The organism is Bacillus cereus group sp. BfR-BA-01355 (assembly GCF_022663675.1).
Taxonomy (GTDB): Bacteria; Bacillota; Bacilli; order Bacillales; family Bacillaceae_G; genus Bacillus_A; species Bacillus_A thuringiensis_S.
This window is the reverse complement of record NZ_JAKUFY010000040.1, coordinates 1-48,186: the sequence shown is the minus strand read 5'-3', so window position 1 is coordinate 48,186 and position 48,186 is coordinate 1. Positions and strand designations below refer to the sequence as shown.

Below are 48,186 nucleotides of genomic sequence, written 5' to 3'. Positions count from 1 at the left end.
TCTTCATATTCTCCTTTTGCTGCAGTTCCTGTATATGTTCCTTGTAGTGTGAATGTATTAAAGAACTTTGATTTATTTTTCTTCACTGATACATTTTTCAATTTTGCTTCCGCCGTTATTTCTGCCGCAATATCTGAAACTGGTTTCGGTGCATGATTTGCTAAATAATCGTCTGATACTAATGGTACGTTATATTTCTCACGATTATCAAATAGCATTTGCATATAATCTTGATATTCTTTATTTAAATTCGCATCTTTACTTAATGTAGAGCGATATGCATCATATGCTGTTACATCATTTTTCCTAATAAGATCATGTATTTTATCAAACATATCATATCTCTTATTGTACATATACGATTGTAAAGCAAAGGAATAATTATAGAAATCCCATGTTCCATACTTTGCATTTAACGTTCGCTCTGCCGTATAACGCTCTGCTGGGTTTGAAGATAATCCTCCTATAATACTCTTTCTCGGTACAACATTATCCGTTCTCGTTGCCCCTGCAAAAAATTCAGCATTCCCTTCTTCAAACCAAGATAATCTTTCATTTTCATATATTTTCCCTTGACCCCATAACCCTGGTACTTCATATCTACCTTGTAAATAATGCGTGAACTCGTGTCGGAATAATTCTTCTAAACTATAAATACTTTCTTCTGGCGTACGCTCATAAGTAAAGAACGTACCTGTTCCTTCTATATAAAGACCACCGTTATTCGTTTCATATCCGTACAATTGACGATTAAACTGATATTCTGCTGGGCTATTATAAATAACCATCGTTAATACATCATCAGGATTTCCTTTTTCTAAAGGTTGATCACTTTCAACCGTACGATGGAATTGTGCCTTCACTTCTTTTGCCGCCCAATATAAACGTTTTACTTTTTCTTCTGTCACTTTATCTCCAGCTTTTAAAACAATTGCCCCATCATCAAACATATACGTTTTTGGCAAATATTTTTTCTTTCCATCTTCTCTTATTTGATCTAAATTCACCACTTTACCATTTGCATCTTTTCCGCCATAATTCGTCGCGATTTGCTCAGCAGCTACGAAATATTGCTCCCCTAAATACGGATAAATTTTCATCGCATCTGTTACAACTTGTAATCCTTTCGTTCCTGTACTATGGAACGAACCGAGCCTACCTGTATAATAAATGCCATTATTAATAAGCCAACCGTTTTTTGCGGTAATCGTTCCCATTAATGCAAAACGACTTAGTTCATTAATATAACTATCTATTTTCTGATACCATACTGTATCTTTCGGTGCTTTCCTCGTATCGTACAAATACGATTGAATGTCGTAATCAACACCTTGCATAATATCGTAAATAGCATTTCCAGCTGAAAGATTATCTACTAATGTAGAGAAATTATCATTATATTGTTTAAAAATCTTTGCAGCCGATGTTATCGTTTCCACATCACTCGAAGCGTTTCCTATTAACTTTCCGTATGATGATACCACTCTATTTTGCTCTAATGTACCCAGCTTGAAATTTGAATTGTTAGCTATCGCTTTTAATGCAGGTAAGCATTTATCATGATAACTCCGTTCATTTAATTTACTAAGTTCCGAATTATAAAATCCTAAATAAAATCCTGAACGTAATACCTCTACTAATGTCTCAATCCCTTTTGAATCATCCTTCGTATAGGCTTGTCCTTGCTGCTTCAATTTATCAATAATTGCCTGCATTCTACTATCATTTTGATAGAATGCTAGACTGTCTGTATTAAACTGAAATAGCCCCGTAATTTGCTCCCAATCAATGGTTATAAGTAAATCTACTAACTGCTGATTGCTTAATTGATTTAATTCAGCAATTGTATAAGTTTTCGCTACAGCTAATTGCTTACTTTCCTTTTTTACCTCAGGCGGTCTTTGTGATAAATCAGCAAATTGTATCCTTTGCTCAAAAGACTTGCTTTCGAGCAATTTCGATGAATGAGCTAATTCTTGTACTGGTAGTTGTACACCGACTGGCTCCATTTTGAGTACATTTCGATAAGAAACTTGCTCTCCCTTAGTATCTTCTGCCAAACTTACCCCTTGAAAACTCCCTAACATTAAACTAGCAAAACTTACCCCTACTAACATTTTTTTTGAATAGCCTTTCATACTCTCCCCTACCTTACATTTTTAGTGTCCCGCTCCATTATTTTACTATTTTTACTTTTTGTCCTGTATTGAGAAAAAATAAGGGAACGTTCACATATGTATCCTTGCTGCGCAAAATTAGCACTTGACTTTATGTGCGTTTTATATCAAAAAAAGATAGATAATAGCAAAATTCCTGCTACATCTATCCTCGTTTTCAACACTATGATTTTAACTTTATAAACGTAACTTCCGGTAATGTTTGCATATACTGAATAAACTCATTCTTTTCTTCTGACGATATATTTTTCAGTTGCATCCCTACCTTATAAACAGTTTCTGTACCTTGCTGTGAAGCCTCCACCTCATATGAAACTATTGGAATGCCTTTCACTTGTAGCGTTTCTACTATTTGTTGTACCACTTCATGTTTATTTATACACATTTGCACCGTTATATTTTGTGGAAATAAAAATTGCACCTTAAAAATACGACTCACAATTTCTAAACCAATTAAAACGAGAATCGTCGCTCCAATCCCTACTACATACATTCCCGCTCCAATTGCTAATCCTATGCCGGCAGTAGCCCATAAACCAGCCGCGGTCGTTAATCCTTTCACCGCCTGCTTTTGAATAATAATTGTGCCTGCACCTAAAAAACCAACTCCACTAACGACTTGTGCTGCAATCCGACTTGGGTCTAGAGACGTATGCTCTTCATACACAATATCTGAAAAGGCATATTTCGAAACAACCATTATTAACGCACTTCCTACCGCTACGAGGAAATGAGTCTTTAATCCAGCTTCTTTCGATCGAATTTCTCTTTCAATACCAATCATTGCTCCTAACAAGCCAGCAACACCGATTCGTATAATAAAATCAAAATCTACACTCACGGGCACTTCCCCCTTTCATTCATTATAGATAGATAAAACAAAAATTATCACAAACATCCATTTATCAACATGAAGGAATACCACTAAAATACACTTAATACTCCGACCATTTTATGTTAATATTTAAAATATTAACATAAAATAAATAACTTCTAATTTTAAATCTTCACTAATTTTCTAAAAAATCAAAGGTGAATTACATGAAATTAGGTTGAGAAACTTAAGAAAACGCTTTCATTTTGTGACATAATTTTTTTATAAATACTACATAAACAAAGGAGCTTACTAACAATGAACGTCTCGTTACTTACACCTACTACTGATTTACAAGAAGAATACTTAGATTTCTATAACGAATGGAAAGATAGCGGTGAAACAATGATCCCGTGGGTTATCTCAAAAAATCCTGCTAACTTCCCAGCTATGGTTCAAGAACTTCTCGATGCGCATAACGGAATAAATATCCCTGAAACTTGGGTACCAGATTCTACATATTGGCTCGTTACAAATAATAATAGAATTGTCGGAGCTGTTAATATACGTCATAGTTTAACTGAACATCTATTTAACGCTGGCGGTCATATCGGTTATGGCATTCGCCCTTCTGAAAGAAGAAAAGGTTATGCTACGAAATTACTAGCATTATCATTAGAAAAAACGAAGGAATTAGACATCACGAAAGTACTTGTCGTTTGCGACGCAGTGAATACCGCTTCTGAAAAAACGATTTTACATAACGGCGGGCTTCGTGATGATGATTTCACTGAGGAAGATGGGAATGTAGTAAGAAGATATTGGATTGAGCTATGAATGATCACAAATAAGCGAGAAAGTGATTATACACTTTCTCGCTTATTTTACACTGCTTCTATTTCAAACTGCACTGTAATACCACTTGGATCTACTACCGTAAACCCATTTGTAGTTTCATTTATTTCATGTTGTTTTTCTATTAATCTTTCTTTCACTGCATCTAACGCTTCTTTATGCGGTAGTACAATTGTATATACCTTTAGTCCAGTTGCATGTACTGGTGGGTGTGGATTATTTACTCCGTTCCACGTATTTGCACCGATATGGTGATGATATCCTCCTGCAGAAATGAATAAGCAGTCATCTTCACGTTGTTGCACTTCAAACCCTACTGTCTCTACATAAAACTCGTGTGATTTTTCTACATCAGCTATTCGTAAATGTACGTGCCCAACGACAGTATTAGCAGGTAATCCATCAGCCTCATAATCAACGAGTGTTGCCAGCTCTTTTAAATCTAGTGGCGTACTTCCTCCTGGTCCTTCTCCCCATTGATCACGCGGACGGTCTGCATAAATTTCAATACCATTCCCCTCTAGATCTTGCAAATAAAACGCTTCGCTATATGTATGATCACTTGCACTATTAAACCTTGAAATTGGTAAAATTTCATTTGAATATGTATAACGCCCTTCTTGCTCATCCGGGCTGTCAATTACATTCTTATTACGAAGAACCCCAAATAGTGCAGAAGCAAAAGCTTCACGAGTCGGAACTAAAAAGGCTACATGATATATACCAGTCGTACGCGGTTCTTGCAGTACCCCTTCCTCTATCTTTTCAAGAACAAGTAATGTATTCTTACTACCTTTTCCTGCTAAATATGCTTTATTCCCCTCTTGCTTAATTACCTCTAATCCTACAACATTCTTATAAAAAGCAATTTGACGCTCTAAATCTTTCACTTTAAATTCAACATGACCAATACGTGTTTTCGGATGAATTCGTACCATGAATAACTTCATCTCCTTATCCCTATATTTTACCATTACATATAACCGTTACTATGAAGGATACAACTAAAATCATCCTATGTAAATAAGAAAAGTCAGAATTTACATACATTTTTATTTTCATAATAAAAAAAGCCTCCTTTTCTAACTTTCAGAAAAGGGGGCTTTTTAACGCTTATCTCATTTTATGTACTTCAGCAACTAGCTTTCCACCCTGAATGCCCATATAAAGCTTCACAGGTGCATCATTCGTATTTTCAAATACTAAATCTAAATATGGATATGCAATTGTAGCATCTCTTCCTTGAGGAACATAACCTACCGTTTTAGAATGTGTAGTTCTCTCCACCATTTTCAGGCCAGCTTGATCTGCTGCATTGTATAAAGTTGAAGATGTTTGGCAAACACCACCACCGTATCCATCTACTAATTTACCATCAACTATTTCTTTCCCTAATTGATATCCTTTGTCTGGTGTTGTATCACCGATTAATGAATTAAAAGAGAAACGGTCTCCTTTTGCTAACACAACTCCATTTATGCTCGCTGCTGACAAACGAATATTCTCAATACGGCCACCTGTTGAACCGCCTAAGTTCGTTTCATATCTACCAATTACCGTACCATTTCCTTGCGCATCACTTAATGTTGCGACTGGTTTTTTCTCCACGATCGGCAACTGATACGTAGCATCCCACATACCCACATTTAACAATTTATCTACTAATTCTTTTTCCATTAATTCATAAGAAGGTTTTCCTTCTTGCCAACTTCCATCAGGTGCTATACGTGAAGGAACCATTTTTTTGTCGACGCTTTTTCCAACCTCACCAACAACCTTTGTTACAGACTTTTTAAATTTCGCTTCATCTTCAAAATAGCCTAAACCAGATAAATCTAATTTTTTCACTTCAGTACCAGTTCGACCATCAACTAAACTAATAGTATCCTGCACTTCTGCTTTAGCCTCTACAGTGTGCCCACCAATATCACTTACCAATGCAACATCACTTACTTTTGTACCACAGCCACTCACTACAGCTACACATAACACCCCAACTAATATACCCTTTACTTTACGGAACAATATACTCTCTCCCTTTCCCCAACATCACTATTATGTATTTATTTCATTTTTATGTATGTTTTGTTACAATCATTTTACAATATGTTTATAAAATGTTACAAGTTATTTTTCACTCTATATAAATTACTCTTTTCTTTTACAAATGTCTATACATATTTACATAAAAATTTGAGTTTGATAGAATTGTAACTTTTATGTAAACTCTCCCTTTTATCCAGTATATACCATTAAGCAAAAGAAATACAAATCAAAAACCCTCAAGCTATTTTTTATAAAGAAAAATCCCTCAACATAAATAGGTATTTGCCGTGCCACCGCTCCGCTTTTGCACATACATTATGGTGAATTCAACCTATTTTAAAGAAATGGAGGATGTTATTATGTATCCCTACAATCCATATGATCCATATAATCAATATGCGTACCAACAACCACAGTATGACTTACAAGCACAATACCAATCTTATATAGATCAAGCAGAGCAAACGAATCCATATGACCAAAATAGACAATTCCAACTTCCAATCTCTTTTCCTGGCACTGGAAATCGTCAATTAGAAAGACGCGTAAATGAGCTTGAACAAAGAGTACGTCAACTAGAAAATACAGTTGAGCGCCATACACGTAGACTAAACCGCTTAAACCAACGTTTACGCACAGTAGAAAACAGACTAAACATTCCATTCGCAGCATTAGAAGACGGATTTTAATCGAGAAAATAAAGTGAAACTTTAATCAGCCTTCACCAATCGGGCTTTTACGGGCAGCCCGCCCGACAAATAGCGGGATAAAAATTATATAAAGGAAGGGGCTCCCCCTTCCTTTATATAAATTGACGAAAGTTTTTTCCATCTCTATACTGATAAGAGTTAATGAAATGAAACAAGGTGATAAATATGGATTTTGAAATAAATTATCTTTCCTTTTATGTTGTACAAGTAGAAGGAAAAGGTGAAGCAGTTGATAAACGCTACAAACATTTTCAAACTTTAGACGCTGAAGAGTATGAAGATAGCTCCTTAAAAGAATTTTTGAATGGTGAGTTATTAAAAATATCGAAGCGAAAAGTAGAACGTCATGCAAAAACCGAACAAGCCCCAACAAAAATTGGTCGCTTTATTGTAGAAGAAGGGCACGAACTTGATTCAAACCCTCATTACAACCTTTTTAATCGTATTCGCTTTGCAGAAACAAAGGAAAACTTTAAAGATATGAGCGAACCTCTCGTTTATACATATCTTGACACAAGCGCTGTACGCGGTGGTGTATTTTTAATTGCTCAGGCAAAACTACGCAAATACTTTGATGATCCATTCGTATTTGTAATGAAATGCGACTTCGAACCAAAGGTGGCTTCTATTTCTGATGAATCAACACTGATTCGTAACGTTGAAATGGCCATCACAACAAAGAATATGAAATCTATCCAATATCCGTACATGCCTGAAGAAGGTATGGTCGAAGTGGGCGAATTAAAAATTCACCAAGCATCACACGCCCGCTACTTTGAAGACTTCTTAAAATTCGTCGAATATGAACGCTCTATGCCTGAAATTATGAAAACACAAGTAATGGACATGGTATACGACCAAATTGAAGATGTATTTGAAGAAGGTACAGAAGAACGCGAACAATTCGACCAAGCGATGGAAGTATGGGCTGCCAGTCCGAAACGCGAAATTATGGAACAATTTTCAACCGAAGAAGTAATGGAAGCTACCGCTCAAATCGTTGAGCATGCTCCTGAAGTGGAATTAAAGCTAAAAGCAGACCATATCTCTGTGAAGGCGTTACTTGCTGATTTCGGGGATCAAATACATATTGCGAAGGTAAATGACCGATATGTACTTATGATTGAAGCAGACACACTTACATTTGAAAAGGGCTTCTCTCCTATTGAGTTTCTGAAGCCAGATGAGCTGCAAGATGTGATTGAGCGGATTGAGAATAAGCAACAGTATTCGTATGATCCGAACGGGATTGAATAAATCCTTCCATATATCTGTTTTTATTGGGCGCTTTTAATAAGCGCTCTTTTATTTTGAGCTTAGTTGATGTTTATATTAAAAAACGATTCTTAATAGAGTCGTTTTTCCTGATTTATAACAAAAATATGCTTATTTTTAAAAATTATTATTGATTCAAGATATCAATTGTCGCAGAATCAAGTAAATTCCTTCCTTGTTGTGCAAGCGTATTTCCATTAGAGTAGTCACTATGTATGTTGGTAAAATGAAAACTTCACTTCACTACCTCAAATTTATTATACTCGTAAAAAGATAATTGAAAACGATATTCCGGATGCTCTCTCACCCAATCGTAGGCTTCTTCTAAAATTTCCATTTTGTTTTGCAAGTCATTAAGTTCACTACATTTGTCCTTTTTCTGTTTGCACAGAGGGCAGAATCCATTTACTATGTCGGCACTTGTCGCCCTAATAGTTTTACTTTTTAAGTCAACTACTAAACGAAGAAGAAGAGAATGCTCAGCTTTTGTAGTCACCGTCATTTCAGCAACCCCATCCTCATTCCAAAAGACACCGTTTAATTCCATCTGTACGGTGACGTCTTTAATATCCAAGTCTATCACTATCACACCTCCCTTGTATAAAACTCATATTTTACTCTTCGATTTTAATCTTTAATACACCACGCTTTAAAGATATATTAAGCTTTTTCCAATTCTTCTTCTTTGCTATGAAAGGAAGTATAATTACTGCTGATAGCGTGGTAAATATTATCCCCAAAACTACAACTGTTACAATATTAAAGATTGCTTCCATTTAACTGTATCCTCTTTCATTTCTATGGGCTCTAATTTTATGAATGTATTTAAAAATTCTTACCGCCCCTTAATTTTCAAAGCAATTATAATGGCCCAATCACAACAAATCAATTCCTATTTAATATGAATACTTTATTCATCCATCAATATAATGATGTTAAATTTATGTAGCTAGAAATAAAGGAGAATGTCATTTAACCTCTACATTCTCCTCCATCTCAGCCAAATACCTAATCTGCCGTTCTGCTTTTCGCACTGCCGTACGAAAATGTTTTTTCAGCAGTTCTACTGTATTTTCACTTATATAATATCTTTCCGTAATACTTTCCCACGTGTCACTACTTTCAAATGTACTCCATTCAAAAGAGCGTTCTGTATTTTTCTTTAGTTCTTTAAACACCCATTTTCGCATCTTTTTTTTCGCTTTTTCCGTTAGTTTCCCGTCCTTTACAAGTTCCAGTTCGCCATGTCTTTTGTACCGTTTATGAATATCTCTCTCGCTATATACTTTAAGAAGTATATTTGCTGTATTCTCAGCATCTGCTAGAGCTCGGTGCTGTTTCCCTTCCCATGTTAAACCGAGCTGTTCTACTGCAAATTGTAAACTTGGCGTATGTTCAAATAATTCTTCATACGCTTGGAAAACAAATTTTTGCAAATCAATTCTATTTTCTTTTTCTATACTTGGGCATTCAACACCATGTAATGCACAATCATGAGATAGAAAGCGATAATCTTCTTTTCCCCATGAAACAAATATACAATCTTCGCCGATGAACTGAATAAATTTCTCTACAATTTGAGGGAATTTTTCTACACCAATTAAATCTTCCTTTGTAATTCCAGTCAATTTTGTCGTATGACGAGTTAATCGTGCACTTGGTTTTACTAACTCCGAAAACTCTTCAATTATCTTCATTGTACCTATTTTTATTTTTACAGCTCCGATATCAACTATTTCTGACGGATCTTCTGATTTATACGGTCTGAAATTCCTCTCAATATCAAACACAATGAAATGTGTAGCGTTTTTCAATTTATTTACCTCTTTCTAAATTCCTTTTCACACAAACACTCTATTTTCAGTATTTATTTATTCATGTACTTTATACAAAAATACTCCGAATAAATAAATGAAAATTCAGTCTCGTTATGATATGTAAGTAGGAGGACATCTATAAAAATGCAAAAAAAAGAAGGGCGAGCCCTTCTTTTTTCAAAAATTACTTCTTGTTTACGTTAGTAGCTTGAGGTCCACGGTTACCTTGTTCTACTTCGAAAGTAACTTCTTGACCTTCTTCTAAAGTTTTGAAGCCTTCGCCTTGGATAGCTGAGAAATGAACGAATACGTCTTCTCCGCCTTCAACTTCGATGAAACCGAAACCTTTTTCTGAGTTAAACCATTTTACTTTACCGTTTTGCATGAAAAAAATCCTCCTACAATGTACCTATATGTACATATTCATTTTCAACCACCTTACAATAATAAGCCAGATATTAAAAAACTGCAACCCCTGAGGAGATTTAACATTGCTATCCTCCTCGGAAGTTACAGCTCATTTAAATCTCTATATTATTAAAAGTAAAATGGTTTAAATACACTATATCATATCAATATAATAAAAGTAAAGTTTTTTTCTTAAATTATTTTTTGTTCCCACTGCATTGCTTTTAATTCGCCTGATCCGGCTACTACATAACCATCTTTTTGATTAACAATGCGCCATCCGTGCCCTTTAACTGAATCACATACTGTAACAATACCTTCGTCAAGAAGCACACGGCACACACTACTAATACCCGCCTTATTTTGTGTTGAAGTTGTATATAAAACATGTTGATCTACACTTAAGTCTAAATAACTACTTGCTTTCTGCTCACTTTGACATGTATGCCAATATATTTTTTCACTCGCAATACTTTCATCTATTTTACAATAAGAAATATTCCCGCTAACTCCCTTGCACGATCCACTTGCCGCTACTAAATAAGAATTGTGTAAAGTCAACGCGGAGATCATTTGATTCATCGCAATTTTAATCCTCTTTAATTTACGTGTCTTCAAATCAAAGAGCCAAACACCACCATATTTAGCATGTATTTTCGTACCAATAAATAAGTAATGCTTATATAAAAATAACGATCGAATAGACGGTGCCGCACTGTCATACTCAAGAAACGGATGAATAGTCTCCCATGTCGAACCGAAATTATTAGAAAGATACAGCGTTTTTTCTCCATGAGCAATGACAGTTCCTTGTACATTGCTACATACATTCCAACTCGTTGCTTTTGTTGGAAAACGCTGAATTGTCCAGTTCTCTCCACCATTCATACTACGAATAAAAATCCCTTCATCACCTACACCATAAACTACATTATCTTCGCTATGTAAATCCCTAATTCGTTTTTGAAAACCATTTAAAATTCGTTTCCATTCTCCGTCTTGTTCAATAAATAAGCCATTATATGTAGTAGCTAACAACAGTTTTCCATCTCTTAACTTTGCAATAGCAGTTGCACTTAACATTGTCTCCACGTTGACACTCCCATTCTTAGAACTTCTCAGCAAATGCAATTGCAAAATTACTGCATTTTTCAACATCCTCTTCATCTTCTGGAGCTAATTCAATTTTCAGCCCTTCTTGTACAAGCTCTGCACCGCGTTCTACAAGACGTTCTTCAAATATCGTTACCGCTTCACAAAATAGTTCATACGCCGTATCACCTGATCCGAATACCGCTACCTTTTTCCCAGCTAAATCTATATTTTCTAAGTCCTCATGAAAATCTTCCGCTTCAAATGGTAATTCACCATCGCCCCACGTATAAGATCCTAAAATGATTCCATCATAAGCTAATAATTCTTCAGCATCCATGCCTTCCATTTCTTGCAATACTACTTCATGATCAAAAGCATCTAAACTAACTTTAATTAAATCAGCAATACTCTCTGTATTTCCTGACATACTTGCATAAGCTATTAAAATTTTTGCCACTTTGGCATCCCCCTCTAACAATAAATGATTCTCATTCTCATTATATTAATAATGAGAATCAATTTCAATTGATTTTTTCTACTTTTATTTACATTACTTATTTCAAATAAAGTGAAACTTTAATGAGTGGGAGTTTTGTTCATCCCCCACTCATTATTAGTTAAACCAATCGGACTTTTACGGGCAGCAGGGCCCTCACCTAACTTCTTTGCTTCCACTGAATTTTGAGGTGGGGGGTCTTACTGCCCGGCAAATAGCGGGATAAATAAAAAAGCACAGATGACTATACAATCATCTGTGCTTTTTTATTACTTTTTAAAAATACCAAAAGGCTTTCCTACTGGTAAAACAACTTTTCCAAAGTGTGTATTTAACACTGCTGCTGCTGAACCGTAGAAAGATAATAATGAAATAAGAAGTTCAGAATATGCTGCTAAATTATGCATTGCGTGCGGCATAACACCTAAAGTACTTAATGAAAGACCAATAAATAAGAAATCAATAAGGACAAAGATCATAAATAATACTTTATGTGTTTCCATTGCACCAATCGTCATAAAGATTGTGAAAATCAAATATCCGATAAAGGCTACACCAAGCTGTTTTGAATCTGCAGCTTGTGCTAATTTTTCGCCAAATACTCCAAGTTGAATTAACCAAGTCATTCCAACACCTAACCAAAATAGGCCGTACGCACCAAATGCTGTCGTACCGAATGTATTGTTATGCTTTGCATCGTGAATGCAAGCAAAGATTTGTGCAAATCCTCCTAAAAAGATTGCCCATGGTAATACAAGTGAAACTCCATCTGTTAAGCCTAACTTTTGAGATGATGCTACAAGTGTTACCATTGCTAATCCAAATAGACCAATTCCAGATGGATCCGCTGTTGTCATTTTCACATGATGTGTAGTAGTTTGATTGCTCATATAAACCTCCTGATTATAAACATACTCGAATACAATACTTAAATCAGAAGCCTATGTCAATGGTTTTTTTTGTATGTTGTCAGACGTTATATTTTATAATGATTAAATATATTTCCGACCACTTCATAAGGTTTTATATTCACTTTTTCCAACTCGTTTATCGGTAGCCATAACGGAATATAACTTCCTCTACCTTCCCGCTGAAATTCCTCAGCTGTTCCACTTCCGAACACTCCGCCTGTAATATAGGCACCATAATAATATTCATTTCCTTTATATTTTACCTTTGCAATAAGGTGCTCCACTTTTATATGTAGCCCTAATTCTTCATATACCTCTCTTTTCGTTGCCTCTTCAGGCGTTTCACCTTCCTCAACCCCTCCGCCAGGAAAAACATAATATGTTTCCTCTTCTCGAATACGTTTTATAAGAGCAATTTTCCCTTCCTGTACAATGATAGCCGCCCCGCGATTTCTTATCATTTTATTTCCTCAATACGAATCGCGACTGTTCCCCACTCTTTTTCTTGTTCTTTCGTATATATTTTGTATGTACTTTCTAACATTTCCTCTAAACTATCATTCTCACAATCCAATAATTTTTTATCAATTTGTTCATACATAGATTTAAAGCTCTCGTATCGCTTTATTTCCGTTACTTTTACCGTCATCATTTCTGTCGTCGTAAGATTCGTAAATACGATTTCATCGCCTTTGTTTATTAGTTGACGTTTTTTATCGTATAGGCGTACTTCATATACTTTTTTTCCTGATTGAATTGACTGAAACGGTTTATTATATAAACCCATTTCGTATCGCATACATCCCACTCCCTTTTTTTCATTTCACCTATTAATACAGTTCACATTACTACATCTTGCATATAATATTCCATACGTATCGCTTAATTGAGAAAGGAGGCTGAAGAAGCATGTTATATTTAAATCAAAAACCTGAATATAATAAATATGATATTGGTGATTATACTTATAGTAAAGTAGGGCCAACCATTTTTTCTTGGAACGATGAAACAAAATTAAAAATAGGTAAGTTTTGTTCATTAGCAGAAGAAGTCGTTTTCATACTCGGCGGTGAACATCGCGCAGACTGGATAACAACTTATCCATTTAATGCACTTTTTGATGAAGGAGCACATATTACTGGTCACCCTTCTTCAAAAGGTGATATCGTAGTCGGCAATGATGTATGGATTGGTTATCAATCCTGCATTTTATCTGGTGTTACAATTGGTAACGGGGCCATTATCGGCGCCAGAAGCGTTGTTACAAAAGACGTACCCCCGTATGCAATTGTAGCTGGTAATCCTGCAAAATTTGTTCGATATCGTTTCCCACAAGAAACGATTGACAAACTAGAGAATCTCGCATGGTGGGACTGGGACATTTCTGTTATAAAAGGAGCCATTCCATTACTACTCTCCGACAAAACCGACGAATTTTTCACCTCACCCGAAAATGAATCTATATGATTAAAACAGAAAGAGCATCCAATTATTTTTCAGGATGCTCTTTCTGTTTTTATTTTTTATGTCCATGCAAATGATTACACGGAGAACATTGAAATGGAATTTTATCTAAGCAATTAAAGTTTGTTTCACAAATTTGTTCAATCGTTGGAACAAATGGAATGACAACTATGTTACTTTCTACTATTTGTGTAACAGGTGGCAATACTGTGCCTACTTGATGTTCAAAACGAATACTCGCTTGATTTATATAATTTCCTGAGCCATTTGGCGCGCTCTGTACTGCTACTTGGAACGAAACTGTCCTTGCTTCACCAGGATTTAAAATTCCGATAAGAAACCCTACTGCCGGGCTTACATTCGGCACTGGCCTATTATCAACCGTTACACTTCCAGGAACAAATCGAACACTACTATCTAACATATCTTGAAAACGAATATTTTGCATTACAGTATCACCCGTATTTGTGATGACTGTCGTAAACGTAATGACATCTCCGATTGTTGCTGCCTGTAAATCTGCCGTTTTTACGACTGTCGTTGAGACATTTTGAGGAATAAACGGGATAACAACTGTATTACTATCACCTTCAACTACTACTGGCGGCTCATTCGGATTTACAGTTGCGAGCCCATTCGCTGTAGCGGTATTTGTAACTAAATTATTTACTTGCCCTCCTGTTATTACAACTTGGAAATTAATAATTGCTGCATCATTTGGCTGAAAATCACCTAACGGAATACCAGTATTCGGATTAGCAAATGGAAGAGGTACATCATTTACCGTTACCGTACCATTTATAAATAGCGTATTCGGATCAATGATATCTGTTAACACAATATTGGTCACAGGAACTGTACTATCATTTATAACAGCGATTCCGTAAGTGACAACATCCCCTATCATTGCTACTTCAAAGTTTGCTCCTTTTGCAACAAATAAGATTGCAGTATTTACCGTTACAATAACTGTATTGCTCGTGTCCATCACTGTAACTGGCGGCTCTCCTGGTACTAAAATATATTCTGCTAACGCTCCAGCAACGTTTACTACTGTTCCACCATCCGGAAAACTTGTAATCGTAGCTTCATATGTTACAAGTGCCGTCTCACCAACTGGTATATCAGGTATCGTAAATCCAATCTGCGGATTTAACCCCGGTTGCGGAACCCCATTTATCGTTACACTATTTGGAATGAAATCAGCTTCCTGAGATAGCACATCGATAAATTGAACATTCATTGCATCAGCAGTACCAGTATTTAATATACGAACAGTATACGTTACCGTTTCTCCTACACCAACAACTGAATGGTCTACTTCTTTTAACATATCTAAGCTGCCTCTATTTACCGGCGTAACCGTCGTATTACTTGAATTTGTAATTGTAGACGGAGGTTCTCCTGGAATCAATTCGAAATCTCCCGTTACTCTTGCTGTATTCATAATGCTACTAGAAGGCGGAACTGCGATTACATTTACTTCAAATGTAATTAATACACTATCCCCTACTGCAAGATCAGGCAATGCAAAGCCTACAAATGGATCTAAACCTACTTGCGGAACCCCATTTATTTGTACACTTCCAGGAACGAATTCTAAACTAGGTGATGGAACATCGATAAACTGAACATTCGTTGCTGTTACCGTTCCCGTATTTGTAACTTGCACACTATACGTTAACGTATCTCCTAATCGTGTCGCTTCTTTATTTATAGATTTTATAACGCTGAATCGTCCTCTATTCACTCTAGTTATCGTCGTATTACTCGGCTCTGTTACTACAACTGGTAGTTCTCCTGGCACTAAAGTAAAGCTTCCTGTTATATTTGCAACGTTCGTAATTGTTCCTGATGACGGGATGTTTGTAACTGTCGCTTGAAACGTCACTATAACTGTTTCACCTACCGGTATATCTCCAACTCCAAATCCAGTAATTGGATTTAAGTTTGGTTGCGAGGCTCCATTTATCGTTACACTATTTGGTACAAATGACGCCCCTGCTGAAATGGTATCAACAAACTGAACAGCATTAGCTGTTACTGTTCCTGTATTCGTTATTTGAACCGTATACGTTAATATATCTCCAACGAGAGTAGCAACCCTATTTACTTGTTTAATAACATTAAATTGCCCTCTATTTACAGTTGTAAGTGTTGTATTGCTCGGCTCTGTTACTATAACTGGTGGTTCTCCTGGTACTAATACAAAACTTCCAGTTACATTTGCCGTATTGGCAATTGTTCCGTTTGATGGCGCACTAACAACGGTTACTTGGAAGGTGACTTCTACACTTTCACCTGGATTTATATCTGGAAGCGGGAATCCGTTATTCGGATTGAATCCAGGTTGTAACACACCATCTATCGTTACACTGTTCGGCACGAATGCTATAGAGGAAGGTAATACATCACTATATTGAACATTCGTTGCTGGCACTGTTCCTGTATTTTGAACTACTGTTGTATATGTGATTGTATCGCCTACTGCAACAACCGGCTGACTCACTGATTTTAAAACATTCAAACCAGGCTCATTGATTTCTGTTAATGTCGTATTACTTGTCGTTGTTTCCGTAATAGGCGGTTCTGTTTCACTTACAGCAAATGTAGCTGTAACGTCTACAAAATTAACAATCGTTCCACCTTCTGGTATGCTTGTAACCACTTCCTGATATGTGACAAGTACAAAATCATCGACAGGTATATCTGGAACTGTAAAACCAATGAAAGGATCTAATCCTGGTGCTGGTACCCCGTTTATGCTCACACTTCCTGGTACAAATGCTACACCCGCGGAAGTAGTATCGATAAATTGAACATTCGTCGCTGGCACTGTTCCGAAATTAAAAATCAATACATCATACGTTAATATTTCTCCTACCGTCGCTACTTCTTTATCTACTAGTTTCAATGGAAAAATAAACGCTATATTAATTGTCGTAACGACTAAATTTGTTAATATCGTTTCCGTAATCGGTGGTTCCTGCGGATTTGGTTGTGAAGTAAATGTAACATCTGCATCATTTAATATGACTTCATTATCTGGAATTTCTGTAATCGTCACTTGGAATGTGATCTCAATACTTCCACCAGCGATTAATAATGGAGTAACTGTAAATCCTATTTCTGGATTTAAACCAAGTTGCTGCACTCCACCTATCGTTACACTATTGTCAACAAACGTCGTTCCTTCTGGTATGACATCTTGGAAGAACACATCTGTAACAGGGATAATTCCTACGTTTGAAATGAGCACAGTATACGTTAATACATCCCCAACGGCCCCAGTTGCAACATCAACTGTTTTTGTTGCAGTTACTTCACCAGGAGGAGGTAACGGTATTGTAACTACCGTTGTATTACTTGAATTCGTTGTTGTTACAGGTGGCTGTAAAGGATTTAATAAGAAAGTGGCTGTAGCAGATGCTGTATTTAATACTGCTCCACGTGTAGACGGTGCAACTACCGTAACTTGGAACGTTACTGTCAATGATGTTCCAGCTGCAATATTAGGAAGCGGGAAACCAACATTTGGGTCAAATCCAGGTTGTGGCGTTCCATTTATCGTTACACTATTTGCTACAAAAGTTGTTTCTAAAGCAATTGGATCAAGGAAAGAGACATTCGTTGCTGTTACTGTACCGTTATTTCGAATGACAACAGAATACGTGTAAGTTTCTCCAAGTGCTGCTTGTTGTACAGATGAAGATTTTTGTATATTTAACTGTGCTGTGTTTACTTGCGTCACTACAAAATTACTATTTGTAACAGTCGTTATTGGAGGGTTTGCTGGATTTATAAGAAAACTTGCAGTAACGTTCGATTGGTTTCTTATATTTCCACCGCTCGGAACACTCGTCACTGTAACTTGAAACGTAATCGTAGCCGTTTGCCCGACCGGAATATTTGGTACCGGGAAACCTAGCATAGGATCCGCGCCTTGCTGTACGACTCCATTTATCGTCACACTATTTGCTACAAAGGCAGTACCAGACGGAATTGGATCTTGAAAAACAATATTCGTTGCAGGAACAGTTCCTGTATTTTGAATAAGAATCGTATACGTTAACGTATCTCCTACACCGGCTTGTAGTGTATTTACACTCTTCATTACATTAAGTGATCCTACATTCACTCGCGTCACAACAATATTACTAATCGTTACAATTGTAATTGGTGGCTGGAGAGGACTTACTTGGAAATCAGCAGTGACATTCGCATTATTCGGAAGAACTCTATTTGGTGGTACACTCGTGATTGTCACTTGAAAAGTGACCGTCACCATTCCTCCTACTGGAATATTAGCAAGTGGAAATCCAGTAGGAGGGTTTAAACCTGGTTGAGGTGTCCCGTTTATTGTTACACTATTCGCTACAAAAGTGGTTCCAACTGGAATCGGATCAAGGAATGATACATTTGTCGCTGTCACCGTTCCACTATTTTGTATACGAACTGTATACGTTAACGTATCTCCTACACCGGCTTCAGTAGCACTTACACTTTTCATTACATTTAACCCTGAAGAATTCACGATCGTCATAACAGTATTACTTGGTACTGTTACAGTAATCGGCGGCTCTGTTGGATTTACAAGGAAATCTCCAGTTACATTCGCATTATTTACAACATTATTTCCTTGGGGAATTTCATCAATTAATACTTCAAATGTAACAATAACACTGGCGCCAGTAGGCAAATTATTTAATGGGAATCCAAGTTCTGGATCTGCCCCTTCTTGTAAAACACCATTCACAACTACACTATTTTCAATAAATAATGTCCCTTGGGGAATTGAATCTTGGAAAAATACATTCGTAGCTGGTACACTACCTGCATTTATGACTTCTATTGTATATACTAAAATATCCCCTACTGTTGCAACATCCGTATTGACTGCTTTCACAACTTCAAAGTTTCCTGATTGTACTGTCGTATTCACAACATTACTCGGTACATTGATTGTTACTGGTGGTTCATTCGGATTCACTTGAAAGCTTGCTGTTACATTTGCTTGATTTAAAATATCTTCATTTTCTGGATTCTGTACAATTACTACGTCAAATGTGACTACAACCGTTTGAGCCGCAGGAATATTCGGAAGAGAGAATCCTGTATTCGGATTTAGTCCACTTTGCTGTACTCCATTAATTGTTACAGAATTTGCAACAAATGAAACAGCAGAAGAAATAGGGTCTTGGAAAAATACATTTGTTAACGGAACATTCCCTGTATTTTGGACGGCAATTGTGTACGTTAAAGTATCCCCTACCGCCGCTTGCGTTGTATTTACTTCTTTTATTACATTTAAACCGCCTGTATTAACTTGTGTCACAACTGTATTCGTTTGTCTATTAATTGTTATCGGTGGCTGATTCGGAATAACGACGAAATTAGCAGATACATTTCCGCGATTCGCAATCGTACCTCCCGATGGTGTAGATGTTACTCGTACTTGAAATGTAACAGTCCTACTTCCGCCAGGAGATATATTAGCTACTGTAAACCCAGTCGCTGGATTTACCCCAGGTTGTGAAACCCCATCCACAGTCACACTATTTGCGATAAATGTCGTTCCAATTGGGATCGGATCTTGAAAAATAACGTTCGTTGCAAGTACATTTCCTGTATTTTGAATTGTTACTGTGTACGTAAGAACGTCGTTAACCGTTGCAAAAGCTTTATCCACTGTTTTTCTCGTTGTTATATCAGCTATATTAATTGTCGTAACTACAGTATTACTTGTCGCTTGCCCTGAAACTGGTTGTTGACCAGGCACTGGAGTAAAGTTAAATGTTACACTCGCACGGTTTGGAATTGGATTGACAAGAGGGTTCGATGTTACTCGAACTTGAAAGCGCACTACAGTCGTTTGCGATGCATTAATACTTCCAAGATTAATACTACTTGCTGGATTCGCTCCTGGACGCGCTACTCCATTTACCGTAACGCTATTTGCGACAAATGTTGTTCCAGCAGGGATACTATCAACAAAAATAACATTGTTCGCAGTGACGTTTCCATTATTTGTGACATTAACTGTGTACGTTAATACATCATTAAGTGTTGCCGTCTGTAAATCTACAGATTTTTGCATACTAATAGTTGCTTGGTTCACTGTCGTTTGTACTGTGTTTGAAGAAGACGTACTTGTAATAGGAGGACTACCAACGAAGGGACGGAATTGATATGACACCATTGCACGATTTAAAATAGGATTGGGATTCGGGAATGATGTTATTCGAACTTGAAATGTAACAATTCTTTGCGTGTTATTTGGGATTGTACCTAAATTAATTCCATTAGCAGGGTTTGCATTCGGCTGTGTTACTCCCCCTACCGTAACACTACCTGCAACAAACGTCGTTCCGTTCGGAATACTATCACGTAATACAACGTTTTCTGCACTTCCTGTTCCTGTATTTGGGACCGTAATTGTATAAGTGAGAGTATCCCCTACCCCCGCGACTGTTCTATTAACTGATTTAACAGGATTAATAATTGGACCTGTTGCATCAATTTGAACACCAAAACCAGCTGCTGCGTATCCATCTCCATTTGTAACAAATCGAACCGTTGCTGATGTTTGACTGTTTACTAAAGATGAGGAGGCATCTACATTCGTAATATCCCACCCTTGTCTTCGGACGGCCAAAGCTACCCCTAACGGCTGATTCAAATCTCCAAACGTGCCGCTCGTATCTAAATTTCCACTATCATTACAAATTTGTGACTGAAAGAAATTATTCGCAGGATTTCTCGGTCCGAATAATGCAACTGTAGCATTTGCATTCGGCCCAAAGCGAAGTTGATCTCCAACAATGTTAGAATCACCTTCTTGAGCAGTTACGAGCACTCTTCCTGTAACAGCTCCTGTTGCCGGCGTAGCAAAACCTGAAATTGTAGCATCAACTGGCGGGGATGAAGCATCGATAATTTCTTGACCTGCATATACTGACAAATTTCGAAGTGGTAAACTTGCATTTTGATACACAACCTCAAGCGTCCATCCAGCTGAACGACTGATTGTTGGGTCGGCTGAAGTTCTTGCAGCTGGCACAGCACCCGTTGTATATGTGCCTGCTCCACCTGCACTAACAAGATTTGTTACATTGGCAGAGCGAGCATAATAAAACTGATTTCCTACTGAACCTTGCTGCGCGGTAGCAGGATCTGGCGTAACAGAAAACGTCCCTGCTGGCGTTGTAAATGTAATGTTATCATTTAAAAATGGTAACACATCTTCCGTATCAGTCCGGAAAGTACCAGCCCAAACTAATTCTGCATATAACACACTGCTCCCCGCTGGAAGATTTAAAATTGCACTTGAAGAATTCAATTGCCACTCATCTGTTGTCCCTGCTGGGAATCCTGGTACTTGCAACGCTGTATTTACTGTCGTAAACACAGCAAGTGTACCAAAAATATTACCTGGTGCAGGTGATGTAGGGCTAAGTCCCAGCGTATTCCCAGTAAACGTGACGGCACCAGGTACTGTTGTCGTAAACCTATTTATAAAAGGCACACAATCATCTCATTTCAATTGTAGTAAAAAGTGCTCTATACTATAAAATGTAGACAAACTATACAATGTACGTTGTCCAACAAAATTCCGCACATATGAGAGGGGTTTATAAAACTATGCGCTACGTTATCATAACAGGAACTTCACAAGGTTTAGGTGAGGCAATCGCTACGCAATTATTAGAAAAAAATACAACTGTCATCTCTATTTCTAGAAGAGAAAATAAAGAGCTTACAAAACTTGCAGAGCAATATAACAGCAATTGCATTTTTCATTCCCTAGATCTTCAAGATGTACATAACTTAGAAATTAACTTTAAAGAGATCATTTCATCTATTAAAAAAGACAATGTATCCTCTATTCATTTAATTAATAATGCGGGTACAGTTGCACCTATGAAGCCAATTGAAAAAGCTGAAAGCGAACAATTCATTACGAACGTTCACATTAATTTACTTGCACCTATGATTCTTACATCTATATTTATGAAACATACGAAAGACTGGAAAGTAGATAAACGCGTTATTAACATTTCATCTGGTGCAGGAAAAAACCCTTACTTTGGCTGGGGCGCTTATTGTACAACGAAAGCTGGTGTAAATATGTTTACACAGTGCGTAGCAACTGAAGAAGTAGAAAAAGAATATCCAGTAAAAATCGTCGCTTTTGCACCTGGTGTTGTTGATACAAATATGCAATCACAAATTCGTGAAACAAATAAAGAAGATTTCATAAATTTGGATCGCTTCATTGCATTAAAAGAAGAAGGAAAACTATTATCACCTGAATATGTTGCGAAAGCTATTCGTAACTTACTAGAAACTGAGGACTTCCCTCAAGGCGAGATTATTAGAATTGATGAATAACAAAAAGGTGTGCTAAAATTGCACACCTTTTTGTTTTACTTCTCTAAAAATATAAGCACAGACTCCGCAATTTGCTCATAACCGATTTCTTGATAAATTTTATTAGATGTTGGATTCGCTAGATCAGTATATAACGTAGTCGTCTTGTACCCTTCATCTAACATACGTTGACTAAGTGCCGCTACACAATTAGATGCGTATCCCTTTTTCCTTGCTTCTTTCGGCGTGTATACGAAATTAACTGTTATATTATTTTTCGTTGGTCTCGTTTTTGCAGCTACAGAAACAAGTTTCCTATCTACTTCCAAACCAAACAGTCGATTTGTAGTTATTAATGTATGCGCAGTTTGTTTTGCTTCTTCTTTCGTAGTAGGAAGCTTTACGTCTTCACAAAATTGATATATCCACTGTTCTATTAATGGTAATTCATCATTATTTACCGCCCGGAAAAGTCCGTTCGCATTACACTTCTTCTTTACTCTGTTCAGCTCATACACACCTTGCTCCATTGCAACATTCATTTTCTTATTTTCTAATACCGCAATCTCTTCCGCTAATTTCTGTACAATTTTCTTATTACCGATCAATCCAGGAATATCCGGATATACTTTCGTTAACTCTTTTGCAAGTTCCTCAATAGCTACTCCCGAAATTTCAGAAGTTGCAACAATGATTTGTTTCTTCTCTTCTGTTTGCAGAAATACAACCGCAATGTCTTCTCCTTGTTTCGCTATCCCCATAAATATCGGTTCTTGAACCATTTGTAATACACCTAATATGAGATTGTTTTCCTGCTCATTCTTTTCTAGAAATGGTGTAACATCTTCTTTAAAATGAAAAATCTCTTCATATACATGTAATTGAATCATCGACAATCTCTTCTCTCTATTTATATTTTAATTAAGTATTGGCGATTAATTCATTAAATCCCTCTTTTACGATTCAATAATATTCAAAGCTAATGTATTCAAGGCATTTTCAGCTTGTAAAATTCTCTGTTTTTCCTTTTCAAATACATCTTCTTCTTTTCGAAAGGACTCTTTTCGATTTTTAATCATACGCTTCATTTCTTTTTTACTCGGTCCACCGTATACATTTCTTTTTTGAATAAAAGCTTCTGGCGATATAATTTCTTTCCACTCTTTTTCTAATAAATTTATTTTAAAATGTTCTTGCAAATACATATTTACATCTTTGAAGTGTAATTCATGTAGTTCTTTTTTCTGCTCCAATGACATATTTGCAATAGCACTTGCTGCATGATGCGCCTGCCGAAATGGAATTTCATAATTTTTCGTTAAAACATCAGCGAAATCCGTTATCGTTATTGCATGTTTATAGGAACGACTTTTTAACGTTTCTTCTTCTACTTTCATCGTTAGGATCACTGCATTCATCATACAAAAAACACGAATCGCCTTTTCAATCCCTTTATATAAATACGGCTGCAAGTCATCTTCCGTATCGACAATATCACCAAATGGTGTATTATGAATCATTTGAAATACTGTAAATGCTTCTCCTAAAGCACTACTCGTAATTGCACGAGCGTGTTCAATTGAAACCGGATTTCGTTTTTGCGGCATAATACTACTAATTTGTACATATGGCTTTGCAACAGTAATACCGTCATATTCTTTCGTTGCTAACAACAAAAAGTCATGAATCCATCTACTCGTATTCGTCATCATTACCATAAGTAGCGAGCTAACTTCTAATAAATAATCCGCTCCGGCAACAGCATCATATGAGTTCTCAATTACAGTTGTAAACCCAAGTAGATGAGCAACTCGTTCTCGTTTAATCGGGAAACTTGTTGTAGAGAGTGCCGCCGCCCCCATTGGAGACTGATTTAAAAGCTGGTACGTTTTTTTCATTCGTTCTAAATCTCTTTGCATCGTATCATAAATTGCTAAAGTATAATGACCAAATGTTGTTGGCTGTGCCGGTTGTGTATGTGTATAAGCTGGCATGATCGTTTCCTTATGATCATCAGCAAGTTGCAGTACACTTTCTTGCAATAGCAAATGATGTTCCATTAACCGTAGTACATATCGCCTTAAACTCATGCGATACATCGTTACACCCATATCATTTCTACTCCTACCAATATGCATATTACTTACAAAATCGCATTTCGCTTCTTGAGAAATTAAATGTTCGACTAAAAAAAAGAGGTCTTCATGCTGCTCTGTATATACCAATTTATCTTTTGGTATTCGCTCTACTTTTCTAAGTGCGTTTAATATAACTTTAGCTTCTTCTATTTTCATTAAACTTTCTTCAGTCAACATCGTAATATGTGCTTTATGCACTTGAAACATATCTTTCAATAAGTAATTTCGTTGAAAATCAAATACATGTTGTAATACACAATCCACATATGTTTTTCCAGGGAAATCAGCGCCTTCACTCTTTATAAACTCTTCCTTACTCTGTTTCATCACCTTTTCCCCTCTCACCTAAGTATTACTACCCATCATACCCAGAGATAGAAAAAAAGTGCTTGTACATAAAAATAAACTCGGTGCTCTCTGCACCGAGTTTATTTAATAAAAGTCGCATCATACTTATCACTTTGCAACACTTGGAAATGTAAGTTTGCTAAATGTTTCCGTATTTCTGCACTATCGTCTTCATTTAAATTATTCGCTAAAAACACAATTTCTGTACAGTTTCCACGTTTATCCATAGCGTAAACTGCTTTTGTCACCGTCCATGGTGTGTAACCATTCTTTTGCCCAGCATGTCTAAATGTTTTACGGTATTTCTTGGCACTCATGTCTGTTTCAACGATATTTGCCCATACTTTTTCTTCAGCCTCTGTCAAGCCGCCTTTATGGTTTGCTTTTTGAAGTAATACCATATAATCATTTGCGGAAGCTGCTGGTAATCTATCTGACCAAATTTTGTCGTAACGTTCCTCTAAATAAAGCGGAATTTCCTTCTGTAATAATGGTCCCTTCTTCTTTAAGCGTTCATGAATATTCATCGCATATTCACGATATTGCTCTTGAGACATTTCTTTTAACTTTTTTTCTATTTTATATTTTGGAACATGCAATTCTTTATGCAAATATCCCGGGATATATAAAGATGAAACGATTGGAAATAGTGGTTGATGTGCAGGAAGTGATAAACTTTGTAAATTCCGATTAATGTTATCTAATCCTAACAATTCCATTAAGTATTCAGCATTCGCATTCGAACTAAACTTAACCATTCCTTTTGCCACTTCTTCTAAAGAAACCGCTCCTTCAGTTATCTTGCCTGTCTTCTCCAAATACTTTTGCCATCTATCTTGTGCACCTCCATCTGTATTCGGAACATAATAACGATTCACATCATTAATCGAAACGAAACTAGACGAATCAATTTTCCCTTCAGTAACTTGTTTCGTATATTCAAGCGCCACAATTAATTTCATCGTACTAGCGACTGGCAATACAACATTGGGATTTACAGAATAAACAACTTTATCATTTCTCTTTACTAGAAGTGCACTATTTTTTTCATCTTTATGTTCTTCAATAAAAGATGCAATATACTGTGCATCATCATTATTTGAACTCCATACTTTTTTCACTAAAAAGTTACCCGATATTAGCAAAACGAAAATACCCACAATTACTGCGCATACCATAGTTTTTTTCAAGTAAAATTCCTCTCCTATTGTATAACTCTTCTCTATTTATCATTAAAAAACAAAATAATGGAGATGGTCATTTGAATAACCATCTCCATTATTTTAACTTGTATACTCCTATTATGTCTACGTCATGATTTTCACAAAATCCTCAAGAAATTTTTTATAATGTAATGACCAACCAATTCGCACCCAATTTTTCAAGGCTTTTGCATCAGGTTGAGGACGGAAATCTGCAATACTTTCTCCTTTTGCAATTCCAGCTGTATCTACATCGACACGACGATATACATAGTCTAAAAGGGATGGATTTGCCGCAACCATCATTGTAACGACGTCATGCACTGGACTTCCTGTTATTTTCGGATTTAACTTTCTATAAGCTTTATAATAATACGTAAATATCGGCTCGATTAACTTATTAAAACTCGTTTTAGAGTGTTTCGTAATATATTTTACCATTTCCGGTGTAATAATTGCTTCCGATGTAACGTTAAGTGGTACTAATGTCACATTTTTGGCATTTTGCATGACTAATTGTGACGCAATGGGATCACCATGAAAATTCGCCTCTGCGACTGGTGTTACATTGCCAGGCATTAAAAAAGCACCGCCCATTATATAATATTCTTTCACATACTTCATCATCGGCTTTTCTAAAATAAATGCTGTCGCTAACGTTGTTGATCTACCAGCATCGACTAATATTAATTCTCCTTTATATTTTTCAAGAAGATCAAAAAATGTACAAAAAGACTTTATATTTGGTGAAAAAGTTTTTGGAGGTTTAATTGGCCCTAAACCGTCTGCCCCATGAATTTCTGGATAATACGTTGTAACATCTCCGGATAAAGGAATTTTCGCACCATTAATAACAGGTATATCTTCCCGTCCTGCCATTTGCAGCAAATATGCGGCATTACTTGTCGCCTTTTCTTGTGTTACATTTCCATATCCCGTTACTACACCAACAATATCAATATCAGGATGCAACAATCCATACATAATTGCTAAAGAGTCATCAATTCCTGGGTCTCCTAAAAATAATACTTTTTTCATCGACCTCAACTCCATCCCCTCAATTGTTATTAATTTATGAATAACAATTGGTATACAGAATAAAAAAGAACAATTTCATACGAAAAAACGCAGTCCTATAAGGACTACGTTCTTCAGCTAACCTATACTGTTTTTTTTACAGCACTCATACTTCCAATAACATAAGCGATAAACGCAAAACAAATTGGGAAGACAACTGTATGTATACCGAACGGATTTGGATAGAAAAGATGAATACACATATATGAACCTACTCCAACGAAAATGGAAGCAAGCGCTCCTGTAGCATTTCCTTTCCTCCAATATAACCCTAATACGATTGGCCAAATGAATGCTGCTTCTAATCCACCGAAAGAAAATAAATTTAGCCATATTAAAAAATCTGGTGGTTTAATCGCCGCTGCATAAACGAGTAGTCCTACAATACCAGTAATCCACAAACTTCCTTTTTTTATCGTACTGTCTGCTGCATCTTTCTTTATGTAATTTACGTATATATCTTTAATAATTGACGAGCTTACAAGTAATAATAAAGAGTTTACTGTAGACATAATCGCTGCCATTGGTGCGGCTAAGAAAACTCCAGCTAACCACGGTGGCAACACTTCCATCGCAAGTAGCGGCATTACTTTATCTGGTACCGTTATACCTGGAAGTACTACTCTTGCAAATACACCTGTTAAATGCATACCGATCATAATTGTACCAACGACAACTGTTCCAATTATTAAAGCTTGGTGCATAGCTTTTGAATTTTTATAAGACATGGTACGCACGCTAATTTGCGGTAAACCTACAACGCCAATTCCAATTAAAATCCAAAATGATGTAACATATGATTTCGTTAAACTGCCATCTGCTCCGAATGGTGTAATTAAATTTGGATTAATTTGAACAAGTTCCTGCATAATCTTTTCAATTCCACCACCAGCAATGACAGTAGCAATTAAAATGATTGTCGTTCCAACTAACATAATGATTCCTAATAATGTATCTGATAGCGCGACTGCACGAAATCCACCAATTAATACGTACACAAGTACAGAAAAAGTAAATAAAAATAGTGCTGTTGTATACGATAGACCCGTTAGTGACTCAATTAATCGTCCACCGCCGACCCACTGGGCTACTGTCGCCGAAAATAAAAAGATAATAATACATAACGCAGAGAGTATAACAACTGCTTTATTATTGTATCTCCCTTTTAAATAATCGATAAGAGTAATTGCTTCCATCTTCCTAGCGATAATTGCAAACTTTTTACCCATAACCGTTAAAACGATATACCCTGTTACAACTTGAATCGCAGATAACAGTACCCATCCAAGCCCCATATTGTAAGCAATACCAGGGCCACCAATAAAGCTACTTGCACTACCGTACGTAGCAATCATTGTCATCGCTAATAATAAACCGCCTAGCTCACGCCCACCTAGAAAATATTCTTGTAAAAATTTATTATGAGCAGTTGCTTGCACGCGTCTTGAAGCATATACACCAATTAAAAATACAACGATAAACGAAATTATCATTGGAATGATTACATACCAATTCATCTATTATTCCTCACTTTTTTCTTCCTCATCGAGTGAAATATCTTGAAATACAAAACGAACAACTAAACTAAGTAAAATAACCATAACGATAAATCCAACGATACAGCTATAAAAAAACCATGCGGGAAAACCTAATACATATGTATATTCACTTGGATCTTTACTACCAAGCCCATAAGCAAATCCGTACCATATTATAAAATTAATAATAGCAAGTCCAAGACCAATTAACGCTTCTCTATGGGCTATTCGAAAGCGTGGATCATCATGATAATCTTTCATTTTTCCCCCTCCTCTCACGATGTATTATTGTACCATTGTTCTTCTAGTTTTTCCTACTAGAAAGCAAAAACAAGCAGGATTTTTTATAATCATATAGAAGCTTCTCTTACATTACATATTTTTTACAATTGTAACACAAATGAAATTTGAATTTTCAGTATTTATTAATTATGATTTTAATTAGAGGCTTTCCATCTAGTTTCCACATCCTTGATTTCGGAATAAGCGCCGTCTCGTACTGCGTTTACATTATATTTTCAAGGGGGTTATACAATGAGTCAACTAGCTGTAAATCTTCATGAAAAGGTAGAAAAGTTTCTTCAAGGTACAAAAAAGTTATATGTGAATGGATCTTTCATTGAAAGCGCTTCCGGTAAAACGTTTAAAACACCTAACCCAGCAACTGGTGAAACACTTGCCGTCGTTTCTGAAGCTGGTCGCGAAGATATTCATAAAGCTGTAGTCGCAGCTCGTATGGCTTTTGACGAAGGTCCTTGGTCTCGTATGAGCACTGCTGAGCGAAGCCGTCTCATGTACAAGTTAGCTGATCTAATGGAAGAACATAAAGAAGAGCTTGCACAGCTCGAAACATTAGATAACGGAAAACCAATCCGTGAAACAATGGCAGCAGACATACCACTTGCAATTGAGCATATGCGCTATTACGCTGGATGGGCTACGAAAATCGTTGGTCAAACAATTCCTGTTTCCGGTGATTACTTTAACTATACACGCCATGAAGCTGTTGGTGTCGTTGGTCAAATTATCCCTTGGAACTTCCCGCTTCTTATGGCAATGTGGAAAATGGGAGCAGCGCTTGCTACAGGATGTACAATCGTTTTAAAACCTGCAGAACAAACTCCACTATCTGCTCTATACTTAGCTGAATTAATTGAAGAAGCTGGATTCCCGAAAGGTGTTATTAATATCGTACCTGGATTCGGTGAATCAGCTGGACAAGCTCTCGTTAATCATCCACTCGTTGATAAAATTGCATTTACCGGTTCTACTCCTGTCGGTAAACAAATTATGCGACAAGCATCCGAATCATTAAAACGCGTTACACTTGAATTAGGCGGTAAATCACCAAATATCATCTTGCCAGATGCTGATTTATCTCGCGCGATTCCTGGTGCACTTTCTGGTGTTATGTTTAACCAAGGACAAGTATGCTCTGCTGGGTCACGCTTATTTGTTCCGAAGAAAATGTATGATAATGTCATGGCTGATCTCGTCCTCTATTCTAAAAAACTAAATCAAGGTGTCGGTCTTAACCCTGAAACAACAATTGGTCCTCTCGTTTCTGAAGAACAACAAAAACGTGTAATGGGCTACATTGAAAAAGGGATTGAAGAAGGAGCTGAAGTACTATGCGGAGGAAGTAATCCATTCGATCAAGGCTACTTCGTTTCTCCTACAGTATTCGCTGACGTAAATGATGAAATGACGATCGCAAAAGAAGAAATTTTCGGTCCAGTTATTTCTGCAATACCGTTTAACGATATTGATGAAGTAATTGAACGTGCAAATAAATCACAATTCGGCTTAGCGGCTGGTGTGTGGACAGAAAATGTTAAAACAGCACACTATGTTGCAAGTAAAGTACGTGCAGGTACAGTATGGGTAAACTGTTATAACGTCTTTGATGCAGCATCTCCATTTGGAGGATTTAAACAATCTGGTCTTGGCCGTGAAATGGGATCTTACGCATTAAATAACTATACAGAAGTAAAGAGCGTTTGGCTTAACTTAAATTAATGAGAAAGAACCTGACCTACCTGGTCAGGTTCTTTTCATTATGTATTCCTTTAAACTTGCAGTCCTCCGCTCACATTTAATACTTCACCTGTAATATAAGATGCGTATTCTGATGCTAAAAAAGCTGCTGCGTTCGCAATATCTTCTGGCGTTCCAATTCTACCAACTGGAATAGCACCAACCATCTTTTCTTTCACTTTATCTGGTATCGTTTTTGTCATATCTGTATCCATAAAACCCGGACAAATCGCATTACAAGTAATACCGAAGCTTCCAACTTCTTTCGCTGCTGTTTTCGTTAAACCGACAACTCCTGCCTTTGTAGCCGCATAATTTGCTTGACCTATGTTTCCTTCTCTACTAATTGAAGATATATTAATAATGCGTCCATACCCTTGTTGTCTCATGTAAAGAAGCGCTGGTTGCATACAATAAAAAACACCAGTTAAGTTCACTTGTAATACTTGTTCCCAAGCAGACTTCTCCATTTTATGTAACATTGCATCTCTTGTAATCCCGGCGTTATTCACCAAAATATGTAATGTACCGAATTTTTGAACCGCATATTCAATTAACGACTTCGCTTCATTTTGATTACTCACATCACATCGATATGAGCACACTTCATATCCTTCATCTGATAACTCACGTGTCGTTTTTTGTAGATTCTCTTCATTTACATCGCTAATTAATACTTTCGCCCCTAGTTTTGCATAAACCCTTGCAATCTCTTTTCCAATTCCCTGTGCAGCTCCTGTTACAACAGCTGTTTTCCCATTTAAAAACTCCATTCCTATCCCCCATTTCTATTACTTATACTGTATATTTCGGCTTTTTGCTTTTCAATTCCTCTTTGTATAAAAAAGTCTATTTGTGTCAAACTAACTTTGCAACGTCGCATAAAGTGCAAGGAGATTATGTCGAATGAACAAAAAGAATTTCAAACAAGGCAAAGCAACTGATGGCATTGATGTTGAGTTCTCTCGCGAACTCGCTGACCACAATGACTTAGAAGCAAACGCACGTGCAAATGCCGCTGATGCACGTCAAAAACGCCAATCAACCGAAAAATAAGGTACATCACAACCTTATTCTTTTCAAAAGGGACCTACTACCCAACAAAATAAACCGAGAGACATCTCTCGGTTTATTTTCTATATTTTTTTGCATAATGAGCCAAAGTAAGCAACGGATATATATGAGCATAACTATGATAACGAATATAAAACCCACCTGGCAAGCCTGTTCCAGTAGGATATTTTTCATTTACATAAGGGTTGGAAAGCAAATATGAAATACCTTTGCGAATGACTGGCGTTTCTTTATCATAGTAAGAAATGAGGGCATCTAACGCCCATGCTGTTTGGGATGGTGTACTAAATGGCAAAGTAACAAATCTTTTTTCCACACTACTTTGGCAAGATTCTCCCCAGCCACCATCTTCATGCTGTATATGTTCAAGCCATAAAGCTGCTCGTTTCAATGATGGATCGCTAGATGGTATTCCGAGTGACCGTAAACCCGTCAACACTGCCCACGTACCATATATATAACAAATTCCCCATTTCCCATACCACGATCCATTTTCCTCTTGTACATTCATTAACCAATTTATCGCACTTTGTTTTTGTTTCTCGGGCAATTGATTTTGCGTATACGTCCCGAAAAATTCTAACACTCTTCCTGTAATATCTGGTGTAGAAGGATCTGTAATCATATCACTTGCATTTTCGATTGGTAAATTTGCTAATATACGGCTCGTTACCCCTTTTTCAAAAGCCCCCCAACCACCATCATTATTTTGCAATCCTTTAACCCAATTAACCGCTCGCTTCCAAGCATTGTCTACATTTTCGTTCCCTCTACTTCGCGCCAATGCTCTTAACGTAGCAGTTGTATCATCAATATCTGGAATCGTCGTATTCACATCCGAAAAGCCCCAACCACCTGGGCAGAGATCCGGTGCATGTACACTCCAATCTACTTTCTTTGTTTGCTGTTTTCTTAGTAAATACGCTGATGCATTTTGAATCACTTTACTTGCTTTCGGAACTTGAGCTTCTTGTAAAGCATAACTGAGTAAAGCTGTATCCCATATAGTTGACGGAGAGTTTTGCAAATGGCTCCCTCTCTCCATCTTCCATATATAAGATGTGATTCCCGTTATAGCCTTCTGAATAATTGGTGATTGAATAGAATGTCCTAATGCAAGTAAAGCATAAATCATATAAAACGAGGCAGTTGCGTAACTATATAATGTTCCATTTTCATCAATACGCTCTTTCATAAAACGTTCTACTTCCTCATATCCTTTATGATGCAAAGAAAGTGGATACGTTATAATTTTCTTCACGTCACTTACTAACGTTTGAAAAACTGGAGATCGGTCCTCCCGAAACCATCCTCCGCCCCCGCCTGCAATATGATTTAAATTTGGCAATAACTTTTTCTCTACTCGAAATCTTTTATTTAAACACAACATCATCGGAATTAAATGAATACGTGCTGAGCTACTCAGTTCAAAAATACTGAGAGGGGAATCATTCTGCAGAAACATAATTGGTGTTGGCAAATGAAAGAGAGAAGGGTATTCATATTCTCCATGAATTGCTAATAAAAACTTCGTCATAAAATGAGCACGCGCTACCCCCCCGCGCTCATTTATAAACATTTCCGCTCGCTTCATATTCGCATCTTCTTTTGTATATTTTTCCGATGCAAGTAAGGCAGCATAAGATTGAATTGTAGCAGATAAATTACCACCCATTTCATCTTCATACAATTTCCATGTTCCTTCATTTGTTTGAAGTGATGCTAATCTTTTTACAAACGGTTCTATCTCTTTATCTCTACCTAATAATTTTAATAAAAAAATCATATGACAATCTGTTAGTGGCGCTCCTTCAAAACAAAACTGCCACGTACCATCTTGCCGTTGCATTGTTTGAAGTGCAGTTGTTCTTCTCGCTATTTCTTCATGCACTTTTTCATATAATAACAAGTTACTCACCCACCCTTTCGAAATCCGTATAACGATATTCAAAAAGGTAGCTGAATATGTATGAAAACAAAGAAAAGCAGAACATATAAAATGTTCCGCTCATAAACAATATCCTACTCCGACAATAATCCCTAATAAAGCACCAACTACTACTTCATACGGTGTATGCCCAACAAGTTCATTTAACTTCTTATATTCTGTTTCTCTACCGTGAAAAAACTCATTCAATATTTTTGCTTGTTTACTTACTGCAAGCCTTACTCCTGAAGCATCATACATAACAATAATGGCAAAAATAGTAGCAACCGCAAACATCGAGCTTTCCACACCTTCTACTACCCCAACTCCTGTAGCAAGTGCTGTAACAGTTGAAGCATGAGAACTCGGCATCCCACCTGAAGCGAAAAACTTTGCAAAATCAAATTCACCCGTTTTGACTAATTTAAAGACTACTTTCGTTAATTGTGCTAAAAACCATGAAATTACAGCGGCCATAAGCGGATCATTATGTAAAATTGTTTCCATGTTCTCAGCTCCTTACTGACTATAATGGAAATTCTATATAATATAAGTATAAAGAAAAATGCGTAGAAAATACTACGCATTATGATACTTTTGCTGATTTATTTTTTATAAATTTCGGTTGTTTCTGCACTAAAAACTTTGTCTTCGCTACCGAGAATACAAATAAAGCAACCCATATACAGAAAAATGCAATCATATGTGTAGATGTGAAATGTTCACCAAATACAAATACACCTAAAATTAAGCTAATTGTTGGCGCAATATATTGTAAAAATCCCACCATATAAAGCGGAATAAGTTGTGCTCCTTTTGCAAAATAAAATAGTGGTAATGCCGTTACAATACCTGCTCCTATTAAAAGTAACGTTGATAACATTGAAATAGATCCAAATGAGCCGAAACCATGTGCTCCTGTCATAACAAGATAAATGATTGCAAACGGCGTCACTAACATCGTTTCCATCGTAAGTCCAATTGTGGCATCATAGTTTAACAGTTTTTTCGTTAATCCGTATAATCCAAATGAAAAGGCAAGTGAAAGAGAAACCCACGGAATAGATCCGAAACGTACTGTTAAAATGACAACCCCTACTCCTGCTAAACCAACTGCAACATATTGCCAAAAGTTTAACTTTTCCTTTAAAACGACTGTACCAAGTAAAATACTAATAAGCGGATTAATATAATAGCCAAGACTCGCTTCAATAACATGATTATGATTAACGGCCCATATGTAAACAAACCAGTTTCCGCTAATCAAGACTGAAGCTATTGTTAATGACATTAATAATTTAGGTCGTTTAAAAAGATTCACAAATTCCCCAATAAACTGGCGAAACCTCTTCGTAACACCTAATACAAGTAACATAAAAACAAATGCCCAAACGATGCGGTGTGCTAATATTTCATCTGCTGGAACTTCCTCAACCCATTTCCAATAAATCGGTAGAATTCCCCACATCGTATAAGCACCAGCCGCATATAGTATCCCTTTTTTTTGCTCTGCTGATTGACTCCCCATCTTCCTTTTTCTCCTCTTCTCATTTTTTCTCCATTATACGGTCTCACATGCTCACTTTACCAATAATCAATCTGCATTTCTTTCGACATTTCTCATACAACGAATAATAAACATACCGTTATTACAACAAGTAACGGTATGCCGAAAACAAATTTCTTTTTATGAGTTTTATGATGAAACATATACATACCGATCCAAGCTCCAACTGCTCCCCCAGCTGCCGCTGATAAAAACAGCGTACTTTCTGGCGTTCTCCACTGTTTCTTCTTTGCTTTTCGTTTATCAAGCCCCATAAGGCTAAAAGCTATAACGTTAATAATAAGAAAATAAATCCATTTCATCGCTTTCTCTCCTTATGAAAAATTCGCTTAATGGTAACACGAAAAAACGCCGGAAACAACTGAAGAACTCTTTTTATCAAACTAGTTTCATTCCTTTTTCTTAATTAGTTACCTTCATATTTACAAAACCAACTAAAATCGCAATTAAAGCATTTAAATAGAAAAATGTTATGAGCAGAATCTTATATTTCATTACATTCACCCACTACCATATCATCAAAAAAATTGCTCTCAATCACTTTCTCCTCAAAATGAAGAACTACAATTAGCCCTACATATAAAGAAACCAAATTTAGAAACCATTCCCCATTCTCATCTTTCTTAGCTAAGCATTTAAATATCTCTTGAAATTGCATACGCTCGTCTGCAGCAACAATCGGACGCACACCAAAATATTTCAATACGAGATTCAGCTTCAACTGCACGGATAATGATAAAATATATTTTAATAGCTTCGTATACTCTGTACTATCTTTTTGACTATACAACTTCACAAGCTTTGGATGTAAATTCGAAATCGATAATTCCTCGTCAGTCACTCTAGTTACTTCTATCGTTTCAATCATCTTTTTCGTATCCATCACATTCACCCCTTCTGAAAAAATTCTAAAGCCAAAGAGTACTTAATTCAAAATGTGCAATAATTGTGCGTTTCTCGTCTCTCGTTCTTCCTCACTGACTAAATCATACTTTTTTAGAAGGTGAAAAATATCATTTAATAATTTCTGCGAATGATTACCTTGTAAAAAACTCTTTAACTCTTTAAAGATCCCTTCAGGTAAAGAATTCTTTTGACTTTCGAGCTTATTCATCACATCTTCAATAGAATGATCAATGTTACACGCCATACTAAACTTCCCCCTCTATCCTCTATAAATAATATCCTCAGCTAACGATGTAAACACTTCTCCAACAAGAGAATCTTCATCATATACAGATGAACCGCTATTTTCTTCACGTTTTGCAAAAGGTACTTGTGCGATTACTTCTGTTTGCAATTGTTCTGCTAACATTTCGCCACCGCCTTTTCCGAAGAGATAATTTTTCGATCCATCTTGCTCTTCATAATAAGCCATATTTTCTACAATCCCTAAAATCTCGTGTTTCGTATGCTTTGCCATAACTCCTACTCTAGATGCTACGAACGAAGCTACATTGTGTGGTGTTGTAACGATAATTTCTTGCGCCTGCGGGATCATTGCTGCAACATCAATAGCAACATCTCCTGTACCAGGTGGTAAATCAAGAAGTAAATAATCTAATTCTCCCCAGTGCGTATTCGCAAGGAAATTTTGAATCCATTTATTTAACATCGGTCCGCGCCACATAACCGGGTTATTTCCTTCCGTAAAAAATCCCATCGACATAATTTTAACACCGTGACTAACGACCGGAATTGCTGTTTGATCAATCATCGTTGGTTTCTTATTCGTTTCCATCATAGCTGGAATACTAAAACCATATATGTCTGCATCTAATATCCCCACTTTTTTGCCCATACGAGCTAGTGCAGTTGCAAGATTAATTGTCACCGTTGATTTTCCAACTCCACCTTTTCCACTCGTTACAGTAATAAACCGTACTCCTGAATCAAGGCGAAGCATGCTCGGCATACCAGTTTCTGTTCTACTATTTTTCTTTAACTTCTCTGTTAAAGCTGCACGTTCTTCTTGTGTCATAGAACCAAATGTTACATCCACTTTAGAGGCACCAATTGCGTGAAGTGATTCTTCAATATCTTGTTGAATTTTTGCTTTTAACGGACAACCTTGTATTGTTAGTACTACTTCAAGTTTAACCTCTGTTCCGTTCATTTGTATATTTCTAACCATATTTAATTCTACAACACTTTTGTGTAACTCTGGATCCTCTACATGTTTTAATACATTTATTATTTGTTCTTGAGTAAGCATAGAACTCATCCCTTCTCTTATTCTAATTTATATACAACATCTTCTCGGCGCTTCATCTGTTGAAAAAGCTTATTACCCTCCGCTAACGGGCGGGATTAATGCGACTATATCTCCTACTTTTATCATCTCTTCATTCGTTACAAACTCTTCATTAATTGCAACCATTACTGTATCCAAGGATTGCAAATGATAACTATCTTTCAACCATTCTTTTAATTGCCCAACAGTCATTTCTTGTTTTTCTGAAATTATTAATTGATCCAATCCAACTTCCTCACGCAAATTTGCAAACAATAAAATTGTAATCATTTTCTCATTCTTCCTTCTTTGGTTTTCCTTCTGGATATGGTGTGTTTTCAAGTTGATCTCCAACCCACATCGTTCCATCTTCCCGAAATTCTTTTTTCCAAATTGGAACGATTCGTTTTATACGTTCAATCGCGTACTCATTCGCTTCATAAGCTACTTTACGATGCGGTGATGAAACTGCAATGACTACCGCAATATCCATGATTTCTAGCCGCCCTACACGGTGCGTAATTGCTACTTTTGCATCCGGCCATCTTTCACTAATTTCTTCACCAATTCTCATAAGTTGTTTTACTGCCATCGGTTTATATGCTTCATACTCTAAATGTAGCGTTCGTTTTCCTTTTGTAAGTTCTCTCACGGTACCAATAAATGTTGTAATCGCACCCGCTTCCCTTCTTGCGACTTTATTCGTTACTTCTTCAACTAAAATCGGATTATCTACAATCTCAAATAACACTTGTCCCATTAGAACCACCTCTCACTTTATGAAATGTCCAAGGCCATTCACTACCTTCGTTATCTTCTAATAAAAGAACATCGACAAACATATCTTTTTTATATCCTCTTGTCCCGCCCGGCAATACGATAAACACGTTTGATTCTGCCAATGAGGAAACTGAGCTAGATTTATCAAAACCTGATGGATAAGCTATTAATTTCCCCTCATCATATTGCAATTTCGCTCGTACAAATCTTGTAAATGGATTCGGTTTTAGAAAATCTTCTCCTAATAACGCTTTTTCTCTTTTTAAATGTACTTTTTCACTAAACATATACGCCCGAATACACGGTCTTACGAATAATTCAAACCCTACATAACAAGCTGATGGATTTCCTGATAAACCAAATAATAACTTGCCATTTAATTGTGCTACAGTCGTAACACTCCCTGGCCGCATTGCAACTTTATTGAAAAGAACAGAGGCACCTAACTTTTCGTAAATAGCTGGTAAATAATCGTAATCTCCTACTGATACACCGCCCGTTGTAATTAACATATCCACTTGCCCAAGCGCTTCTTTCACAGCTGTAAAACATGTATTAAAATCATCACTAAACTTCCCAAAATATTTTACTCTGCCGCCTGCTCTTCGAATTTGAGACAATATCATATACGTATTACTATTTCGGATTTTCCCTGGCTGTAATGAATCATCGACATCAAGCAATTCACTCCCAGTCGCTAACAGTCCAATTACAGGCTTTCTCGCAACTGGCACTTCACTATAACCGAATGTAGCAAGAAGAGCTGAAATACCTGGATTAATGTACGATCCTTTCTTTGCAAGAACCGTTCCTTTACGAGCATCTTCACCTTGAAAAGAAATATTGTCGCCCTTTTTGAATGATCGCTTCACTTCCATATAATTGTTGCCATTCTTCTCATATTGACGAGTCAGCTCTAACATAACAACCGCATCACACCCATTCGGAATTTGTGCTCCCGTCATAATTCGAACTGCTTGAAACGGACCTACTTTCTCATGGAATAGCGATCCTGCACCAATTTCACCCACTACTTCAAATACAATTGGCGTTTCATAACTTGCTAAATTAGTATCTTCTGCTCGAATAGCAAATCCGTCATACGGCGAACGATTAAATGACGGTACATCATGGTCAGCTATTAAATCCTCTGCTAATATACGTCCATAAGCTAATTCAATTGGTAATAGCTCCTTTAAGCCTTTATCAGCAAATCCCATCACTTTACGAACAGCTTCTTCAACCGTAATTGGCACTCTTCTTTCCATTGTTGACACCCTCTCTATTAACCGAATACGCGATAATATAGTTGTTTCGCTTTCGAAATATCATTTGTACCATGAATAAAAACACGACCATCTCGAAAAACAACCACGCGGTAATCATCGAATTGGCAAGATAGTAAATACGGATTCCGATCTACTTTCCCCAGTTTTTGTAATACTTTTTCTATATCATCAAAATTGTATTTCCTATTGTCTACTGTTCTAATTTGAACTGTATTTCTTCCGCATAAAACAGCTGCTTTCGTTTGATTTTCGTATGATAAATAAGGATAAGTTCGATTCAAACCGCATGAGAGACAAGCGTCTGTTTTTATTTTCCCTAATTTTATAAAATGATTTTGATTACTCCATATATCAAACATGAAAAATGTTTTTCTAATTGCTGAGAAATCTTCCACTAAAATTTTGAGTGCTTCTGCCAATTGATATGCTGCGACGATTTGAACAGTCGGGCTAATAATTCCAGCGGTATCACATGTCACACCTGTAACAGGAATATTTTTCAGCATACAATGTAAACACGGTGTCTCTTGCGGAATAATTGTATAACTCATACCATACGATCCAACGCAAGAACCATATACCCAAGGAATATTATGTTTTTGTGATAAATCATTTATTACAAATCGAATATCAAAATTATCTGTTGCATCAATGATTACATCTACATTTTTTAATAGACCTTCCATATTTTCTGAAGTTGCATCCATTACGAAAGCATGTATTTGTACTTCCGAATTAATTTGTTCTAACCGATTTTTTGCAGCAATTGCTTTCGGCATTTTCTCTCTCGCATCTTGTTCAGAGTACAATTGTTGCCTTTGTAAATTACTCCATTCAACGTAGTCACGATCAATAATCGTCAACTTGCCAACACCTGCACGTACGAAACTTTCGGCACTTGCACTTCCTAATGCGCCTGCCCCTACAATTAACACATGTTTATTTCGAATTTTTTCTTGTCCTTTACTCCCAATTGGTTTGAACAACTGTTGTCGTGAATACCGATCAGCCATTACATACCCTTCCTCTCAAGAACTCTATTTCATATTAGAATGTTGTTTCTGATAACAAGCAAAGTAAGCAAAACCAACAAACCCAGCTCCTCCAATTACATTTCCGATAAAAACAGGAACAAAATTTTTAGCCAAATCCATCCACGTTAGATGACCAGCAAAAATAACAGCGGAAATGACAAACATATTTGCTACTACTTGCTGAAATCCAATCACTACAAATGCCATAATTGGAATCCAAATTCCGATGATTTTTCCGACAAAATCACTCGTCCCGTAAGCGAGCCAAAGAGCAAGACAAACGAGCCAATTACAACCAATTGCTAAAATTAAAGTTCTTCCAAATGATTCATGTAACTTCCCTTCCGCTATCGCTACTGTTTTATTTAAATACTCTCCCTCTGTTAATCCGCCAAGATGTCCAAAGCAATACGCAACGAAAATTGCCCCAATAAAATTCATGAGAGTAATCCAAACCCAGTTATTCAGTACACTTATCAATGTAATTTTCTTTGCATAAAGCGCCATAGACAGTGACATCATATTTCCCGTAATTAATTCTCCTCCTGCTAATACTACGAGCATAAGTCCAACAGGAAATACCGCTCCTCCTAAAACATTCACTAGACTCCCCCAGCGCTCAGGTAAATTCCCTAAAACTCGAATGTTAAGTAAAAAACCTATCGCAATAAACGCTCCTCCTAAAAAACCGAGAATAAGCATCGCTGGCAATGTCTGTCTTACTTTTTGAACACCGGCCTCAATGACAAGCTCAGCAATTTGTTCCGGCTTATGAAATGCCATTACCCATTCCTCCATTTTCTCCAAATAAAAAAGCAGCTTCAAAAAACCTCCTCAAAATAAAGGTTTTTGAATGCTGCTTAATTTCTCTGCACATCTTTTACAGAGATATCAATCATCACTTTTACTATAAAATAGAAAATCCACAACTCTTGTAAATTCCCCATTTTTCACTATGACGCTAGCTTTATATATTAACCACCGATATGTGACATTTCAATTTTAGGTATTGTATTCTTATTTTTATGATTTAAGCGTTCATCTGAATAACGATCTTCCCTATTATTCCATATATCGCGTACTACATCTGTAATGTCCTCATCTGTATGTTCAGAACGAAGCAATTCTCTTAAATCATTTCCTTTAGAAGCAAATAAGCAAGTATATAATTTTCCTTCTGCAGAAATACGAGCTCTCGTACATGATGAGCAAAAAGAATCTGTTACCGATGAAATAATACCTATTTCCTCGTCGCTTCCTATATAACGATACCTAGTAGCCACTTCACCAGAATAATTTGCTTCTATCCGTTCTAACGGCATAACTTGATGAATCGTATCTACTATTTCTTGTTTAGAGACGACCTCTTTTAAATCCCAACCATTATAATTTCCAACGTCCATATACTCAATAAAACGAAGAATATGCTTGTTTTCCTTAAAGTATTGCGCCATCTGCAAAATGTCCTGTTCGTTTTTTCCCTTTTGAACGACCATGTTTATTTTAATTTTCATTCCAACTTCAGCTGCAGCCTGTATTCCTTCCAGAACCCTTTGCACTTTGCTCCTATTACCATTTAAATAGAAAAACCGCTCTTCTTCTAAGGAATCTAAGCTAACTGTTACACGTGATAGTCCCGCCTTATATAAATCAGGAGCAAATTTTTTAAGTAACGATCCATTGGTTGTTAAACCGATATCTTCTACACCATCTATTTTATGAAGCCGCTCAATAAGCTTTGGAAGCCCTCTTCTAAGTAACGGTTCTCCGCCTGTAATCCGTAATTTTCTCACACCTAAAGAAACGAAAATACGTGTTATCCTTTCAATTTCATCAAAAGATAAAATTTTGTCATTAGACAAAAACGAGTAATCAGGACCAAATATTTCTTCTGGCATACAATATCGACAGCGAAAATTACAGCGATCAGTAACTGAAATACGTAAATCCTTTAACGGACGTTGCAACTTGTCTAATGTAACTGATTTCATCTTCATTGCCTCACTTTTATTTTATATTTAAAACACGCTCTGGATGGGTATACACATTTAAGGATTGATTACGAATAAATCCTATTGTCGTAATACCTAAATCTTCCGCTAGTTGCAAAGCTAACTCAGTTGGAGCTGATTTTGATAGTATAATTTCACAACCGATTTTTGCAACTTTCAATAATATTTCCGAAGAAATACGACCACTAAAAACAATGATTTTATCTTTTATAGAAATATCGTTTCTTAAACAATAACCATAAATTTTGTCTAGTGCATTATGCCTACCAATATCCATTCGGCTTAAAATAATACCATTCACATCACATAAAGCTGCATTATGAACCCCACCAGTATGATGAAACGTATCCGCAGATTGCTGCATTTCTTTCATTAACCGAAAACAATCCTCTGCCGTAACCTGTACATGGACACCCTTCATTTTTTTTGCACTTAGTGCATCATTTGTAAAAATAAACCCTTGCCTACTCATACCACAACAAGACGTAATATAGCGTTTATTTTGCATTTGTTCATAATACGGATTTACTTTTGTCGTTGTTACATGCACAAAGCCTTCTTTCTCCTGCACCCATACACTATCAATATCTTCATACTTCCGAATGATTCCTTCAGACGCTAAGAAGCCTATTACCATATCTTCTATATATTCTGGAGTACTAACCATTGTAACAAACTCCTGTCCGTTCATTTTAATGGTGACAGGAAACTCTGTTACAATGCTGTCCTCTATATGCTTAAATGCTCCCTGTTCATAACGAAAGATTTCTCTTTCTACCTGTATCGGTTTCACGATCAGTATCCTTCTCTCACGTTATATTTTTATCAAAAACAAATACCGAAACTGCAATATCTTCTTCTACTTTCATATCTGAAAACAAATTCACTAATTTCGCGCCAACAAGTTCCTCCAAATGTTCACGGGAATTCGCAGCATACACTTCTTGAATCATTTTTGTTCTAGCCAGATGAACCATTTCCGCACCGTCCATCGTACTTGAAATAAATTTTTCAGTAGGTGTTAAGTTTCCATAAAGAGTCGCTATAGCCATATTTTCTGCAAAAACAGTATGAATTCGTTCCGGTCCTTTTCCGAAAAGTTCCTTTCGAAGTTTTCGGATCATATCATTAAATTCATGTACTTTTTTTGACATACAATTATACCTCCCAAAAGCCTCATTTTACTTTATTATATATTTTACCAAAATGAGCCTTCCGCCCAAACTATTTCGTACAAATATTTGGGCGAAAAGGTTCACTTCATGAAGTTTATTCGTCTTTTAACCCTTTCCCCATACCTTTTAAGAAATGAAGCCCAAACCCGATCGCACGGTTAATATCTGGGTCTTTCAATACTTTCATAAGATCGAATACCCCTACTTTTTTATTACTTTCTAGATGTTCATTACCTTCTTCTAGCCCGACTAATAAACTACCTATAAGCTTTTTCGTAAGTTCTGGGTCAAGTTCAGTTAACGCACCTGCAGCGCCCATCATATTATTAATTAAATTTGTAACAGGCTCACGAGTTACTTGACCTAGAACAATCTTCGCAATTGGTTCTTTCGCTTTTAGCATAGAATTTGCAGCTTCTAGCATTCCAATGTCATTTAATTCCCCTACTATATTAAACATCTGATTTAGAGCTTCTTCATTATTAGTTAGAAGCTCTTTTAAATCATCTAACTTTTGCTGTTTTATTTCTTCCTCAGTTAATTCTTGTTTTTGAATCATTTTTATAGGTGCAGCCATAGTTTTCTCCTCCTACTTATCCGTTAAATGCACATACCCTGTACGTGCCCACTTACGATGTACCTCAATTCCAGCTTGAGGGTGACGTTTTTTATTGCGTGGGTTCGCTTTTGGCATCGGATTTTCGCCATCAACTTCTAACACTTCCATACGTACTTTCGTTTGTTTATACGCAGGTGTATTCGTACGTACATCCACAGCAGGACCTGTTAAGAAATTAATTGCCGTTTCGTTATCTGTAGAGTTCATCGGTAAATATAACTCATTCGCTTTTACACGATCTGTAACGAGTGCACGTAATTTTAATGCTCCAAAAGGAGAGACAAGACGAACTAACGAACCTGTTTTTACGCCACGTTCTTTTGCAAGGTCTGGAGAGATTTCAACGAAAACACCAGGTACTTTCGTTTGAATACCTGTTGATTTATTTGTCATATTCCCTTCATGGAAATGCTCAAGCATACGACCGTTGTTAATGTGAAGGTCAAACTCGGCTGGAAATTCAGCTGGACGTACCCAGTCAGCAATCGCAAAACGAGCTTTTTTATCTGGGAAGTTAAATCCATCTTGGAACAGAAGTGGTGTATTCGTTCCATCAAAACTTCCCCAATGGAAACTGTTCCATCCTTCAAGTACTTCATAGTTCGCTTGCGAGAACAATGGTGATAAACTTGCCATTTCAGCAAAGATTTCACTTGGGTGGCTATAATTCCAGTTTGCACCTAGTTTATTCGCAACTTCCTGGACGATCCACCAGTCTGGTTTCGCATCTCCTAGCGTAGGAAGAACTTGATATAATCTTTGGACACGGCGCTCTGTATTTGTGAAAGTACCTTCTTTCTCAAGAGATGGCGCTGCTGGTAATACAACATCTGCATATTGAGCAGTTTTAGAAAGGAAAACATCTTGCACAACGAAGAAATCAAGGCTCGTTAACACTTCATGTACATGATTTGCATTAGAATCTACAAGAGCCATATCTTCTCCGACAAGATACATTGCTTTCATTTTTCCTTCGTCAATTGCGTGAAGCATTTCAATATTATTAAGACCTGGTTCACTATCAATTTTCACTCCGTAAGCAGTTTCAAATTTCGCACGTTCCATTTCGTTAGTAACGTGCTGATATCCTGGAAGCCATCCTGGTAAAGTACCCATATCACAAGCACCTTGTACGTTATTGTGACCTCGAAGTGGGTATGCACCTGCTCCTGGACGACGATAGTTCCCTGTTGCAAGAAGTAAGTTTGAAATCGCAGCGGAAGTATCAGAGCCACCTGTATTTTGCGTTACTCCCATCCCCCAAAGGATACATGTACCATCTGCATCACGAATCATTTCAGCCATTTGAATAAGTGTTTCTTTTGAAATACCAGTCATTTCTTCTCCATATTCAAGTGTATATTCTTTCAGGCTCTCTTTGAAATCTTCAAAGAAGTTTACATTCTCATTAATAAATTCTTGATCATGCCAACCTTGATCAATCATATATTTCGTAACAGCCATTAACCATACTTGATCTGTTCCTTGTTTTGGACTAATAAAGACATCTGATCGCTCTGCCATTTCTGTTTTACGAAGATCAGCTACAATTAACTTTTGTCCGTGTAATTTATGTGCACGTTTAATACGTGTAGCTAAAACAGGATGACCTTCTGTCGGATTACATCCTACAATAATAACAAGACCAGATTGCGCAATATCTTTAATCGTTCCTGCATCACCGCCCATACCAATTGTACGGAACAAACCATCCGTTGCTGGTGATTGGCAATAACGTGAGCAGTTATCAATATTATTCGTTTCAAATACTTGTCGGGCTAGTTTTTGAATAACGTAATTGTCTTCATTCGTAATTTTAGATGAAGAAATAAAACCGATAGCATCTTTACCATACTCTTCTTTAATCGATCCTAATTTACTTGCAACTACATTCAATGCTTCTTCCCATGTCGATTCAACAAACGTTCCATTTTTACGAATTAAAGGTTTTGTAATTCGTTCTTTAGAATTTACGAAATCCCAACCAAATTTCCCTTTTACACAAGTGGAAATTGCGTTAACTGGTGCATCTGAAGATGGCTGTACTTTAAGGATTTCACGCCCCTTCGTCCACACTTCAAACGAACAACCTACACCACAAAATGTACATACTGTTTTCGTTTTCTTCGTACGAGTATCACGCATGGCCGCTTCCACTTCTGATACCGCAAAAATACCGCTATATCCAGGCTCAACTTCTTTAATTAAATCTACCATCGGTTCAAGAATATCTGGTTTTAATCCCGTCATAAATCCAGCTTCACCGAGCATCGTTTTCTCCATTAAAGCGTTACAAGGGCAAATCGTTACACATTGACCACAGCTAACGCATGAAGAATCATTAATATTTACTCCTTCATCCCAAATAACTCGTGGGCGTTCCGCTTCCCAGTCTATCGATAACGTTTCATTTACTTGTAAGTTTTGACACACCTCAACGCATTGACCGCATGCAATACATTGATTAGGGTCATAGCGATAAAACGGATGCGTCATATCAACTTCACTTACATCTACTTTCGGTTCATAAGGATATTTTTGATGTTCGATTTCCATTAATTCTGCTGTATTATGCAGTTTACAGTTCCCATTGTTATTGTCACATACTGTACAGTATAATAAATGATTTTCTAGTAACCGATCCATCGCCTCTGTTTGCGCTTCTTTTGCGCGAACAGAAGCACGTTCAATGTCCATACCTTCCGTTGCTATCGTCGAACAAGAACGCATTAACTTTCCGTCAACTTCTACAATACAAGTGTCACATGTTTGAATAGGATCTACTTCTGGCACGTAACAAATTTGCGGATGTTCAATCCCGTTCTCATTAATCACACCCAATATCGTTGAACCAGGCTCCGCTGCATACTTTTTTCCGTCAATTGTAATATGAACCATGTTGTCATTCATGGTCTTTCCCCCTTTTTGAGAATAAAAAAACTCCACCACGAAAATATACGCACCACATTTTTGGCACGCTATTATCATGGTGGAGTAGTTTATTAGCACATCTTGCTAAAATACCAATCCATTTATTCATAAATAAAACGATAGATTCATAACAGGTCATATCACGATTCCATCTTTAACACTATAATTATAGCGTTAAATGTACAAATATACAATATAAATTTTAAACTGCGCATATGTCTGTATGTAACTATCCATAATAACCCATATAAAGTTCAACGAGGAATAAGGTGAATATATGGGTTCTTTTCGAAAATGGATAAGGGGCGAAAAATCTTTCTCTACACACGAGCAATCTGAAACTGTATTACATAAAGAAATTTCTTCCTCCATGCCGCTTAATCTTAAACACTTATCCAAATTATTTAGTGGTATTCCAGAATTAATTACACGCACTTTCCCGTTAAAAAACGGAAAAGAAGCTGCTCTTATATATATGGAAGGACTTGTAGATAAAACTGTTATTAATGTAGATATTCTTCGGCCTCTCTTATTTAAAGAATGGAATGAAGACGATTTTTGGGAATCTTCTGTTTCTATAGGGAATATTAAAAAAGTTCAGAAGTGGATAGACATTGAGCAATCTCTCTTACATGGAAAAAGTATTTTATTTATAAACGGTCAATTATCGGCTTTAGAACTAGATACACAAGCGGCGCCAAAAAGGAGTATTGAAGAACCTACAACAGAGACTTCCATAAAAAGCTCACACGAAGGATTTAATGAAG

46 protein-coding genes are annotated in these 48,186 nt (G+C 36.6%); 8 read left to right on the top strand and 38 right to left on the bottom strand.

The genetic code is table 11. The features are described 5' to 3' along the window. Together colA and MR167_RS15465 are read right to left on the bottom strand one after the other, a co-directional pair. Positions 1-2,138: collagenase ColA (gene colA / locus MR167_RS15470; protein ID WP_242314955.1), on the bottom strand; the 2,138-nt coding region annotated here is incomplete at its 3' end. Positions 2,139-2,340: 202 nt separating this feature from the next. Beyond that, positions 2,341-3,018, bottom strand: coding sequence for an MgtC/SapB family protein (locus MR167_RS15465; RefSeq protein ID WP_242314953.1), 678 nt, complete (start codon positions 3,016-3,018; stop codon positions 2,341-2,343). 291 nt (positions 3,019-3,309) lie between these two features. On the opposite strand from MR167_RS15465, the gene MR167_RS15460 reads away from it, so the two are divergent. Continuing rightward, the gene (locus MR167_RS15460; RefSeq protein ID WP_001103122.1) at positions 3,310-3,828 is read left to right on the top strand and encodes a GNAT family N-acetyltransferase; all 519 of its coding nucleotides are present in this window, start codon (positions 3,310-3,312) and stop codon (positions 3,826-3,828) included. Positions 3,829-3,875: 47 nt separating this feature from the next. On the opposite strand, the gene MR167_RS15455 is transcribed toward MR167_RS15460, so the two are convergent. Then, positions 3,876-4,784 (bottom strand): VOC family protein, encoded by a 909-nt coding sequence (locus MR167_RS15455; protein WP_086390854.1) that lies wholly within the window; start codon positions 4,782-4,784, stop codon positions 3,876-3,878. Between the two features lie 175 nt (positions 4,785-4,959). Beyond that, a complete protein-coding gene (locus MR167_RS15450) occupies positions 4,960-5,871 on the bottom strand; it encodes a VanW family protein (RefSeq protein ID WP_000488994.1) in 912 nt (303 codons plus the stop codon). Positions 5,872-6,251: 380 nt separating this feature from the next. Here MR167_RS15450 and MR167_RS15445 point away from each other — a divergent pair, with 380 nt between their 5' ends. Together MR167_RS15445 and MR167_RS15440 are read left to right on the top strand one after the other, a co-directional pair. Further along, positions 6,252-6,581 (top strand): hypothetical protein, encoded by a 330-nt coding sequence (locus MR167_RS15445; protein WP_000283711.1) that lies wholly within the window; start codon positions 6,252-6,254, stop codon positions 6,579-6,581. A 186-nt stretch (positions 6,582-6,767) separates the two neighbouring features. After that, positions 6,768-7,859, top strand: coding sequence for a DUF3900 domain-containing protein (locus tag MR167_RS15440; RefSeq protein WP_000345047.1), 1,092 nt, complete (start codon positions 6,768-6,770; stop codon positions 7,857-7,859). A gap of 253 nt (positions 7,860-8,112) precedes the next feature. On the opposite strand, the gene MR167_RS15435 is transcribed toward MR167_RS15440, so the two are convergent. The 9 genes from MR167_RS15435 to MR167_RS15395 form a co-directional block, all read right to left on the bottom strand. After that, positions 8,113-8,460 (bottom strand): hypothetical protein, encoded by a 348-nt coding sequence (locus MR167_RS15435; protein ID WP_000566111.1) that lies wholly within the window; start codon positions 8,458-8,460, stop codon positions 8,113-8,115. A gap of 31 nt (positions 8,461-8,491) precedes the next feature. Then, entirely contained in the window at positions 8,492-8,653 is a 162-nt protein-coding gene (locus MR167_RS15430; RefSeq protein ID WP_000387294.1) for a hypothetical protein, read from the bottom strand. A gap of 192 nt (positions 8,654-8,845) precedes the next feature. Further along, a complete protein-coding gene (locus MR167_RS15425; RefSeq protein ID WP_000786425.1) occupies positions 8,846-9,691 on the bottom strand; it encodes an exonuclease in 846 nt (281 codons plus the stop codon). Positions 9,692-9,878: 187 nt separating this feature from the next. Continuing rightward, complete coding sequence (cspB, locus tag MR167_RS15420; protein ID WP_001179150.1) at positions 9,879-10,079, bottom strand: cold shock-like protein CspB; 201 nt, start codon at positions 10,077-10,079, stop codon at positions 9,879-9,881. Positions 10,080-10,294: 215 nt separating this feature from the next. Beyond that, entirely contained in the window at positions 10,295-11,194 is a 900-nt protein-coding gene (locus MR167_RS15415; RefSeq protein ID WP_242314952.1) for a WD40/YVTN/BNR-like repeat-containing protein, read from the bottom strand. 16 nt (positions 11,195-11,210) lie between these two features. Next, a complete protein-coding gene (locus MR167_RS15410) occupies positions 11,211-11,654 on the bottom strand; it encodes a flavodoxin (RefSeq protein WP_001062758.1) in 444 nt (147 codons plus the stop codon). 308 nt (positions 11,655-11,962) lie between these two features. Then, entirely contained in the window at positions 11,963-12,583 is a 621-nt protein-coding gene (locus MR167_RS15405; protein ID WP_000070938.1) for an acetate uptake transporter, read from the bottom strand. An 86-nt stretch (positions 12,584-12,669) separates the two neighbouring features. Continuing rightward, positions 12,670-13,065: an NUDIX hydrolase gene (locus MR167_RS15400; RefSeq protein WP_000620834.1), complete on the bottom strand. Its 396-nt coding sequence runs from the start codon at positions 13,063-13,065 to the stop codon at positions 12,670-12,672. Continuing rightward, positions 13,062-13,403, bottom strand: coding sequence for an ASCH domain-containing protein (locus MR167_RS15395; protein ID WP_001268365.1), 342 nt, complete (start codon positions 13,401-13,403; stop codon positions 13,062-13,064). Before MR167_RS15395 ends, MR167_RS15400 begins: the two co-directional genes overlap by 4 nt. Positions 13,404-13,513: 110 nt before the next feature. Between MR167_RS15395 and MR167_RS15390 the strand changes: the two genes are divergently transcribed. Next, complete coding sequence (locus MR167_RS15390) at positions 13,514-14,071, top strand: CatB-related O-acetyltransferase (protein WP_000966310.1); 558 nt, start codon at positions 13,514-13,516, stop codon at positions 14,069-14,071. Between the two features lie 49 nt (positions 14,072-14,120). On the opposite strand, the gene MR167_RS15385 is transcribed toward MR167_RS15390, so the two are convergent. Beyond that, positions 14,121-21,593 carry a DUF7507 domain-containing protein gene (locus MR167_RS15385; RefSeq protein WP_242314950.1) on the bottom strand — a complete coding sequence of 2,491 codons (7,473 nt, stop codon included), beginning with the start codon at positions 21,591-21,593 and terminating at the stop codon, positions 14,121-14,123. 116 nt (positions 21,594-21,709) lie between these two features. On the opposite strand from MR167_RS15385, the gene MR167_RS15380 reads away from it, so the two are divergent. Beyond that, positions 21,710-22,459, top strand: a complete 750-nt coding sequence (locus tag MR167_RS15380; RefSeq protein WP_001271054.1) for a (S)-benzoin forming benzil reductase — start codon at positions 21,710-21,712, stop codon at positions 22,457-22,459. A gap of 35 nt (positions 22,460-22,494) precedes the next feature. On the opposite strand, the gene MR167_RS15375 is transcribed toward MR167_RS15380, so the two are convergent. The 6 genes from MR167_RS15375 to MR167_RS15350 all read right to left on the bottom strand — a co-directional run bounded on the left by MR167_RS15375 (position 22,495) and on the right by MR167_RS15350 (position 29,002). Then, complete coding sequence (locus MR167_RS15375) at positions 22,495-23,328, bottom strand: GNAT family N-acetyltransferase (RefSeq protein ID WP_242314948.1); 834 nt, start codon at positions 23,326-23,328, stop codon at positions 22,495-22,497. A 66-nt stretch (positions 23,329-23,394) separates the two neighbouring features. Then, positions 23,395-24,903, bottom strand: coding sequence for an argininosuccinate lyase (gene argH / locus MR167_RS15370; protein ID WP_242314946.1), 1,509 nt, complete (start codon positions 24,901-24,903; stop codon positions 23,395-23,397). Positions 24,904-25,004: 101 nt separating this feature from the next. Beyond that, a complete protein-coding gene (locus MR167_RS15365) occupies positions 25,005-26,114 on the bottom strand; it encodes a serine hydrolase (RefSeq protein ID WP_000753478.1) in 1,110 nt (369 codons plus the stop codon). Positions 26,115-26,231: 117 nt separating this feature from the next. Beyond that, a complete protein-coding gene (locus MR167_RS15360) occupies positions 26,232-27,164 on the bottom strand; it encodes a nucleoside hydrolase (protein ID WP_242314944.1) in 933 nt (310 codons plus the stop codon). 122 nt (positions 27,165-27,286) lie between these two features. Beyond that, positions 27,287-28,720, bottom strand: a complete 1,434-nt coding sequence (gene panF, locus MR167_RS15355) for a sodium/pantothenate symporter (protein WP_106081760.1) — start codon at positions 28,718-28,720, stop codon at positions 27,287-27,289. Between the two features lie 3 nt (positions 28,721-28,723). Then, positions 28,724-29,002, bottom strand: coding sequence for a YhdT family protein (locus MR167_RS15350; RefSeq protein WP_000656237.1), 279 nt, complete (start codon positions 29,000-29,002; stop codon positions 28,724-28,726). A 273-nt stretch (positions 29,003-29,275) separates the two neighbouring features. Between MR167_RS15350 and dhaS the strand changes: the two genes are divergently transcribed. Further along, the gene (gene dhaS, locus MR167_RS15345) at positions 29,276-30,760 is read left to right on the top strand and encodes an aldehyde dehydrogenase DhaS (protein WP_000080279.1); all 1,485 of its coding nucleotides are present in this window, start codon (positions 29,276-29,278) and stop codon (positions 30,758-30,760) included. A gap of 50 nt (positions 30,761-30,810) precedes the next feature. On the opposite strand, the gene fabG is transcribed toward dhaS, so the two are convergent. Beyond that, positions 30,811-31,551, bottom strand: coding sequence for a 3-oxoacyl-ACP reductase FabG (gene fabG, locus MR167_RS15340; RefSeq protein ID WP_000395038.1), 741 nt, complete (start codon positions 31,549-31,551; stop codon positions 30,811-30,813). 133 nt (positions 31,552-31,684) lie between these two features. On the opposite strand from fabG, the gene MR167_RS15335 reads away from it, so the two are divergent. Then, on the top strand, positions 31,685-31,834 hold the full coding sequence (locus MR167_RS15335; RefSeq protein ID WP_242314942.1) for a YfhD family protein: 150 nt from the start codon (positions 31,685-31,687) through the stop codon (positions 31,832-31,834). Positions 31,835-31,907: 73 nt separating this feature from the next. Here MR167_RS15335 and MR167_RS15330 read toward each other — a convergent pair whose 3' ends face one another. The 17 genes from MR167_RS15330 to fdhF form a co-directional block, all read right to left on the bottom strand. After that, entirely contained in the window at positions 31,908-33,761 is a 1,854-nt protein-coding gene (locus tag MR167_RS15330) for a terpene cyclase/mutase family protein (RefSeq protein WP_242314940.1), read from the bottom strand. Between the two features lie 99 nt (positions 33,762-33,860). Beyond that, positions 33,861-34,286, bottom strand: a complete 426-nt coding sequence (locus MR167_RS15325; protein ID WP_000447821.1) for a divergent PAP2 family protein — start codon at positions 34,284-34,286, stop codon at positions 33,861-33,863. A gap of 79 nt (positions 34,287-34,365) precedes the next feature. After that, entirely contained in the window at positions 34,366-35,307 is a 942-nt protein-coding gene (rarD, locus tag MR167_RS15320; protein ID WP_000535541.1) for an EamA family transporter RarD, read from the bottom strand. A gap of 92 nt (positions 35,308-35,399) precedes the next feature. After that, on the bottom strand, positions 35,400-35,648 hold the full coding sequence (locus MR167_RS15315; RefSeq protein ID WP_000871349.1) for a DUF1294 domain-containing protein: 249 nt from the start codon (positions 35,646-35,648) through the stop codon (positions 35,400-35,402). A 182-nt stretch (positions 35,649-35,830) separates the two neighbouring features. Beyond that, positions 35,831-36,229: a hypothetical protein gene (locus MR167_RS15310; protein ID WP_242314938.1), complete on the bottom strand. Its 399-nt coding sequence runs from the start codon at positions 36,227-36,229 to the stop codon at positions 35,831-35,833. 42 nt (positions 36,230-36,271) lie between these two features. Beyond that, entirely contained in the window at positions 36,272-36,496 is a 225-nt protein-coding gene (locus MR167_RS15305; protein ID WP_000752378.1) for a hypothetical protein, read from the bottom strand. Positions 36,497-36,511: 15 nt separating this feature from the next. Continuing rightward, the gene (locus MR167_RS15300) at positions 36,512-37,561 is read right to left on the bottom strand and encodes a P-loop NTPase (protein ID WP_242314936.1); all 1,050 of its coding nucleotides are present in this window, start codon (positions 37,559-37,561) and stop codon (positions 36,512-36,514) included. A gap of 72 nt (positions 37,562-37,633) precedes the next feature. Further along, positions 37,634-37,870, bottom strand: coding sequence for a molybdopterin converting factor subunit 1 (moaD, locus tag MR167_RS15295; protein WP_000628473.1), 237 nt, complete (start codon positions 37,868-37,870; stop codon positions 37,634-37,636). Between the two features lie 4 nt (positions 37,871-37,874). Next, positions 37,875-38,339, bottom strand: a complete 465-nt coding sequence (gene moaE, locus MR167_RS15290) for a molybdopterin synthase catalytic subunit MoaE (RefSeq protein WP_000531883.1) — start codon at positions 38,337-38,339, stop codon at positions 37,875-37,877. After that, the gene (locus MR167_RS15285) at positions 38,320-39,627 is read right to left on the bottom strand and encodes a molybdopterin molybdotransferase MoeA (RefSeq protein ID WP_000442187.1); all 1,308 of its coding nucleotides are present in this window, start codon (positions 39,625-39,627) and stop codon (positions 38,320-38,322) included. Before MR167_RS15285 ends, moaE begins: the two co-directional genes overlap by 20 nt. A 17-nt stretch (positions 39,628-39,644) precedes the next feature. Then, complete coding sequence (locus MR167_RS15280) at positions 39,645-40,661, bottom strand: molybdopterin-synthase adenylyltransferase MoeB (protein ID WP_000785263.1); 1,017 nt, start codon at positions 40,659-40,661, stop codon at positions 39,645-39,647. A gap of 24 nt (positions 40,662-40,685) precedes the next feature. Beyond that, complete coding sequence (locus MR167_RS15275; protein ID WP_000863998.1) at positions 40,686-41,465, bottom strand: formate channel; 780 nt, start codon at positions 41,463-41,465, stop codon at positions 40,686-40,688. Between the two features lie 191 nt (positions 41,466-41,656). Continuing rightward, complete coding sequence (gene moaA, locus MR167_RS15270; protein ID WP_000844115.1) at positions 41,657-42,673, bottom strand: GTP 3',8-cyclase MoaA; 1,017 nt, start codon at positions 42,671-42,673, stop codon at positions 41,657-41,659. A 16-nt stretch (positions 42,674-42,689) separates the two neighbouring features. Next, on the bottom strand, positions 42,690-43,487 hold the full coding sequence (gene fdhD / locus MR167_RS15265) for a formate dehydrogenase accessory sulfurtransferase FdhD (RefSeq protein WP_242314934.1): 798 nt from the start codon (positions 43,485-43,487) through the stop codon (positions 42,690-42,692). A gap of 16 nt (positions 43,488-43,503) precedes the next feature. Further along, on the bottom strand, positions 43,504-43,848 hold the full coding sequence (locus tag MR167_RS15260) for a Na-translocating system protein MpsC family protein (protein WP_000039580.1): 345 nt from the start codon (positions 43,846-43,848) through the stop codon (positions 43,504-43,506). Between the two features lie 115 nt (positions 43,849-43,963). Next, the gene (locus MR167_RS15255; protein ID WP_000729897.1) at positions 43,964-44,446 is read right to left on the bottom strand and encodes a helical membrane plugin domain-containing protein; all 483 of its coding nucleotides are present in this window, start codon (positions 44,444-44,446) and stop codon (positions 43,964-43,966) included. A 12-nt stretch (positions 44,447-44,458) separates the two neighbouring features. Next, on the bottom strand, positions 44,459-47,398 hold the full coding sequence (fdhF, locus tag MR167_RS15250; protein ID WP_242314932.1) for a formate dehydrogenase subunit alpha: 2,940 nt from the start codon (positions 47,396-47,398) through the stop codon (positions 44,459-44,461). A gap of 298 nt (positions 47,399-47,696) precedes the next feature. Between fdhF and MR167_RS15245 the strand changes: the two genes are divergently transcribed. Next, positions 47,697-48,186: spore germination protein (locus tag MR167_RS15245; RefSeq protein ID WP_242314930.1), on the top strand; the 490-nt coding region annotated here is incomplete at its 3' end.

What these genes read in the sequence shown, in the direction of transcription:
- MR167_RS15305 (WP_000752378.1), bottom strand. Translation starts at nt 36,496, where the DNA reads ATGGCGTGTAACATTGATCATTCTATTGAAGATGTGATGAATAAGCTC.
- fabG (WP_000395038.1), bottom strand. Translation starts at nt 31,551, where the DNA reads ATGGAGTTTTTAAATGGGAAAACAGCTGTTGTAACAGGAGCTGCACAG.
- MR167_RS15325 (WP_000447821.1), bottom strand. Translation starts at nt 34,286, where the DNA reads ATGGAAACAATTTTACATAATGATCCGCTTATGGCCGCTGTAATTTCA.
- MR167_RS15315 (WP_000871349.1), bottom strand. Translation starts at nt 35,648, where the DNA reads ATGAAATGGATTTATTTTCTTATTATTAACGTTATAGCTTTTAGCCTT.
- panF (WP_106081760.1), bottom strand. Translation starts at nt 28,720, where the DNA reads ATGAATTGGTATGTAATCATTCCAATGATAATTTCGTTTATCGTTGTA.
- MR167_RS15275 (WP_000863998.1), bottom strand. Translation starts at nt 41,465, where the DNA reads ATGGCATTTCATAAGCCGGAACAAATTGCTGAGCTTGTCATTGAGGCC.
- MR167_RS15255 (WP_000729897.1), bottom strand. Translation starts at nt 44,446, where the DNA reads ATGGCTGCACCTATAAAAATGATTCAAAAACAAGAATTAACTGAGGAA.
- MR167_RS15395 (WP_001268365.1), bottom strand. Translation starts at nt 13,403, where the DNA reads ATGCGATACGAAATGGGTTTATATAATAAACCGTTTCAGTCAATTCAA.
- MR167_RS15455 (WP_086390854.1), bottom strand. Translation starts at nt 4,784, where the DNA reads ATGGTACGAATTCATCCGAAAACACGTATTGGTCATGTTGAATTTAAA.
- moaD (WP_000628473.1), bottom strand. Translation starts at nt 37,870, where the DNA reads ATGATTACAATTTTATTGTTTGCAAATTTGCGTGAGGAAGTTGGATTG.
- MR167_RS15380 (WP_001271054.1), top strand. Translation starts at nt 21,710, where the DNA reads ATGCGCTACGTTATCATAACAGGAACTTCACAAGGTTTAGGTGAGGCA.
- MR167_RS15400 (WP_000620834.1), bottom strand. Translation starts at nt 13,065, where the DNA reads ATGATAAGAAATCGCGGGGCGGCTATCATTGTACAGGAAGGGAAAATT.
- dhaS (WP_000080279.1), top strand. Translation starts at nt 29,276, where the DNA reads ATGAGTCAACTAGCTGTAAATCTTCATGAAAAGGTAGAAAAGTTTCTT.
- MR167_RS15360 (WP_242314944.1), bottom strand. Translation starts at nt 27,164, where the DNA reads ATGAAAAAAGTATTATTTTTAGGAGACCCAGGAATTGATGACTCTTTA.
- MR167_RS15430 (WP_000387294.1), bottom strand. Translation starts at nt 8,653, where the DNA reads ATGGAAGCAATCTTTAATATTGTAACAGTTGTAGTTTTGGGGATAATA.
- MR167_RS15350 (WP_000656237.1), bottom strand. Translation starts at nt 29,002, where the DNA reads ATGAAAGATTATCATGATGATCCACGCTTTCGAATAGCCCATAGAGAA.
- cspB (WP_001179150.1), bottom strand. Translation starts at nt 10,079, where the DNA reads ATGCAAAACGGTAAAGTAAAATGGTTTAACTCAGAAAAAGGTTTCGGT.
- MR167_RS15335 (WP_242314942.1), top strand. Translation starts at nt 31,685, where the DNA reads ATGAACAAAAAGAATTTCAAACAAGGCAAAGCAACTGATGGCATTGAT.
- MR167_RS15280 (WP_000785263.1), bottom strand. Translation starts at nt 40,661, where the DNA reads ATGGCTGATCGGTATTCACGACAACAGTTGTTCAAACCAATTGGGAGT.
- MR167_RS15375 (WP_242314948.1), bottom strand. Translation starts at nt 23,328, where the DNA reads ATGATTCAATTACATGTATATGAAGAGATTTTTCATTTTAAAGAAGAT.
- rarD (WP_000535541.1), bottom strand. Translation starts at nt 35,307, where the DNA reads ATGGGGAGTCAATCAGCAGAGCAAAAAAAAGGGATACTATATGCGGCT.
- MR167_RS15405 (WP_000070938.1), bottom strand. Translation starts at nt 12,583, where the DNA reads ATGAGCAATCAAACTACTACACATCATGTGAAAATGACAACAGCGGAT.
- fdhF (WP_242314932.1), bottom strand. Translation starts at nt 47,398, where the DNA reads ATGAATGACAACATGGTTCATATTACAATTGACGGAAAAAAGTATGCA.
- MR167_RS15300 (WP_242314936.1), bottom strand. Translation starts at nt 37,561, where the DNA reads ATGCTTACTCAAGAACAAATAATAAATGTATTAAAACATGTAGAGGAT.
- moaE (WP_000531883.1), bottom strand. Translation starts at nt 38,339, where the DNA reads ATGGGACAAGTGTTATTTGAGATTGTAGATAATCCGATTTTAGTTGAA.
- MR167_RS15460 (WP_001103122.1), top strand. Translation starts at nt 3,310, where the DNA reads ATGAACGTCTCGTTACTTACACCTACTACTGATTTACAAGAAGAATAC.
- MR167_RS15445 (WP_000283711.1), top strand. Translation starts at nt 6,252, where the DNA reads ATGTATCCCTACAATCCATATGATCCATATAATCAATATGCGTACCAA.
- MR167_RS15260 (WP_000039580.1), bottom strand. Translation starts at nt 43,848, where the DNA reads ATGTCAAAAAAAGTACATGAATTTAATGATATGATCCGAAAACTTCGA.
- MR167_RS15285 (WP_000442187.1), bottom strand. Translation starts at nt 39,627, where the DNA reads ATGGAAAGAAGAGTGCCAATTACGGTTGAAGAAGCTGTTCGTAAAGTG.
- MR167_RS15390 (WP_000966310.1), top strand. Translation starts at nt 13,514, where the DNA reads ATGTTATATTTAAATCAAAAACCTGAATATAATAAATATGATATTGGT.
- MR167_RS15440 (WP_000345047.1), top strand. Translation starts at nt 6,768, where the DNA reads ATGGATTTTGAAATAAATTATCTTTCCTTTTATGTTGTACAAGTAGAA.
- moaA (WP_000844115.1), bottom strand. Translation starts at nt 42,673, where the DNA reads ATGAAATCAGTTACATTAGACAAGTTGCAACGTCCGTTAAAGGATTTA.
- MR167_RS15310 (WP_242314938.1), bottom strand. Translation starts at nt 36,229, where the DNA reads ATGGATACGAAAAAGATGATTGAAACGATAGAAGTAACTAGAGTGACT.
- argH (WP_242314946.1), bottom strand. Translation starts at nt 24,903, where the DNA reads ATGAAACAGAGTAAGGAAGAGTTTATAAAGAGTGAAGGCGCTGATTTC.